General features: G+C 70.0%; 56 protein-coding genes and 37 tRNA genes. 31 read left to right on the top strand and 62 right to left on the bottom strand.

Translation table 11 applies throughout. The annotated features are described in order from the left end of the window. The first annotated feature begins 106 nt into the window (after window positions 1-106). The 13 genes from ABD52_RS10980 (at window position 107) to ABD52_RS39760 (ending at window position 14,707) form a co-directional block, all read left to right on the top strand. Window positions 107-481 (top strand): hypothetical protein, encoded by a 375-nt coding sequence (locus ABD52_RS10980; RefSeq protein ID WP_047891732.1) that lies wholly within the window; start codon window positions 107-109, stop codon window positions 479-481. Between the two features lie 106 nt (window positions 482-587). Then, entirely contained in the window at window positions 588-1,388 is an 801-nt protein-coding gene (locus ABD52_RS10985; RefSeq protein WP_053065354.1) for a DUF2786 domain-containing protein, read from the top strand. Window positions 1,389-1,407: 19 nt separating this feature from the next. After that, window positions 1,408-1,602, top strand: coding sequence for a hypothetical protein (locus ABD52_RS10990; protein ID WP_047891733.1), 195 nt, complete (start codon window positions 1,408-1,410; stop codon window positions 1,600-1,602). A gap of 144 nt (window positions 1,603-1,746) precedes the next feature. After that, window positions 1,747-2,082, top strand: a complete 336-nt coding sequence (locus tag ABD52_RS10995) for a hypothetical protein (RefSeq protein WP_152748229.1) — start codon at window positions 1,747-1,749, stop codon at window positions 2,080-2,082. 149 nt (window positions 2,083-2,231) lie between these two features. Beyond that, window positions 2,232-5,213: a DEAD/DEAH box helicase gene (locus ABD52_RS37430; protein ID WP_053065355.1), complete on the top strand. Its 2,982-nt coding sequence runs from the start codon at window positions 2,232-2,234 to the stop codon at window positions 5,211-5,213. Between the two features lie 111 nt (window positions 5,214-5,324). Next, window positions 5,325-6,749 (top strand): ParB/RepB/Spo0J family partition protein, encoded by a 1,425-nt coding sequence (locus ABD52_RS11005; protein ID WP_047891776.1) that lies wholly within the window; start codon window positions 5,325-5,327, stop codon window positions 6,747-6,749. 84 nt (window positions 6,750-6,833) lie between these two features. Then, entirely contained in the window at window positions 6,834-7,133 is a 300-nt protein-coding gene (locus ABD52_RS11010; RefSeq protein WP_047891735.1) for a hypothetical protein, read from the top strand. Further along, complete coding sequence (locus ABD52_RS11015) at window positions 7,130-8,158, top strand: phosphoadenosine phosphosulfate reductase family protein (RefSeq protein ID WP_053065357.1); 1,029 nt, start codon at window positions 7,130-7,132, stop codon at window positions 8,156-8,158. The genes ABD52_RS11010 and ABD52_RS11015 overlap by 4 nt, the downstream gene beginning before the upstream one ends. Beyond that, entirely contained in the window at window positions 8,151-9,587 is a 1,437-nt protein-coding gene (locus tag ABD52_RS11020; protein ID WP_053065358.1) for a hypothetical protein, read from the top strand. The genes ABD52_RS11015 and ABD52_RS11020 overlap by 8 nt, the downstream gene beginning before the upstream one ends. Window positions 9,588-9,598: 11 nt before the next feature. Then, entirely contained in the window at window positions 9,599-9,829 is a 231-nt protein-coding gene (locus tag ABD52_RS11025) for a hypothetical protein (protein WP_047891736.1), read from the top strand. 164 nt (window positions 9,830-9,993) lie between these two features. Further along, complete coding sequence (locus ABD52_RS37435) at window positions 9,994-14,091, top strand: DUF6884 domain-containing protein (protein WP_053065359.1); 4,098 nt, start codon at window positions 9,994-9,996, stop codon at window positions 14,089-14,091. A gap of 92 nt (window positions 14,092-14,183) precedes the next feature. Next, window positions 14,184-14,558 carry a hypothetical protein gene (locus ABD52_RS11035; RefSeq protein ID WP_047891737.1) on the top strand — a complete coding sequence of 125 codons (375 nt, stop codon included), beginning with the start codon at window positions 14,184-14,186 and terminating at the stop codon, window positions 14,556-14,558. Then, window positions 14,558-14,707, top strand: coding sequence for a hypothetical protein (locus ABD52_RS39760; protein WP_161801619.1), 150 nt, complete (start codon window positions 14,558-14,560; stop codon window positions 14,705-14,707). Before ABD52_RS11035 ends, ABD52_RS39760 begins: the two co-directional genes overlap by 1 nt. Window positions 14,708-14,829: 122 nt before the next feature. On the opposite strand, the gene ABD52_RS11040 is transcribed toward ABD52_RS39760, so the two are convergent. Further along, a complete protein-coding gene (locus ABD52_RS11040; RefSeq protein ID WP_047891738.1) occupies window positions 14,830-15,384 on the bottom strand; it encodes a GNAT family N-acetyltransferase in 555 nt (184 codons plus the stop codon). Then, a complete protein-coding gene (locus ABD52_RS11045) occupies window positions 15,381-16,190 on the bottom strand; it encodes a GntR family transcriptional regulator (RefSeq protein WP_047891739.1) in 810 nt (269 codons plus the stop codon). The genes ABD52_RS11040 and ABD52_RS11045 overlap by 4 nt, the downstream gene beginning before the upstream one ends. A gap of 112 nt (window positions 16,191-16,302) precedes the next feature. Between ABD52_RS11045 and ABD52_RS11050 the strand changes: the two genes are divergently transcribed. The 10 genes from ABD52_RS11050 (at window position 16,303) to ABD52_RS37815 (ending at window position 24,807) form a co-directional block, all read left to right on the top strand. Beyond that, window positions 16,303-16,518, top strand: coding sequence for a hypothetical protein (locus tag ABD52_RS11050; RefSeq protein ID WP_152748230.1), 216 nt, complete (start codon window positions 16,303-16,305; stop codon window positions 16,516-16,518). Between the two features lie 365 nt (window positions 16,519-16,883). Next, window positions 16,884-17,081 (top strand): hypothetical protein, encoded by a 198-nt coding sequence (locus ABD52_RS11055; RefSeq protein ID WP_047891741.1) that lies wholly within the window; start codon window positions 16,884-16,886, stop codon window positions 17,079-17,081. A 58-nt stretch (window positions 17,082-17,139) separates the two neighbouring features. Then, on the top strand, window positions 17,140-17,871 hold the full coding sequence (locus ABD52_RS11060) for a GPP34 family phosphoprotein (protein WP_053065360.1): 732 nt from the start codon (window positions 17,140-17,142) through the stop codon (window positions 17,869-17,871). A gap of 146 nt (window positions 17,872-18,017) precedes the next feature. Then, the gene (locus ABD52_RS11065) at window positions 18,018-19,436 is read left to right on the top strand and encodes an APC family permease (RefSeq protein WP_082171274.1); all 1,419 of its coding nucleotides are present in this window, start codon (window positions 18,018-18,020) and stop codon (window positions 19,434-19,436) included. A gap of 14 nt (window positions 19,437-19,450) precedes the next feature. After that, window positions 19,451-20,083 (top strand): GNAT family N-acetyltransferase, encoded by a 633-nt coding sequence (locus ABD52_RS11070; RefSeq protein ID WP_161801620.1) that lies wholly within the window; start codon window positions 19,451-19,453, stop codon window positions 20,081-20,083. Between the two features lie 190 nt (window positions 20,084-20,273). After that, window positions 20,274-21,320 (top strand): hypothetical protein, encoded by a 1,047-nt coding sequence (locus ABD52_RS11075; protein ID WP_047891782.1) that lies wholly within the window; start codon window positions 20,274-20,276, stop codon window positions 21,318-21,320. A gap of 12 nt (window positions 21,321-21,332) precedes the next feature. Beyond that, the gene (locus tag ABD52_RS11080; RefSeq protein ID WP_047891743.1) at window positions 21,333-22,358 is read left to right on the top strand and encodes a thymidylate synthase; all 1,026 of its coding nucleotides are present in this window, start codon (window positions 21,333-21,335) and stop codon (window positions 22,356-22,358) included. Beyond that, entirely contained in the window at window positions 22,358-22,921 is a 564-nt protein-coding gene (locus ABD52_RS11085) for a nucleoside-diphosphate kinase (protein WP_082171270.1), read from the top strand. The genes ABD52_RS11080 and ABD52_RS11085 overlap by 1 nt, the downstream gene beginning before the upstream one ends. After that, window positions 22,918-24,165, top strand: coding sequence for a hypothetical protein (locus ABD52_RS11090; RefSeq protein WP_047891744.1), 1,248 nt, complete (start codon window positions 22,918-22,920; stop codon window positions 24,163-24,165). Before ABD52_RS11085 ends, ABD52_RS11090 begins: the two co-directional genes overlap by 4 nt. 12 nt (window positions 24,166-24,177) lie before the next feature. Beyond that, window positions 24,178-24,807 carry a 3'-5' exonuclease gene (locus ABD52_RS37815; protein ID WP_047891745.1) on the top strand — a complete coding sequence of 210 codons (630 nt, stop codon included), beginning with the start codon at window positions 24,178-24,180 and terminating at the stop codon, window positions 24,805-24,807. 132 nt (window positions 24,808-24,939) lie between these two features. On the opposite strand, the gene ABD52_RS11100 is transcribed toward ABD52_RS37815, so the two are convergent. The 58 genes from ABD52_RS11100 to ABD52_RS11360 all read right to left on the bottom strand — a co-directional run bounded on the left by ABD52_RS11100 (window position 24,940) and on the right by ABD52_RS11360 (window position 41,187). Next, window positions 24,940-26,604, bottom strand: a complete 1,665-nt coding sequence (locus ABD52_RS11100) for a TROVE domain-containing protein (RefSeq protein WP_047891746.1) — start codon at window positions 26,602-26,604, stop codon at window positions 24,940-24,942. A 449-nt stretch (window positions 26,605-27,053) separates the two neighbouring features. Next, window positions 27,054-27,124: transfer RNA gene (locus tag ABD52_RS11105), tRNA-Cys, on the bottom strand. Between the two features lie 4 nt (window positions 27,125-27,128). Further along, window positions 27,129-27,202 (bottom strand) — tRNA-Arg (locus ABD52_RS11110). Between the two features lie 89 nt (window positions 27,203-27,291). Next, window positions 27,292-27,376 (bottom strand) — tRNA-Tyr (locus ABD52_RS39015). Next, window positions 27,377-27,450 (bottom strand) — tRNA-His (locus tag ABD52_RS11115). A 20-nt stretch (window positions 27,451-27,470) separates the two neighbouring features. Continuing rightward, window positions 27,471-27,542: transfer RNA gene (locus ABD52_RS11120), tRNA-Val, on the bottom strand. Window positions 27,543-27,637: 95 nt separating this feature from the next. Then, a tRNA-Asn gene (locus tag ABD52_RS11125) sits at window positions 27,638-27,708 on the bottom strand. 1 nt (window position 27,709) lies between these two features. Continuing rightward, window positions 27,710-27,783, bottom strand: a tRNA-Glu gene (locus ABD52_RS11130). Between the two features lie 6 nt (window positions 27,784-27,789). Then, window positions 27,790-27,861: transfer RNA gene (locus ABD52_RS11135), tRNA-Val, on the bottom strand. 2 nt (window positions 27,862-27,863) lie between these two features. Next, window positions 27,864-27,940, bottom strand: a tRNA-Met gene (locus tag ABD52_RS11140). Window positions 27,941-27,942: 2 nt separating this feature from the next. Beyond that, window positions 27,943-28,014: transfer RNA gene (locus ABD52_RS11145), tRNA-Lys, on the bottom strand. 9 nt (window positions 28,015-28,023) lie between these two features. Then, window positions 28,024-28,096 (bottom strand) — tRNA-Arg (locus ABD52_RS11150). A 3-nt stretch (window positions 28,097-28,099) separates the two neighbouring features. Continuing rightward, window positions 28,100-28,175 (bottom strand) — tRNA-Lys (locus ABD52_RS11155). 1 nt (window position 28,176) lies between these two features. Continuing rightward, window positions 28,177-28,265, bottom strand: a tRNA-Ser gene (locus ABD52_RS39020). A gap of 5 nt (window positions 28,266-28,270) precedes the next feature. Continuing rightward, window positions 28,271-28,344 (bottom strand) — tRNA-Pro (locus ABD52_RS11160). Window positions 28,345-28,348: 4 nt separating this feature from the next. Further along, window positions 28,349-28,421, bottom strand: a tRNA-Ile gene (locus ABD52_RS11165). Window position 28,422: 1 nt separating this feature from the next. Beyond that, a tRNA-Pro gene (locus ABD52_RS11170) sits at window positions 28,423-28,498 on the bottom strand. Between the two features lie 5 nt (window positions 28,499-28,503). Continuing rightward, window positions 28,504-28,576: transfer RNA gene (locus tag ABD52_RS11175), tRNA-Arg, on the bottom strand. A 1-nt stretch (window position 28,577) separates the two neighbouring features. Further along, window positions 28,578-28,654 (bottom strand) — tRNA-Ile (locus ABD52_RS11180). Between the two features lies 1 nt (window position 28,655). After that, window positions 28,656-28,746: transfer RNA gene (locus tag ABD52_RS11185), tRNA-Ser, on the bottom strand. 11 nt (window positions 28,747-28,757) lie between these two features. Beyond that, window positions 28,758-28,830: transfer RNA gene (locus tag ABD52_RS11190), tRNA-Asp, on the bottom strand. Between the two features lie 102 nt (window positions 28,831-28,932). Continuing rightward, window positions 28,933-29,005, bottom strand: a tRNA-Ala gene (locus ABD52_RS11195). 14 nt (window positions 29,006-29,019) lie between these two features. Then, window positions 29,020-29,103: transfer RNA gene (locus ABD52_RS11200), tRNA-Leu, on the bottom strand. Window position 29,104: 1 nt separating this feature from the next. Beyond that, window positions 29,105-29,180 (bottom strand) — tRNA-Met (locus tag ABD52_RS11205). A 7-nt stretch (window positions 29,181-29,187) separates the two neighbouring features. After that, window positions 29,188-29,260: transfer RNA gene (locus ABD52_RS39025), tRNA-Thr, on the bottom strand. A 1-nt stretch (window position 29,261) separates the two neighbouring features. Continuing rightward, window positions 29,262-29,338 (bottom strand) — tRNA-Thr (locus ABD52_RS11210). Window position 29,339: 1 nt separating this feature from the next. After that, window positions 29,340-29,417: transfer RNA gene (locus ABD52_RS11215), tRNA-Leu, on the bottom strand. 6 nt (window positions 29,418-29,423) lie between these two features. Beyond that, a tRNA-Gln gene (locus tag ABD52_RS11220) sits at window positions 29,424-29,495 on the bottom strand. Between the two features lie 36 nt (window positions 29,496-29,531). Further along, window positions 29,532-29,975 (bottom strand): HNH endonuclease, encoded by a 444-nt coding sequence (locus ABD52_RS11225; RefSeq protein WP_047891747.1) that lies wholly within the window; start codon window positions 29,973-29,975, stop codon window positions 29,532-29,534. Window positions 29,976-30,012: 37 nt separating this feature from the next. Next, a tRNA-Gly gene (locus tag ABD52_RS11230) sits at window positions 30,013-30,085 on the bottom strand. Window position 30,086: 1 nt separating this feature from the next. Further along, window positions 30,087-30,162: transfer RNA gene (locus ABD52_RS11235), tRNA-Thr, on the bottom strand. A gap of 4 nt (window positions 30,163-30,166) precedes the next feature. Next, window positions 30,167-30,250, bottom strand: a tRNA-Leu gene (locus ABD52_RS11240). Between the two features lie 3 nt (window positions 30,251-30,253). Further along, window positions 30,254-30,333, bottom strand: a tRNA-Gln gene (locus ABD52_RS11245). Between the two features lie 6 nt (window positions 30,334-30,339). Further along, window positions 30,340-30,410, bottom strand: a tRNA-Gly gene (locus tag ABD52_RS11250). Window positions 30,411-30,421: 11 nt separating this feature from the next. After that, window positions 30,422-30,494: transfer RNA gene (locus tag ABD52_RS11255), tRNA-Glu, on the bottom strand. Between the two features lie 8 nt (window positions 30,495-30,502). Next, window positions 30,503-30,573 (bottom strand) — tRNA-OTHER (locus ABD52_RS11260). Window positions 30,574-30,771: 198 nt separating this feature from the next. Continuing rightward, a tRNA-Ala gene (locus tag ABD52_RS11265) sits at window positions 30,772-30,844 on the bottom strand. Window position 30,845: 1 nt separating this feature from the next. Beyond that, window positions 30,846-30,921: transfer RNA gene (locus ABD52_RS39030), tRNA-Pro, on the bottom strand. A 109-nt stretch (window positions 30,922-31,030) separates the two neighbouring features. Beyond that, window positions 31,031-31,103, bottom strand: a tRNA-Trp gene (locus tag ABD52_RS11270). A 71-nt stretch (window positions 31,104-31,174) separates the two neighbouring features. Further along, on the bottom strand, window positions 31,175-31,306 hold the full coding sequence (locus ABD52_RS41395) for a hypothetical protein (protein WP_255352842.1): 132 nt from the start codon (window positions 31,304-31,306) through the stop codon (window positions 31,175-31,177). Between the two features lie 109 nt (window positions 31,307-31,415). Continuing rightward, complete coding sequence (locus ABD52_RS11275) at window positions 31,416-32,318, bottom strand: hypothetical protein (protein WP_152748231.1); 903 nt, start codon at window positions 32,316-32,318, stop codon at window positions 31,416-31,418. Window positions 32,319-32,436: 118 nt separating this feature from the next. Next, a complete protein-coding gene (locus tag ABD52_RS11280; RefSeq protein WP_053065362.1) occupies window positions 32,437-32,808 on the bottom strand; it encodes a YkgJ family cysteine cluster protein in 372 nt (123 codons plus the stop codon). 38 nt (window positions 32,809-32,846) lie between these two features. After that, window positions 32,847-33,356, bottom strand: a complete 510-nt coding sequence (locus ABD52_RS11285; protein ID WP_047891749.1) for a DUF6221 family protein — start codon at window positions 33,354-33,356, stop codon at window positions 32,847-32,849. Then, window positions 33,353-34,327: a hypothetical protein gene (locus ABD52_RS11290; protein WP_047891750.1), complete on the bottom strand. Its 975-nt coding sequence runs from the start codon at window positions 34,325-34,327 to the stop codon at window positions 33,353-33,355. Before ABD52_RS11290 ends, ABD52_RS11285 begins: the two co-directional genes overlap by 4 nt. Continuing rightward, the gene (locus ABD52_RS11295) at window positions 34,324-34,662 is read right to left on the bottom strand and encodes a hypothetical protein (RefSeq protein WP_047891751.1); all 339 of its coding nucleotides are present in this window, start codon (window positions 34,660-34,662) and stop codon (window positions 34,324-34,326) included. Before ABD52_RS11295 ends, ABD52_RS11290 begins: the two co-directional genes overlap by 4 nt. After that, a complete protein-coding gene (locus tag ABD52_RS11300) occupies window positions 34,659-34,892 on the bottom strand; it encodes a hypothetical protein (RefSeq protein WP_047891752.1) in 234 nt (77 codons plus the stop codon). The genes ABD52_RS11295 and ABD52_RS11300 overlap by 4 nt, the downstream gene beginning before the upstream one ends. After that, on the bottom strand, window positions 34,889-35,572 hold the full coding sequence (locus ABD52_RS11305; protein ID WP_047891753.1) for a nucleotidyltransferase domain-containing protein: 684 nt from the start codon (window positions 35,570-35,572) through the stop codon (window positions 34,889-34,891). Before ABD52_RS11305 ends, ABD52_RS11300 begins: the two co-directional genes overlap by 4 nt. Then, on the bottom strand, window positions 35,573-35,884 hold the full coding sequence (locus ABD52_RS11310; protein ID WP_047891754.1) for a hypothetical protein: 312 nt from the start codon (window positions 35,882-35,884) through the stop codon (window positions 35,573-35,575). Then, window positions 35,881-36,198: a hypothetical protein gene (locus ABD52_RS11315; protein ID WP_047891755.1), complete on the bottom strand. Its 318-nt coding sequence runs from the start codon at window positions 36,196-36,198 to the stop codon at window positions 35,881-35,883. The genes ABD52_RS11310 and ABD52_RS11315 overlap by 4 nt, the downstream gene beginning before the upstream one ends. Beyond that, complete coding sequence (locus tag ABD52_RS11320) at window positions 36,191-36,709, bottom strand: hypothetical protein (RefSeq protein ID WP_047891756.1); 519 nt, start codon at window positions 36,707-36,709, stop codon at window positions 36,191-36,193. Before ABD52_RS11320 ends, ABD52_RS11315 begins: the two co-directional genes overlap by 8 nt. Continuing rightward, complete coding sequence (locus ABD52_RS39765) at window positions 36,709-36,951, bottom strand: hypothetical protein (protein ID WP_047891757.1); 243 nt, start codon at window positions 36,949-36,951, stop codon at window positions 36,709-36,711. The genes ABD52_RS11320 and ABD52_RS39765 overlap by 1 nt, the downstream gene beginning before the upstream one ends. Then, window positions 36,948-37,664: a hypothetical protein gene (locus ABD52_RS11330; RefSeq protein ID WP_047891758.1), complete on the bottom strand. Its 717-nt coding sequence runs from the start codon at window positions 37,662-37,664 to the stop codon at window positions 36,948-36,950. Before ABD52_RS11330 ends, ABD52_RS39765 begins: the two co-directional genes overlap by 4 nt. Before the next feature lie 157 nt (window positions 37,665-37,821). Beyond that, on the bottom strand, window positions 37,822-38,340 hold the full coding sequence (locus ABD52_RS11335) for a hypothetical protein (protein ID WP_047891759.1): 519 nt from the start codon (window positions 38,338-38,340) through the stop codon (window positions 37,822-37,824). 82 nt (window positions 38,341-38,422) lie between these two features. After that, window positions 38,423-38,869 carry a hypothetical protein gene (locus ABD52_RS11340; protein WP_047891760.1) on the bottom strand — a complete coding sequence of 149 codons (447 nt, stop codon included), beginning with the start codon at window positions 38,867-38,869 and terminating at the stop codon, window positions 38,423-38,425. Next, on the bottom strand, window positions 38,866-39,447 hold the full coding sequence (locus tag ABD52_RS11345) for an RNase H family protein (protein ID WP_047891761.1): 582 nt from the start codon (window positions 39,445-39,447) through the stop codon (window positions 38,866-38,868). The genes ABD52_RS11340 and ABD52_RS11345 overlap by 4 nt, the downstream gene beginning before the upstream one ends. Then, window positions 39,444-39,947, bottom strand: coding sequence for a hypothetical protein (locus ABD52_RS39770; RefSeq protein ID WP_047891762.1), 504 nt, complete (start codon window positions 39,945-39,947; stop codon window positions 39,444-39,446). Before ABD52_RS39770 ends, ABD52_RS11345 begins: the two co-directional genes overlap by 4 nt. Before the next feature lie 2 nt (window positions 39,948-39,949). Beyond that, on the bottom strand, window positions 39,950-40,885 hold the full coding sequence (locus ABD52_RS11355) for an AAA family ATPase (RefSeq protein ID WP_047891763.1): 936 nt from the start codon (window positions 40,883-40,885) through the stop codon (window positions 39,950-39,952). Continuing rightward, window positions 40,882-41,187: a hypothetical protein gene (locus ABD52_RS11360; RefSeq protein WP_047891764.1), complete on the bottom strand. Its 306-nt coding sequence runs from the start codon at window positions 41,185-41,187 to the stop codon at window positions 40,882-40,884. The genes ABD52_RS11355 and ABD52_RS11360 overlap by 4 nt, the downstream gene beginning before the upstream one ends. Window positions 41,188-41,324: 137 nt before the next feature. Here ABD52_RS11360 and ABD52_RS11365 point away from each other — a divergent pair, with 137 nt between their 5' ends. The 8 genes from ABD52_RS11365 to ABD52_RS11400 all read left to right on the top strand — a co-directional run bounded on the left by ABD52_RS11365 (window position 41,325) and on the right by ABD52_RS11400 (window position 46,254). After that, window positions 41,325-41,630, top strand: coding sequence for a hypothetical protein (locus tag ABD52_RS11365; RefSeq protein WP_047891765.1), 306 nt, complete (start codon window positions 41,325-41,327; stop codon window positions 41,628-41,630). A gap of 177 nt (window positions 41,631-41,807) precedes the next feature. Continuing rightward, on the top strand, window positions 41,808-41,939 hold the full coding sequence (locus tag ABD52_RS41400) for a hypothetical protein (RefSeq protein ID WP_255352844.1): 132 nt from the start codon (window positions 41,808-41,810) through the stop codon (window positions 41,937-41,939). Between the two features lie 25 nt (window positions 41,940-41,964). Further along, window positions 41,965-42,150, top strand: coding sequence for a hypothetical protein (locus tag ABD52_RS11375; RefSeq protein ID WP_047891767.1), 186 nt, complete (start codon window positions 41,965-41,967; stop codon window positions 42,148-42,150). 49 nt (window positions 42,151-42,199) lie between these two features. Beyond that, complete coding sequence (locus tag ABD52_RS11380) at window positions 42,200-42,835, top strand: hypothetical protein (RefSeq protein ID WP_047891768.1); 636 nt, start codon at window positions 42,200-42,202, stop codon at window positions 42,833-42,835. Then, a complete protein-coding gene (locus ABD52_RS11385) occupies window positions 42,832-43,122 on the top strand; it encodes a hypothetical protein (protein WP_047891769.1) in 291 nt (96 codons plus the stop codon). The genes ABD52_RS11380 and ABD52_RS11385 overlap by 4 nt, the downstream gene beginning before the upstream one ends. Window positions 43,123-43,225: 103 nt before the next feature. Continuing rightward, the gene (locus tag ABD52_RS11390) at window positions 43,226-43,777 is read left to right on the top strand and encodes a hypothetical protein (RefSeq protein ID WP_047891770.1); all 552 of its coding nucleotides are present in this window, start codon (window positions 43,226-43,228) and stop codon (window positions 43,775-43,777) included. 89 nt (window positions 43,778-43,866) lie between these two features. Continuing rightward, window positions 43,867-44,430: a DUF1273 domain-containing protein gene (locus tag ABD52_RS11395; protein WP_152748233.1), complete on the top strand. Its 564-nt coding sequence runs from the start codon at window positions 43,867-43,869 to the stop codon at window positions 44,428-44,430. Window positions 44,431-44,742: 312 nt separating this feature from the next. Next, the gene (locus ABD52_RS11400) at window positions 44,743-46,254 is read left to right on the top strand and encodes a hypothetical protein (protein WP_047891771.1); all 1,512 of its coding nucleotides are present in this window, start codon (window positions 44,743-44,745) and stop codon (window positions 46,252-46,254) included. A gap of 900 nt (window positions 46,255-47,154) precedes the next feature. Here ABD52_RS11400 and ABD52_RS11405 read toward each other — a convergent pair. Then, window positions 47,155-47,988: a hypothetical protein gene (locus ABD52_RS11405; protein ID WP_047891772.1), complete on the bottom strand. Its 834-nt coding sequence runs from the start codon at window positions 47,986-47,988 to the stop codon at window positions 47,155-47,157. A 41-nt stretch (window positions 47,989-48,029) separates the two neighbouring features. After that, window positions 48,030-48,392 carry a hypothetical protein gene (locus tag ABD52_RS11410; RefSeq protein WP_047891773.1) on the bottom strand — a complete coding sequence of 121 codons (363 nt, stop codon included), beginning with the start codon at window positions 48,390-48,392 and terminating at the stop codon, window positions 48,030-48,032. Between the last annotated feature and the right edge of the window lie 51 nt (window positions 48,393-48,443).

The following is a 48,443-nucleotide window of genomic DNA, read 5'->3' on the forward strand; positions in this document are numbered from 1 at the left end:
CTGTCGGGCGCTGCCCGCCCACCCGCCGGCCCGCTCCCTGGGCTGGCGGGTGGGCGAGTGGTGCCCGGCATCCGGCCGCAACCCATGCAGGAGGGACACCCCACTCATGATCGCAACGACGTCGCAGCCCACCGCCCCCGAGAAGACCGCCTACGGGATGCGGGACGGCTTCGACTACGACGGGTTCAGGTTCAACGCCGACTTCCCAATCCCGGCGGCGTATGTCGTCGTGCAGGGCGTCGCCTACTTCCAGGGGCCCGACGGGTTCCTGTGGTTCGCCCCGGACGCCGGCGGGGACACGCCCTGGATCATCGCCTGGGGCTACCCGCAGAACGTGGCCGAGTTCGACGCACGCTACGGCGACGAGAGCCGCGACGACCCCCGGCACCTGGCGCTGATGCAGGCGCTGTGCGAGGCGGTCGACGGCATCGGCCAGGTGGCCGCGCAGTCGCTGGCCTGGCACAGGCGGCACCGCTCCTGACCACCCTGCCCGGCCGGCTCCGCTCGGGGCTGGCCGGACCTTTTCACCATCCACCCACGCCCGGCCCGTCCTCGCGACGGGCCGGGCGCTTCCGTAGGGAGACCACGTGCAAGACCTGCTTGACCTGGACGCGCTGGCCGCCGAGTTCGAGGCGGCGCTCGCGGCGGCTGACGCCGACCTCGACAAGATGATGGACAAGATTCGCAAGCTGCTGGCGCAGGCCGAAGACCCGAGCGTCACGCCCCAGGAGGCGGAGGCGTTCACGGGCGCTGCGATTCGCCTGATGGGCAAGTACGGCGTGTCCATGGCGATGTTGGAGGCCGCCGACCCGACGGCCAACACCGTCGAGAACCGCTACCTGGACGTGCCCGGCCCGTACGCCTACGACAAGGTGCTGCTGCTGATCACTGTCACCGACGCGCTGGGCATCAGGCACATCCGGTTGACGGCGGGCACCAACCAGCGGATGCGCCTGTTCGGCATGTCGAGTGACCTCGACCGGGCGAACTTGCTGTTCACCTCGCTGCTCGTGCAGTCGGCCGCCGAGCTGGCCAAGACGCCCTGCCCGCCCCACATCGCCAAGGTCGCCTTCGTCAAGAACTTCATGACCGGGTACCGGGTGTCCATCGGGACGCGGCTGAAGGCCGCCGAGAAGAACGCCCGGGACGAGGCGGAGACGGAGCGGCGCCAGCGCGGCGACGAGGGCGCGTCGGTGGCGCTGGTGCTGCGGGACCGGGCGGCGCTGGTGAAGGACGCCTTCGAAGCCGAATACCCGAAGTTGCGTACGCAGAATGTCCGGGGGCGCAGCGGGGCCGGCGTTGGCGCGGGCCTCGCCGCCGGCAACCGGGCGGATCTCGGCGGGACGGGCGTCGACGCGGGACGGGAGGCCATCGGTGCCGGGCGGTAACGGGCTGAGGCGCTGCCCGATGTGCAAGGAGCCGGTGCAGGCCGAGGACCTGCGGCAGCACCGGCGGGATCACGGCTGGTGGCAGCGGGTGCTCTTCGACTGGGACAACGGCACCTGGGGTGACCGGGTCTGGCTACTCATGCTCCCGGTCGGCGACGCGCTGTTCCTCGGCTGCCTGATCGCGCTGCTGCGTGACCGATTCGGCATCGGCTGACGACGCTGCCCGGTGCCCACCGGCCTGCCGAGCGCGGGCCGGTGGGTTCCGAGTGGTGCTGACCCGAGATGCACCCGGACCAAGGAGACATCGACCATGGGCGGAGCTTCCGAAGCCGTCAACGATCTTGCCCGGGAGTTCGGCGTGGACGTCGACTGGGCCGCGTTCGACAAGCTCATGACGACCGACCCGACGACCTACTTTCACCTCCACTCGCTGGCGTCGGTCCGCGCGTTCGCCCAGTCGCTCATCGCGGTTCACCAGCCGCTGATCGATGAGGCGTTGGACCACGCCAAGGGCACGGCGGGGCTGGAGGACGAGAACCTGACGCTCTTCGCGACCGCGTTCTTCGCGATCAACGTCGACCAGGCGGAGGCGGAGCGGGCCGCGATGGCGGAGGCTCGGCCGCTGATCGAGAAGCTGCTCGCGGCTGGCGTGTTTCACCGCCTCGACAGCGATGGAGAGCCGGGTTCGCCGTAGCCGCAGCCAGTCAGTCTCACTTGATGGGCCGCTCGACTCACCCGGCAAGCCGTGCTTGCTGATTGTCGTCCGTAACAGATAGCTTCGCAGGCACGGGCGTCATCCACCGATGACCACCGCGCATGCGAGCGGCACCCGAAGGGGTCACCATGACCACGCATCCCACCATCGCGGAGCCGCTCCGGCCCCGCCCCGAACAGGTGCAGGCCCTCGCCGACCTGGCCCGCACCTTCGCACTGCACGACCGCGCGCAGCTCGTCATGGCCTGCGGCACCGGCAAGACCCTCGTCGGCCGCTGGCACGCCGAAGCCGCCGAAGCCCAGACCACGCTGGTCCTCCTGCCCTCGCTGGCCCTGCTCGCCCAGACCCTCGGCGAGTGGCGGCGGGTCCACCGCTGGTCGTTCGAAGCGCTGGTTGTCTGCTCCGACCCGACCACGGCGGCCGGCGCGGCCGAGCGGCGCAGCGACGAGGGCGCCACCAGCGAGGTCGACGCGCCCTACTGGTCCCGGGTCCGCGCCCGGGTCACCACCTCCCCGGCCGTCGCCGCGAAGTTCCTCGGCCACAAGATCGACGGCCGCCCCCAGGTCGTGTTCTCCACCTACCACTCCGCGCCGGTGATCGTCGCCGCGCAGGCCGCCAGCGGCTCGGTCTTCGACCTGGCCATCTGCGACGAGGCACACCGGCTGGCCGGGCGGCCCCGCGAAGAGTTCCGCGTGGTGCTCGACCACCGGGCGATCCTCGCCCGAAAGCGCCTGTTCATGACCGCCACCCCGACGAGAGCGGAGGGCGAGGACGTCGTGTCCATGAACGACCACCAACTCTTCGGCCCGGTCGCCCACACCGTCAGCTTCGGCCAGGCAATCGAGGCGGGCCTGCTCGCCGACTACCAGGTGCTCGTCATCGCCCAGCGCGACGGAAGGGCCGTCAACCGCCACGACCCGGAGACCATCCCGTCGGCGCTGCTCGACGCGGTCGACCAGCACGGCATCCAACGCCTGCTGACCTACCACAGCCGGGTGGCGCGGGCCGAGGAGTTCGCGGCCACGGTGGACACGGCCCGCACCCGTGGCGGGAAGTTCATCCGGGCCCGGCACGTCAACGGCAAGCAGCCCACCGACGAGCGGATCGAGACGCTGCGCTGGCTCGCCAACAAGCACGGCCCGGACGTGCGGGTCGTGACCAACGCGCGGTGCCTGACCGAAGGCATCGACGTGCCCGCCGTCGACGCGGTCATGTTCGCCGACCAGCGGTCATCGGTCGTCGACATCATCCAGGCCGTCGGCCGGGTACTGCGCCCGTCGCCGGGCAAGGAGCGGGGCAGCATCATCATCCCGGTGTCGCTGCCGGCCGACGGCGACGACGACACCGGCCTGGCGCTGTCGAACTTCGGGCACGTCTGGTCGGTGCTGCGCGGCCTACGCGCCCACGATCAGCGGCTCGCCGAAGAGCTGGACCGCTCGGTGCAGGAGGCCACCTCCACCGGTGCGGTGTCCAAGCCCTCGCAACGGGTCCACTTCCTGCTGCCCGAGGACCTCGACGCCCGGCTCGTCCAGCTCCGGCTCGTGCAGGAGGTCGGCTCGGCGTGGGAGAAGTTCTACGCCGCGGCGCTCGACTGGGCGCGGACCAACGACGGTGACCGGCTGCCCCGCCACGTCAAGCACCTCGGTGCCAGGATCGGCGAGTGGGCCGCTGGGCAGCGGCAGGCACGCGCACGGGGGATGCTCTCCGCCGACCGGGTCAGCCGGTTGGAGGCGACCCCCGGCTGGTACTGGGACCGCGAAGACGCCGACTGGGCGGACACCTACGGCCTTTTGGAGTCGTACGCCAGGGCGCTCGGCACGGTGGCCGACCGCACCGAAGGCGAGTCCCGATTCGCCAAAGCGCTCAGCGCAGGCGGGAACCGATGGCGACTGGGCGTGTGGATGGCCATGCAGCGGCAGACGTACCGCGAGGGCCAGCTCGACGAGCAGCGGACCCGCATGCTGGAGAAGCTGCCCGGCTGGTCCTGGGACGGCGGCCTGCGCCTCCAGGACGTGGCGATGATCCAAGGGCTGCGCCTGTTCTGCGAGTTCGAGAAGCACGCCGACGTGCCCGAGGACCACATGGAGGGCGCGCTGCCGCTCGGCCGGTGGGTGTGGGCGCTGCGCCGGGCGAAGCTGCTCGACCGGCTACCGCCGGCGATGTACGACGAGATCGCCGCGGCGACGCCCCGCGACGCGAAGGGCGCCAGCACCTTCCGGTGGGAGAAGGCCGAGACGCAGTGGCGGCTCGGGTACTCCGCCCTGCGGAACTTCACCCGCCGCACCGGTGCGGCCAACCCGACCGGGAAGGTGACCGCCGAGGACACCGAAGAGGTCGACGGCGTCGCCGTCCGGCTCGGGCAGTGGGCGGCGCTGCAACGGCTCAAGCACCGCAGGGGCGAGCTGGACGCCAAGTACGTCGCCTGGTTGGAGGCGCTGCCCGGCTGGCAGTGGGAGGTGTCCCTGACCCGGGTCGAGTACGGCGAGCCGATCGACCTCGGCGGGCACCCGCACGGCACCGCCAAGGGCATCGCCGCTAAGTGCCCGTGCAAGGAGTGCCTGGACGAGCGGCGGGCACGCGACCGGGAGCACCTGGCTAAGAAGCGGGAGCTAACCGACCCGGTGCCGGCCGGGCCGGCCGCGCACCACCTGGCGCGGTTGGAGAACGCCGGCGTCAAGCGCGGCCAGATCGTCGCCGTGTCCCGGGTGCCACTCGGGGTCATCCGCAAGATCGCCTCCGGCGAGTGGCGGGAGTTGGAGCGCAACCACGAGGAGCTACTGCTCCAGGTAACCGCAGAGATGTGCCAGGCGGCAGACAACGTCGTCGGCTCACGCGGTCGGCTGATCTCCAGCGAGAACGAGCGGATCCCGTCCGGACCGACCTGGGAGATCCTCGACGACCTCGCCGCTCGGGGCTTCGGCAACGCCTGGGTGTCCCGAGAGCTCGGCTACACCGGCTCGTTGCAGATCCGACGGAACACACCGGTCAGCCGCCGCATCGCCGACCAGATCGCCGACCTCGCCAAGCGCGTCGGTGACCTCCGGGCACCGGCCGTCGGCCGCACCCGCAAGGTGCCGCCGCTCGACGAGCTGCTCGCCGACGCCGCCTGAACGTCACCGCCCGGCGCTGATCGGCCCCGCCCATCCGGGCCCGATCGGCGCCGAGTGGCCCCGTTCACGGAACCACTGATCCGCCCCCAGCAACCGATCGAAGGGAACAGCGTGACCCAGACCGTTCAGCCTGCCCCAGCTCCCGAGGAGCAGGCCACCACGTTCGTCGAGGTCGACCCCTCGACGCTCATCGTCGGGGCGAATGTCCGCCTCGACCCCCGGCTCGACAAGGACTTCGTCGAGAGCATCCGCGAGCGCGGCGTGCGGGTGCCGATCGTCGCCCACCGCGACGGCCAGGGCCAGCTCGTCGTCCTCTACGGCCAGCGGCGCACGGTCGCCGCGGTGCAGACCGGCCGGCCCACGGTTCCGGTCGTCGTGATCGCCGAGCCCGGCGAGGCTGACCGGCTGATCGACCAGCTCGCCGAGAACCACCACCGGGCGGGCCTGACGACCCACGAGGACGTCATGGCCTTCCAGCAGCTCGCCGTGCTCGGCGTTCCCGCCGGCGCGATCGCCCAGCGGACCGCCCGTCCGAAGCCGGTCGTGGAGGCCGCGTTGCGGGTGGCCAGCAGCGAGGTGGCGCGTAAGGCCACCGAGCGGTGGGACTTCCTGGACCTGGAGCAGTCCGCCGCGCTCGCCGAGTTTGAGGGTGACGACGAGGCGATCCGGTTCCTGGTGCAGTCCGCCAAGAACGGTGGCTTCGCCCACCAGTTGCAGCGGCTGCGCGATGACCGCGAGTCCAAGGCGCAGCGCGCCGCGCTCGTCGCCCAGCTCACCGAGGCGGGCATCAAGGTGATCGAGCAGCCGCCGATGCAGGACCCCAAGCGCGCCAAGCTGGAGTACCTGAAGACCGGTCGTCGGCAGGTCACCGAGGACAACCACAAGGACTGCAAGGGCCACGCGGCCTATATCCATCAGGAGTGGGTGAACGAGGACGGCAAGCGCGGCTACGTGTGGAAGGCCGGCTACGCCTGCACTAACTACCCGAAGTACGGGCACACCCACCGCTACCCCCCGGGCGCCAGCTTCAGCGACCGCCGAACGCTCGACGACATGACCGAGGAGGAGGTCGAGGCCGCCCGCGCGGAACGCCGCGACGTCCGCGAGTCCAACAAGGCGTGGGACAGCGCGCTGAAGGTTCGCCAGGCGTGGCTGAAGCAGTTCGCCGCCCGCAAGACGCCGCCGAAGACCGCCGCGGTGTTCATCGCCAAGGCGCTCGCCTCCTGCGACCACCAGATCCGCAGCGCCATGGAGGGCAGCCACAAGCTCGCCCGCGACCTGTTCGGCGTCGAGCACGAGACCTACCAGTCCGGTCACCGGCGAGGCAAGCTGCTCGCCGACCTGTGCACCACCGAGGGCCGCGCCACGATGGTCACCCTCGTGATGATCCTCGCCGCCTACGAGGAAAACCTCCCGCGTGACGCTTGGCGCCGCGACGAGCCGGGCGCGACCGAGTACCTCCGCTACCTCCAATCCGAGGGCTACGAGCTGTCGGAAGTCGAGCAGCGGGCCCGCAACGGCGGCAAGAAGCCCTGACGCACCAACCCCTGCCGGTGCCGCCGGCCCACACCGGGCCGGCGGCACCGGCGCATCTACCCCCAGAGAGTGAAGGAACCCACGATGACCGTCACCGCCACCCCCGCCGGACACACCGACGTCGACCGCGCCGACACGCTCGACGACGCCGTCCGCGAGCCCATGCAGAAGGCGTTCCCCCGCGTGCCCGAGACCAAGCGGGAGGGCGTGATCGCCGAGATCGTGCAGCGCGTCCTGCACCTGCCCGTCTTCGAGGTCGAGGTCATCGGCACCCGGATGCCGGTCGAGACAGTGGAGGCTTACGGCCTGATGATCGAGGTCGACGCGAACGGCCGCGCGGCCCGGGTCGTCTTCCCCGATGGTGCTGAGCCGGAGTCGATGTGACCGGGCAGCCGGCGGACTTCGACTGGGACCGCCTCTCCGCTGAGCTGCGCGCCGAGCTGGCCCCTGCCGCGCCGGCCTACAGTCGGGTACCGCGACCGGTTGGTGTACCGACGCCTGAGTGGTGGGCGCCCGAGGGGCCCCGCCTGCGCATGGCCGACTGGGACCTCATCATTGCCAACGACTCCGGCGGCAAGGACGGCGAGGTCGCTCTCGGCCGTGCCGCCCAGCAGGCTGCCGATGAAGGCGTGCTAGACCGCCTGGTGGTGCAGTACAACCGGCTCGGCAAGCGCGTGTCGTGGCCAGGCACCGCCGAGATGGGGTCGACCGCCAAGCTGCTGATGTCCCGCTTTGGTGACCGGCCGGGCAGCGAGGGCACCGCGCGGCTGCACGCCGAGCACTACGGGCTGCGGTTCGAGGTGACCGAGCGGGAGCACGAGCAGGACGGTGACCTGCTCGACCAGATCGAGCGGTACGGGAAGTTCCCCAGCGACAACCGCCGGTTCTGCACCTCCGACTGGAAGCGCGGCCCCGGTAAGAAGCTCATCACCCGGCTCGTGAAGGAACTCGGTGTACGCGGCCGGCCGGCGCGGGTGCTCTACGTGTTTGGGTTCCGGGCACAGGAGTCCACCCGGCGCGGGAGGCTGCCGGTCCTGCGCGTCGACGAGCAGCACTCCAGCCGGAACCGGGAGATCACCGAGTGGTTCCCGGTCCACCACTGGACCGAGGACCAGGTGTGGTCCGAGATCCACCGGTCGGGCGTGCCGTACTGCTGGCCGTACGACGCGGGCATGCGGCGGCTGAGCTGCCGGTTCTGCGTGCTCGCCGGCGGCGAGGACCTGACGCTGGCGGCGGCGCTCAGTCAGGACGTCGCCCAGGAGTACCTGGCCGTCGAGGAGCGCAACGTCACCCGGGGCCTGGCCGACGGGGATATGCGCTCTCGGACCTTCCAGAAGCACCGGTCTATGGCCGACATCATCGCCGCCGCGCAAGAGCACCCGATCCTCTCGGAGCTGCGGCGTGACTGACCTGCACATCGACCTCGACCGGCTGGAGGCACAGCTCAGCGCGGCACTGACACAGTTGGAGCTGTTCCCCAGCCTGGCCTACGTCCCTCGCCCGCTCACCGAGGACCGGTGGCGGGCGTGGGGCGGCCGTACCGCCGCTCAGTTGGTCGCCGAGTACGGCGCGCCGGGAGCGTCCATGCCGGTGCAGCTCTGCAACGGTATGGGCGTCGACTCGGCCGCGATCATCACCGAACTGATCGAGAACCCGGACGCCCGGCTGCTGCTGGTACCCGACGACGTCGGCGGGCAACGGCTGATCCGGGTCGACCCCGACGACATCACGATCGTCACCGCGATGACGGGCGACGAGTACGACGAGACCCGCGCCGCGATGGAGGAGCACCTCCTGCCGCTGATCCGGGCTACTGGCATCCGGTACGTGCAGATCAGCCGCGCCGGCCAGTCCCAGGAGGACGGCATCGTCGTCCTCGATGACAGCCGGCAGCCCGCCGGCATGGTCATGAACGGGCCTTGGCGGTTGCGCGACGAGCTGACCCGGGCCGGCACCGTGCCGCAGACGGCCGCGAACGCCCGGAGGTGCTCTGCCCGGGCAAAGGGTTGGCCGCTCGATCAGTGGGCGAAGCGACCGGACGCGTACGGCGATGGAGACGAGGTCGTGGTCGACCGGGTTCACATCATCGGCTTCGCCGGCGAAGAGGGCCGCAGGGTCGCGAAGGACCAGTCCTACTCGGCGGAGTGCCGCCGGCCCGTCTACCCCTTGCGGCAGTGGGGATGGGACCGCACCTGGTGCGTCGACTACCTCTACCAGCGGTTCGGATTCGTGTGGCCGCGTAGCTGCTGCACCTACTGCCCGTTCGCTGGCGGAAGTAAGGCGAAGAACGCGCTGATCGCAGCACGGTGGCGGCGCGAGCCGGAGGGCGGGGCCCGGGCGATCTTCCTGGAGCTGGTCGCGCTGGCGCTCAACCCGCGCATGGCGCTGTTCAAGGACGTCACCGCCCGGTCGGTCGCCCGCGAGCACAACCTAGCCGCCGTGTTCGACCTGGTGGAGCGGCGGTTGCAAGCCTGCGAATGGGCGGTCTACGACGTGCTGCGCGTCCACCGGCCGCTCGGCGCGAAGAAGGACGAGCCCGGTGACGCGATGCGCAAGGGCAAGACATGGCGGTCAGTACGCACCCTGCGTACCGGTAGCCGCGACGAGATGACCGCCGTCCTGTCCGGCGCCTGCCAGGGGCGGTTCGAGGACGGCGTCACTCCGCGGCTGTGGCTGCGCGAGGCGCAGAACACCTACCCGACGCCGGAGCGGTTCCTGGTGGCCGCGCCAGCCGGTGTCGAGGACAAGGAGCAAGACGGCTTTGCCGCCCTATGGGCAGCCGCCATCACCGTTCACGGCCCTGCCGGACGGCTCACACCCCGAGAAGTCGCAGCGTGAAAGGAACGCACATGAGCAGATACACCCCCGGGAACGGGCTGAGCCGCTGTTTCCTGTGCCAAGAGGTCGTCGAGACGGGCGAGCCGGAGCGGCGGCACTTCCGGCGGGAGCACTCGCGGTGGGACATGGTCCTGTGGTGGTGGGACAACGGCCACCGCCTCCCGCTGATCATCGCGTTTGCGGAGATCCTGGCTATCGCGACAGGCCTCGTCGTTCTGCTGCGCTGGTGGCTCGGGGTATGAGCCGGGCGTTCACGTTCCGGCCGCCGCGGCGGATGAGCTTCCGTGGTCTCTCCGGGTCGGCGCCGACCGTCCGGCCGGCCCCGGGTCCGCCTGGCCCCGGCAGTGTGCCCGCCGGGGCGAAGGTCGTGTGCCTGCCGGGGGCACTACCGGCGTCGGAGGGCTGCATGCCCCGGGCGACGGTGGTGTCCGTCGGCCCGAAGTTCACCCGGGTCACGATGCAAGAGGGCCACGAGCGGCGCGTCAGCAACGACCTGGTGCAGCTCGACACCCAATCCGGGTACGCCGAGGCCTACGGCCTCGCCCCGCACGACCGGCCCCTGCCGTACGGCCGATACGCGGCAGGTCGCAGCTTCGCCCCGGCTCGGTGGCTGCCGCGCTGGTCATGGATGGGCTGGACAGTCGCCGAGCACCTGGCGTACGCCGCCGGTCTGCGACCGCTCGACGACCCGCCTGCGGCCCCACCGAAACGGCTGGTCATCGTTGGCTGCGGCGGGAAGAAGTCCCACCTCAAGGAGGTGGACGCCCACGGCATGTACGTCGGCTCGTACCACCGCGCCGCGCGGCGTGCCGCCGACGCGTTGGTGGCCCGCGACCCCGGCCGGTTCGGGGTCGGCAGCGGCCGGGACCGCTACCAGGTCATCCTCTCCGCGAAGTACGGGCTGCTCGACCTCTTCGACGTCATCGAGCGGTACGACCTGCGGATGGGTGAGCCCGGGTCGGTGACCGCCGACACCGTCCGCTACCAGGCACAACAGCTCGGGTTGCTCGACGTCGAGGAGGTGATCGTGCTGGCCGGGCGCAAGTACGCCGACGTCGTCTCCGCTGTCTGGCCGCACGCCCTGCGCCCCCTCGACGGGACCGCCGGGGTGGGTCCGCAGCTTCAACGCCTGGCCGCGATCGCCGCGACCGGCGCCATCCCCACCTTGAAGGAGTTCCCGGTGCGACTGTTCCCGATAACCGAAACCCTGCCGGCCGACGTGTACCCCGCGCGTCTCGACGCCGGTGACGTGATCGATGTTCCCGGCCGAGGACGGCTGACCTTGGCCAGCCAAGGTGGCGTGTGGTCGTCGGCCAAGCCGACCTGGATGCGCTTCAAGGTGGTCGATGACAAGCCCTTCGACGTCGACTCCGCGACGATGGTGCGGTTGATCGCGGTCGGCGAGCCGAAGGCGAATGCCACGGTGTCGACCGTCGCGGCCGGCTCCACGATCGAGTGCCCGCACCGGGCGTGCCGACGGCAGGCGAAGGTACGGCGCGACGGGAAGATCGGCGCTCACAACATGTTCGGCACCACGCGGTGCGAGCTTGCCGGCGAGCCGGTTCCGTCCGGCGTGAAGGTGGTCAAGCAGCCCGCCGCGAAGGCGGCCGGGAAGAAGCCGACGGCCAAGCCCCGGGAGATACCGCTGACGGAGGTCACCTGGGGCATGTTCGGTCGGGTGAAGTGCATGGGCCCGGACGGCAGCCGCACCGAGTCCGAGGGCTACGTGTCGCAGCTGCCCCGGCTGTCGACACGCGGTGTCGGCTGTCCCCAAAAGCTCGTCGGAGAGGAGCTGCTGAGCTTCGACATGAGCTGGCCGAGCACGACCGGCAAGGGTGGCTGCGTCACCGTGGGCCTGAAGGCGCGGCCGGGAACGAAGTTCACCATCCTCGACGCCCCGGCGGACCGGCCGTTCACCGAGACACCCAGCGACTCGCGCCGGATGATCGTCCGCGACATGCGCGCCGGCGACCTGGTCGGGATCCGGGTGCCCTGCGAAGGCAGCTACTGGGGGACGCTCGGCCCGGAGTTGCTGCTGACTTGCGACCCTAAGCCGTACGGTGATGACCACTACGAGCTGACTGGCCTGGTGGCTGGCGAGGTCGAGACGTACGTGCTGCCGGCCATGGAGATGCTCGGCGTGGACGGCCCTGCGGTGAACCATCTGATCGAGCAGGACCCGAATGCCACTCTGACGGTCGACGAGGCGGGCGTACGGGCGCTCCCAGCGCCCGGCGAGACGGACCCCGGGAAGCGGTGGAAGCTGCTCGGCGAGGTCAGCTCGGGCACCAGCGCGACGGCGGTGGCCCGCAGGGAGCGGATGTTCGCGGCGATGCGTCTGGTGCACGAGCTGCCCTGCGACGCTTCGCACGAGAGGATCCGGTCCGCCCGTGACGCTGACAACCGGATTTGGACGGCGAAGTGCGCCGACTACTGGGACGCGTACGCGATGCTGCTTGCCGAGGACGGCGGGCAGCGTACGGCGGCCGCCGAACCGGTTCCGGCCGGGCACGTCGACGTCGAGCCGGACGCCGAGCAGAGATTGGAGGACTTCTTCGCCCAGCTCGAAGCCGACCTCAGCGTGCTCGACACGGAGAACGCGCCGGAGCCGGAGAACGCCGAGGCCCGGATGCTGGCGAAGGTCGCCGAGCGGATCCCGGCCGACGTGATCCTGCCCGGGCCGCACGGCAACTCGATGGTGATGGCCCGCTGGGTGGCCAATGGCCTGTACGCAACGGCGATCGGCGTCGACGAGAACCGGAAGCCGGTGCGCGCCAGCGGCTTCGTCGTGGAGGCGCATCCGCTGCGCGGCGGGTACGGCGGCTGGCACCCGGACGCGACCGTGGTGGTGAAGCTGGCCAACCTGCCCACCACCAGCCCCACCGCACCCGGCGTCCGGATGGTGCAGGTGGAGCGCAACGACCTGGTGGAGGTAGTCCCGCCGGCCGACGGTCGTCCGCTGCTGCGGATGCCGACCGAACTCCAGATCCTCGAAGCCCGCACCCGCCTCGGCCTCTCGGTGGAGGTGGTCGACGGGCCCGCGAACGAGCTGTGGCGCGTCGAGGGCTGCCCGGAGCAGATCGCCAGCGAGGTCGCCTGGTGGCTGTTCGGCGGAACGCACAACTCGTGGGAGGGGCGCTCGACGCCCGTGTTCCGGGCATCGCGGGTCGCTGAGGCGATCCACGCCGGCCGGTACACGCCGCCGGCGCCGGCTGTCGACCCGCAGGTGACGGAGTGCGCGACCTGCAAGCGGGCTGTGCCGAAGACCGCGCCGCTCGGAGGACTCTGCACCGGGTGCCGGGGCGGCGAGCCGCTGGGATTCCTGGAACCCGACTGGCGCCACCCGATGGCGCGCAAGCCCGGGCACCTGCTGATCTCCCAGAAGCTGGCGGGCCTGCCGCTGCTCGGGCGGCCCGGCCGGATGGAGCAGGCGTACGCGGACCCCGGCAACAAGGCCGACTACGACCGGCTGCTGCTGGACGGGCAGCTGGTGGACATGCTCGGCCGGGTCCTCACCGCGGTCGACTGCGAACTGTGCAGCACCCGCCGGCCGCACCAGAAGACATCGGGGATCACCTGCCCCTACGAGGTGTTCTGCCCGACGTGCCAGGTCGGGCCGAATCAGCCGTGCAGGCGGCCGAGCGGCCACAAGCTGTCCGAGGCGTTCGGCGGATTGCACGAGACCCGCGCGGAGCTGGCGTACAAGGTCGACGACGCCCGGGTGGCCGCCGGTGACATGGCGGTGCCTGCGCCGTGGCCGACGCAGGCTCTCACGGGGGTGGAGCCGGTCAGCGCCCCGGACGAGCCGGGTGGCTCGCAGAACGCCGGGCGGACGCTGGACGGGCTGCTCGCCCAGGCCGGCAACCCTCGGCTTGGGCGGTACGGCCGCCAGAAGGCGCGGGAGCTGGCTGAGCGGTACGCCGCGGGGCTACCGCTGGTGCGTTTCAACCGGCTGCTCGACCACCAGTGGATGTGGAACTGTCCCGTGCCGACCTGCGGGATCATGCGCGTGGGGCACGACACGATCCGGGAGGCCCGCGCCCAATGGTTCGAGCACGCCGGCGAGCACGAGGGGTTCGTGGCGAGCTGGCCGGATGACGTGCTGCCCGTCGAGGAAGAGCAGGAACAGGAGCAGGAGCCGACCAGGGCCAGGGCGAAGCGCAAGAAGCTGCGGAAGACGGCGGTCATCGAGATCACCGAGCCCGTCGGCAACGACTGGTGGGACGACGCGGCGCTTGCGTGGGAGCGGTGCGGCACGCTGCACCGCACGACCGTTCGCCGGGCCGATGGGCGCGAGGTGTCTGTGGCTGTCCTGACCTTCCCGCAGGGCCGCGCCAAGGCGGCGGGGTTCGCGGAGCTGCTCGCCTCGATCGGCGGGATCGACCCGGGCGGCATGCACGTCCGGACGCTCGACGAGCCGGAGCCGCTGACGCACGAGGCGCTGGCCTTGTTCGACTGGGACGACTTCTCGGCAGCGTTGGAGGCGGAGTTGTCCCGGGCGTAGCCGGGTGTGGGCGGCGGTGTGGACTTGACACCGCCGCCCAGTAAGTCATACTTGACCAGCACTAGTAAGTCTTACTCGACAGGAGCATCCCCATGCCGAACCTCGACCGCCTCCCCACCGCCGAAGACGGCCTGGAGGGGATCATGAAGCTCGTCGACCTGTTCGGCGAGGAAGAGGTCTTCCGCTTCATCGGCTACGTCCGCGACCACAAGGGCACCATCACCGCCGTCAGCGAAGCCCGGCAGCGACTCGCCGCGAGCATGCTGCACGACCTGATGAAGGAGAACCAGGCCCTCGACTACGAGCAAGCCCGCCGCGAACTGGCGAAGAAGCTCGGCTACAAGCCGGACACACGAACCAACCTCTACAAGCTCATCGAGGCTGGCGAGGACCTCCTCACCACCGGGCCTGGGCGGGCCGGCGAACGTGCGGCGTTGAAGTACCTCGAATCGACCGGGGAACTCTGATGCGCGGACGCGGCCTCCGAGCCGCCGCCGCGATCGGCTTCCTGATCGCGATCCCCGAGTTCCGGAGCGTCGAAGGCTTTGTCTTCATCGTCGGCATCACCGCCGCGATCCTGTTCGCCGCCGCGGTGCGGACATCGCGTCGCCGCTGACCGCAACCTCCACAGGCAGGAGCCATTATTCCCTATCGACCTGGCTGCTGAGCTGGGCATGTACAGCTAAGCCGGACGGAACGGCCTTATGCGCCGGAGCCGTTGCGGAGCTGGCCTGGCGGTCAGATTCCCTCGGTCTTAAGGCGGCCACCGGCGTACGGCTGGGCTGGCCGCTGGAAGCAGGCGCCGGACACGCGGGATTCCACCGTCCGGACGTGCCGGAAGCCTTGCCGCAGGTAGTAGTCGTGCAGCCGGTGGTTTGTGGTCCAGGCGTCCAGCCGCAGCCATGTCAGCCCGGCGTCGTAGGCGCGGCCGCCGGCCCAGTCCAGCATCTCGCCGCCCAGGTTCTGGCCGGCGTGGCGCAGCGGGATCATCATCTTCGCCGCGTACAGGGCGTCGGCCGGGTCGTCCTCCGGGTACCAGAGCGCTTCCGGATCCCGGTCCGGTTTCCACAGCCCGTCCACGTCCACGTACGCGGTCAAGGTGATCGTGGCGATCGGGTCGTCGCCGTCCCAGACCAGCCACGTCTGCCCTGCCGAGACTGTCGACGCCACGGCGGAGCGCGGCAGCGGGATCGACCACTGCTCCTCGCCCCGGGCGGCGAGCCAAGCGACGCGCTCGCGCCGCCAGCTCATGATGACGTCGACGTCGCTCAGCCGGGCAGGCGTGATGATCATTCTGGCGATTCCTCCGGCCGGAACGTGGCGATGACGCTGGCGTCGCCGTGGGTACTGACGATCCGGTTCCGATCGCCAGCGAAGACGTTGATGGACACCCGAACCGGCCGCTGCTCGGTGTAGCCGGTGCGGATGTACTGCAGGACCGTCGTGCCGGGCTGCAACCCGAGCAGCGCCGCTTCCTCGGGCGTTGGCATGCGGGAGACGTACTCGTCGTAGTAGCCGGTCTGCGAGTAGCCGCGCTCGGCGAGCAGACGGGTGGTGCCCTGCGGGATGTCCTTCGGCGACAGCAGTTCCTGCACCTCGTTGGCCAGGTCCATCGGGTAGTAGGTGTCCTGCACGGAGGATGGGTGACCGTTGATGTAGCGGACGCATCGGCGCAGCACGGCCGACGATTCGGGGTCGACGTGCAGGCGCTCTGCCAGCTCCGCGGGTAGCACCTCGATTGTGAGCCGGAAGTCCTGCGATGCCTCGTAGCCCTGGCGCACGACCTCGGAACGCCAGGCGTCGGTCTCGGCCGTCGGGCCGGGCATCTCCGCGCGGTGGGCGTGGAAGGTCAAGGTGACCTTCTTGCGGATCACCATGCCTCCGCTGCGGCCTGGCACGGACTCGACCAGGCCCTCGTTGACAAGCAGCGCGGTGGCGTCACGAACGGTGTTGCGGGAGACGCGGTACTGCTCTTGGAGCTGCGGTTCGGTCGGAAGCCGGTCGCCGACGCGCAGAGCGCCCGAGACGATCTGCTCCCGGAGTTCGGCGGCGATCTGACGGTACTTCGGCTGCTGGGCCACGCCCACACCCTCTCTCATGTCGTACCTACCAATCTATCGGCATGGCCTTGACTGTGTCGCAGTCCACTGCAATGGTTGGTATGAATCCAACGTTACGCACGGTTGGGTGATGATCACCAGGGGAGTGATAATGAGCCTTCAGGACGGCGAGGCCGCGCGGGAAATGGAGCGCGTCAACCGCGCTCTGGACGCCGTCCGCACTCACCTGGCCGCCCTCGACCGAGCTGCCGACGTTCGTGAGCTGCGCGAGAAGCAAACCAACTCGCCACTGCTCACCCTTGTCGAGCAGGCGCGAGAGTCGGCCGCCCGAGTGACGCAACACCTGCGGAAGCAGTCCCGCGTATGAGCCGGGTGCAGGGCCCGCCCTGGTCCCCCAGCACGGGCGGTCCCTGCACCCACCAAACCGGGAGCGCGGTCGGTGCCGGGGAGGGCCCGGCCGCGCTCCCTGCAGCCAGAGGCGGTGGCGATGAGGCGCAAGTGGTTCTTGCCGGCCGACGACAACGGGCCGTTCACGCCGCACGGGATCGAGCCCCAGGCAGCCACCACGCAGTACCCAACCCGCAGCGGCTGCTACCCCGTCGACCCCCAAGGCGCGTCCGCCGACATGGTCGCCGCAGCGAACCGCGCCTTCTGGGCAGCACTCGAACGCACACCCGCACCGACCCGGCCGTCGCGCCGTACACGGCACCGTCGACGGCAGCGGCCTCCCCGGTGACGGGCACCGAGGAAAGCATCCGCCCCGGCGACCTGTTCGACGCCGCCCGCCGGACCGCGCTCCAGCACGCGAGAGGCGGCTGCTTCCACTGCACCTGCGCCCAGAACACCTGGGCCCTGGAGGAACTGCGCCGCCATCCGGGCGGCCAGCAGGTCCTCGACGAGATCCGCCAGATCCGCACACGACCCAGTTGACTCCCGACCGAGGAAATCCACCGTGCCTACACCCTCTGGCGCAGCAAACGAGCCCACCGTGACAACGGCCGTCCAGTCGGCCGGCCGACACCATTACCCAGCACCAGCGCAGGGTGGCAGCGAGGTCACCCAGTACCGCCTGCGTGAGCCTCAGCGCGGACCCACGCTGCTCGCGGATGAGTTCTGGCTCATCTGCCACGACGACAGGGACGGCAAGCCGAGGCTCAACGACCTTGCGATCCGCTTCGGACTCGCGGCGGCCCTACTCGGCGAACTGGCCGTCGCCAGCAGAATCACGTTCGAGCGCGGGCATGTGATCGTGTACGACGCCACGCCCCCGGTGGACCCGCTCCAGCACTTCGCCCTGAACCTGCTGGTCAAGGAAGAGGCGACCCAGACCCGCGACTGGCTGATCTACTTCGCCGAGAGCGCGTACGGCCGGGTTGCGGAGCGGCTGCACCAGGCCCACCGGGTCACGCCCGAGGAGCGGCGACGTTTCCTCGGTGTGCTCGGCGCACCAACCACGCTGTGGAAGCCGGTCGACACCAACGATGCCGGGTGGTCGTGGCTGCGGCTGCATCGAGCCCTGCGCAACTTCGAGCCACTCGACAACTTCGACCTCGCGCTGGTCGGTTTCGCCGACGCGACCGGCCTCGCCAAGTTCATCGTCGACGGCTACCCGTCGGCCGGCCGGCACCTACAAGCACTACTCGAAGCCGCCCCGCCACCCATGCGGGACCTCCTCGACGAATTGAGCGCGGCGATCGGCGCCGCCGTGCTGGCGCCGTGACAGCTCCCCGCGCCGGACCAGCAGGCGCGGGCCAGCACCACCCCCCTCATCCCTCCCACCGAGAAGGAAATCTCGTGTCCTCAAAACCCCCAAGCCTCGTCGGTGAGGCCCTGGCCCGCGGCCGAATCGGCACCTTCGAACTCGTGATGTTCGCCGTCGCCGGCGCCGCGCCGCTCACCGTCATCGCCGGCGGCGCGACCACCGGCTGGGCCGTCACCGGCGTCAAGGGCATCCCCGTGGCCTACCTCGCGGTCGCGGCCGTCCTCGCCGTGTTCTCAATCGGCTTCGTCGCCATGAGCCGCCACATCGTCAACGCTGGCGCGTTCTACACCTACGTCTCGCACGGTCTCGGTAAACCACTCGGCGTGGCCGCCGCGTTCCTGGCCATCGGCGCCTACAACGCCATGCAGATCGGCCTGTACGGAGGTTTCGGGCCGATCGCCGAAGGCGACCTGGCCGCGCGTGGCATCGGCATCCCATGGTGGCTGTGCGCCTACGCGGCTCTGCTCGTGATCGGCGTGCTCGGCGTTCTGCGCATCGACCTGAACGGCAAGGTTCTCGGCGTTCTACTCCTCGCCGAGATCGTCGTCGCCGTGGTGTACGACGTGGTCATGGTGGCCAACCCGGCAGAAGAGACCGTCACCTTCGACACCCTCTTCCCGTCGAACCTGGTCCAGGCCGGCGTCGGCGCCGCTCTCGTCACTGCGTTTACGGGGTTCGTCGGATTCGAGTCGACGGTGGTCTACTCCGAGGAGACGAGGAACTCGCAACGCTCCGTCGCCCGTGCCACGTTCATCGCGGTGGCTCTCACCGGCCTTCTGTACGCGGCGTCGGCCTGGGCGATGTCGGTGGCCACCGGCCCGAACAACGTCGTCGGCGCGGCCACGGACCAGGGCACGGACCTGATGTTCAACCTGGTGTCCCCGCACGTGTTGTCCGTGGCGGTGAGCACCGGCCGCTTCTTGTTCCTGACCAGCATCTTCGCCGCGCTGCTGGCGTTCCACAACACCGTGGCCCGCTACTTCTTCGCCCTCGGCCGCGAGGGGGTACTGCCGAGAAAGCTCGGCCACACCGGCCGCCGCTCGGGGGCGCCGGTCGCCGGCTCGCTCACCCAGACCGTGCTCGCCGCCGCCGTGCTGGCCGGTTACGTGTGGTCCGGCGCCGATCCGATCGTGAACCTGTTCTTCTGGATCACCGTCACCGGCGGCCTCGGCGTCCTGGTCCTCATGACCCTCACCTCCTTCGCGGTCATGGTCTTCTTCGCCCGGCGGCAGGCACACGACCAGAGTCTCTGGCGTAGCTCGGTCGCACCTCTGCTGGCCGCCATCCTGCTGTCGGGGATCCTCGCCGTGACCATCATGGAGTTCGACACGCTGCTCGGCGTCGAACCGACCTCACCCCTGCGCTGGGCGTTCCCCGCCGGGTACGCCGTCCTCGCCGTGCTCGGCTTCGTGTGGGCGCTGTACCTGCGCTACCGGCGTCCCCTGGTCTACGAGGCCATCGGGCTTGGCGTCGAAGCCGCCTCCGCGACCCGGCGGGCCGAATCCGAGCGGGTGCCGGCATGACCGTAGGAGAGCCGATGTCACCAGCACAGCCGACGTCGATGACGATCCGCCGGGCAACCGGGGACGACGCGGTCCCGCTGCTGCGCGTGTTCGTGAACGCTTTCCTCGACGGCCCGGTCGCCGACTGGCTGATCGAGGACCGTACGGAGCGGGGCTTCGTCTACGAGCGCTACTTCCGGCTGATGCTGCGCGAGGCGTTCGCCGGCGGCTGGGTCGACACGACCGCCGACCTGAGCGGCGCGGCGATCTGGTACCGGCGGCCGGCCACCCCGGTTGACCCGCCGCCCGGGTACAAGGACGACATGGCGTACGCCACCGGCAGGCACCACACGCGGTTCGGCTGGCTGGCCGACCTGTTCGACAAGCGCCGTCCCCGCATCGAGCACCTCTACCTGGCATTCATCGCCGTCGCCCCGGAGCACCAGGGCAAGGGCGTCGGCACGGCGTTGCTGGCGCACGGCCACGCGCACATGGACGAGGTCGGGCTTCCCGGCTACCTCGAAGCGAGCAACGAGAACAACATGCGGCTGTACGAGCGGCTCGGGTGGCAACCGAGCCCGCCGATGTTCCTGCCGAAAGCCGGGCCGCCGTGCTGGCCGATGTGGCGCAGCCAGCCGGACTCCGCCGCGCCGGACGTCACCCCCTGACGTTCGGCCACGCATGAAGATCCTGCCGCCCGCTGGCGGCGGCAGGAATGAGGGCCCGGAAGCGTGACCGCTAGTTGCAGGGGGTGCGACTAGAAACCCGGCGTCACGCTTCCGGGCCCGGCCCGCCCGACCAGCCGGGACCTGCTTCCCGACATCGTTCGTGACCCACGTCAACCTCGGGAAGGCACTGATGAAAGCACTTCACATCGGCTATAGCTGCTGGGGGTTCCTCGGCGACGGCGTGATCAACACCCCCGACGGCTCACGTTCCTACCGCCGGCCCGTGCTCGACGAGCTGCAGGCCGCCGGGCATCGGGTCACCCTGCTGCAGCGCAACCGCGACCTGCACGAGGCCGGCGTTGACCTGCGCGACCAGTTCGCGTTCAGCGAGGAGTTCCCCGACGATCTCGACGTCCTGATGCTGGAGTGGCGGTGGCCGCTGCCCGGCCGCAACACCACCGCGTGTGACGCGCCAGGGCACACCTGTGACCTGCACCGGCAAACCGAGCTGCTCGGCGCCTACACCCACCGGGGCCTCCCGACGGTGATCTGGGACCTCGACCGGCAGCTTCCCGCCGACGCGCCGATCCGGCAGCGGCCGAACGTGCGCGTGTGCGAGTTCGCCACCCGCCCGAACCCCGGCGCCGTCACCGTCTTCTGCCCGGTCCCGGACGCCCAGCTCGACGCCATGGACCCGTACGCGCTGGCCCGTCTGCCCCGGCCCTTGTCGCTGGTGTACGTGGGCAACCAGTACGACCGCGACGACCACTTCGCGACGTTCTTCGCCCCGGCCGCCGCGCACCTCGGGCACGAGGTCGCCGGGAAGTGGACCCGTACCGAGCCGTGGCCGCACGTCAACTTCACCGGCCGGTGCGCGTTCCCCGACGTCGAGTGGCTCCACCGCGGTGCCCTCGCCACGGTGCTGCTCGCCCCGGAGCGCTACCGCACCGCCGGGCACATCACCCAGCGGATCTTCGAGGCGGTGCTCGCTGGCTGCATACCGCTGATGCCCGCCGACGTCGTCGACGGCGAACGGTTCGTCCCGGCAGGGCTCGTCGTCGCCGACGCCGCCGACGTCGTGGCCCGCGTCGAGATGCTCCAACGGATCTGTGGCACCGAAGCGCACGGCGACCTGCTGTGGCGCTGCCGACGCCGGCTCGACCAGATGCGCCTGTCCCGGCAGGTCGCTGTCCTCCAGCAGGTCATGGACGACCTGCTGGGCATCCCCGCAAGGTAGAGGAGTCACCCCGTGCTACAGCCACAACCGTTCACCCGCTTCCAACCGGCGTACGTATCCGTGCTCCGGCAGGTCCTCACCGGCCACCGCTACCAGACCTTCGGCCGGGGCAAGGACGCCCTGGAGATCATCAACTGCGGGTTCAGCCTCGCGGACCCGGTCGACCGGGTGCCCTACCTGGCCGCCAGGGGCATGAACCTGCCGTTCAACTTCGCCGAGGCGTTGTGGTACCTGACCGGACGCGACGACCTCGACATGATCGCCTACTACGCGCCGTCGCTGCGGAACCTCTCCCCGGACGGGGCCACGCTCACCGGCACCGCCTACGGGCCCCGACTGTTCCGCCCCAACGGCCCCGACGGGCGCAGCCAGTACGAGCGCGTGCTTCGGCTGCTGCGGGAGGAGTCGGACAGCAAACGCGCCGCCATGATCATCATGCAGCCGGATGAGCTGGCAGACCCGGCCAACCCGGACGTGGCCTGCACCCTGTCGCTGCAGTTCATGCTGCGCGAGGGCCAGTTGCACATGACCGCCTACATGCGCGGCAACGACGCCCTGATCGGCTTGCTCGGCGACACGTTCTCCTTCACCCTCATCCAGGAGTTCGCCGCACGTGAGCTTCGCGTCGCAGTCGGGCAGTACGCCCACTACGTCGGGTCGATGCACATCAACAAGCTCGACATCCCGAAGGTCACGGCGATCATCGACGAGGTCGGCATGTCCGGTCCCCGCACCAGCTTCCCGCCTGACGTGATGCCCCGCACCACCTGGGAGGAACTGCTGGAGGTGTGCGACTGGGAGCAGCGGCTGCGCCTCGACCAGGACCGGCTCACGCCCGAGCGGCTGCACGAGATCCCCCTGGACCCGTACTGGCGCAGGGTCCTCGCGCTGTTCGAGGTGTACCGGCAGATCAAGCACTCGCCGGACACGCCGGTATCCCGCGACAGTCTCGCGGAGCTGCACCCGGGCCACCGCTGGCTCGTCGCGGTCCGCTGGCCGTCGTACGTGCCCGCCACCGCCGAAGCGGTCGGTGCGTGATGAACGAGAAATTCATCGGCACCGAAACCCGTGTGATCTTCGATGCCCCTGACGATTTCGAAGGCGTCGACTGGACGCAGTGGACCGTCATCCTCCTCAAGCCCGACTGCGTCAGCAGAGGCATCACCGGCGAGGTCATGCAGTGGATTCGGCAGGTCGTCAACGTCGTCGACCTGCGCACCGTCTACCCGACCCAGGAGCAGGTCTTCGCCCACTACGACGACATGCTGCCCCTGTCCACGAAGATCGGCCGCAACGTCCCGGCGGAACTGAACCGCATCTTCGTCGGCAAGCACGCCGCCGTGGCGCTCGGCCACGGCGACCAGGCCGCCGAGCGGCTGCGCGCCATCGTCGGCCCCACTGACCCGGCCATCGCGCCGCTGACCACCCTGCGGGGCCGCTTCGCCGATGACTCGCTGGACAAGGCCATCGCCGAGGGACGACTCGTCAACAACGTCGTGCACACCTCCGACCACAGCGGCGTGGTCGAGCGGGACTTCAGGATCTGGTACGGCAAGGCGAACGCGCACCTGCTGCGCACGCCGGTGAGGAGCAGACGATGAACCGACCACTCACGGACCTGACCGGCGGGCGCCGGCAACTCACCCTGATGCCTGCCGAGCAGCAGGCCGCGCTCGACCCGTACATCGCCCAGTACATCGGCTACCGCAAGTCCGGGCTGTCCCTCAACCACATCGTCGGCTGCCCGCTGGACTGCGGCTACTGCGTACGGCACTTCTGGGGCAACTTCGACGACAAGACGCCGCACCTGCTCGTCACCACCGAGAAGGCGATCCAGGACCTGATCGACCACCCGCACTTCCGCCCGCACGTCACGCCGCTGCAGCTCTTCAACAAGGCCACCGACCCGATGCTGCCGGGCGTCAAGCCGCACCTCATGCAGGTCCTGCGCGCCCTCGACGCGCGCGGCTTCACCAACCACGTGCTGATCATCACCCGATTCAAGGTGACCGCGGCGGACATGGCCGCCCTGGAGGAACTGCAGCACCTGAAGGTCACGCTGCTGTTCACCTACTCGGGCATCCAGGACGACCGCGTCGAGCCGATCACGAAGTCCGCGATCACCATCAACTCGATCTACACGGCCATGGCCCACAAGAAGCGCACCGGCGTCGTGCTGTATTGGCGGCCGATCGTGCCGGGCTGGAACACCGACCCGGCCACCATCGCGCACGTGCTGGAGGTTGCCGGTGACGTCGACGCCGCGGTGTTCACCGGCTACTACCACAAGGAGGAGAACGCCCAGTACCTGCGCGCCCTGGGCGTCCCGGTGCCCTACGAGAACGACTTCGCCCGCCGCAAGACGCTGCCCGCCGAGATCGACGCCCTGGTCGTGAACGCCTGGCGGGACTCCGGGATCACCACCCCGCTGTTCCGCAAGACGAGCTGCGGTGTCGCGTTCGTGCACGGCACGGCGGACTACAACGGCCACTGGGGCGTCCGCGAGCTGTGCGACATCTGCCCCGAGGCGCAGAAGCAGCGGTGCAGAGACGACTACAGCGAGCCCACCCAGGACGACGTACGCGGCGCCATGCAGATGTTCGACTTCGACGCTCCGTTCCTCATCGAGCCGGGGCACGTCTGGACCCACGGCCTCAACGAGCAGCAGCGCTACGCCCTGCAGCACTCACTGCACCACCAGTTCTGGGACTCGAAGCAGCCGCACTTCCCAGGCGCGCACGGCCGGCAGCTTCTCGGCCACGACGTCGACCCGGCCGTCGCCGAGAACTTTGACAAGGTGCGTGCGGAACTGGTCGCGGCGGTTCAGTATGGGGATGACGACTAGTAGGGGAACAGCATGAACGGCAGCCCGGTCACCTGGACCAACGCGAACCTCGTCGCCGTCGATCTAGAAGGCTCTGGCGCGCAGGACCGTGACGACGAGGCCATCCTGGAGGTGGCGCTCGTACCCCTCGTGGCCGGGCTGCCTCATCTACCAGACAGCTTCGAAACCCTGATCAACCCGCAGAGGCCGATCGGCCGGCACCCATGGCTCTCACCCGGGCTCACCAACGCCGCCCTCAACCAGGCACCGACCATCAACGAGGTCGCGCAGCGCCTCACCGACATGATCAATGGCCGCTACCTCGTCGGTCACAACGTGGCTGTCGACTGGCGGCTGCTCAAGCGCCGAGTTCCCGACCTCGCGCCGGCTGGCCTCATCGACACCCTTCGGCTCGCCCGCGCGGTGGGCGCCTCCCGGCGAAGTCTCACCGTGCTCCTGGACGATCTGAGCCTCACCAGAGACATTCATGCCATCGTGCCGGGCGGCCAGCCGCACCGAGCGCTGTGGGATGCTACGGCCAGCGCGATTCTGCTCCCCGCGCTTGTCCAACGTCACTGGGGACGTACGCCGAGCGCCACCGAGTTGCTGGCCGCGGCCGGCATCCCCACGACCGACGCGACATCACAGCCAGCTCTGTTCTGAACGGCTTGCCGATCGAAGACGCTCTCGACCGCACGCCCCGGCAGTTCAACGATCACCTGCCGACGGCGAAGGGCCCGGAGGGGGTGAACCTCCGGGCCCATCGCTTCGCAGTACCGCTGACGCCGGGTCGGCTTACCCCACCGCCGCAACCAGCCAGGGCCAGTCAGCGTTGCGACCAGCCTCCATCAGCGACACGAGCCGAAACGCGTGGTCAGTCAGGCCACCAACGGTGTGCCTGGTGCCCGCGCCCGAGGCGTTCGCACCGACCTTGTAGCCGCCGATGTTCCAGGTGTAGACCGGCACGTCCTTCGGCACGATCTGGTCGATCGAGCGGTACCGGCCGCTGTTGTGCTGCTCGTCGGTAACGATCAGCACCCGGTCGTGGCGGTCGAAGTGCGCGGCAACCGCACCGAGCGTGTCGGTGTAGTTCTCCATGCGGAAGCGCCCCATCACATTGAGCAGCGCGTCACCGCGGCGGAAGCCCACCCGGTACGACGTGCCGCCGTACCCAGCCAGCGTGGCGCCGGCAGCGCGCAGGGCTACCGCCGAACCGAACAGAGTCGCCAGCTCCGCGTTGGTGACGTGCTCCCGCTCCTGCCTCGACGAGTACACGTGTCCAGGCCACATCGACGGCGACTGGTCGACGAGGACGAGAGTCCGGCCGGGCAGCGCCGGCACGTTGGCCAGCGACGCCTGCAACGCCTTCTCCAGGGCAGCACCCCACCGCAGCGACCCGACCGCCTTGTGCGCGCCGTAGAAGTTGAACGGGAACAGCCGCGACTTCGCCACCCGCGCCGGATCGGCCAGCCGCGCCGCGACCCGCTCAGCGACCTCTTCGGGCACGCCGACGTCGTCGAAGTTCCGAAGGTTCTTCAGCAACGCCCCGTACCCCATGATCGGGATGACGGCCGACCAAGCGTCGGCGTCCATCGGCCCGTGCAGCCAACCGGCGACCGCCTCCCAGGTCATGCCGGCCGCGCGCAGCCGCGCGACGCCGTCCGGCCCAGTGAGCACCGCACGCCGCTCGGCGACCGGCAGCGCGGTCAGCTCCGCCCGGGCACGCAGCATGGTCAGCTCGGCCGGGATCTCCGGCTGGCGGCCGCGCATGTCGGCGTGGGCGTACGCGAACAGCGCGCTCTTCCGCGCGACTTCGCCGGCGAGCCAGCTCTCCGCCGACCCGTCGAAGTCGGCCGGCGGCGTGAGCACGTCGCCGTACTCCCGGCGGCTCGGGTGGACCAGGTCGAGGATGCGCGCGAACCTGAAGCCCAATCCGTCGCGGTCGTACTTCGACAGGCTGTACTCGTCGTAGAGCCGGATGACGGCACGCGCGATGCCCTTCTTCATGCCCTTCGGGATGGCCGAGCCGTAGTTGCTCGTCCAGTAGCCGACCAGCTCGCCCGGCTCGTCGGCGCGCTGAAGCACGGCGTCGACCACCGTGGCGACGAGCTGGTCCGGGTCCGGCGTGCCGCGGCGCGCGGCGGTGAACTCGGCTGCGGCGACCAGCGGCGCCGTACGCAGGTTCCCGTCGCCACGCAGCCACCGCAGGAAGTCGGTCAGCCACGCCGGGTCGCTGAGGGCCAGGCCGCGAACGAGGGTGCAGAACCGGGCGACGCGGGCGTCGGCGCGCTCGTAGAAGGCGTCCTTCTTCACGTCGCGCAGGGCGACGCCGAGGAGGAACAGCTCCGAGCGCTCTTCGCGGACGTGGCCGGCGCGGCCGTGGGCGTTGGTGGCCGTGGCGGTCGTGGTGACCGGCGAGGTGACGGCCGGGCGGATACGGGTTCCGTTGAACTGCGACATTGGGCTCAACCCCTGATCTCGGGGGAGCGCAACTTCGACAGGTGTACCAGGCCGGTGGTCAAGGCGACGGCGGCGATTTTCTTATTCCAGTGCTCTGCCTCTGAGCTACGCCCCACTTACGCGGGGCGACAGGATTTGAACCTGCGACCTTTGGATTACCTTGAGAGAAGTATCCGCAGTCTGGGCACCGGCCCGGTACACGCTGTGAAGTTATGCCCCCCGGTGGTCAAAGTGACGGCGGTGTCTTTTCAGCATCAAGAGAAGTAACCGCAGTCGGGGCACCGGAAGGATGCACTGGTCACGCTAGCAGTGGAACTGCGACCGCGTCCAACCCGAATTCCGGGCCGCCCACGGGATCTGTTCCAGAAATGCAAACCCGCAGGTGGATAGCCTATCCGCTCCCCTATGGGAATAGCATCCCGCTCGCTATCCGCAGTGGATGGCAGTCGAGGCCGTGACCGGATTCGAACCGGCGTACGCGGTTTTGCAGACCGCTCCCTGACCACTCGGGCACACGACCAAGGCGCCCACGGAAGGACTCGAACCTCCGACAACCCAGCTCCGGAAGCTGGTGCTCTATCCGCTGAGCTACGCGGGCATTAGGGTGGGACGCTGCCGGCCTGGGGGATGGAGGAAGGCTGGGAAAGACTGCGACTGCCTCCCCGGGCCACCCCTGGCCAGCTCGCGTGCGGGTGGCGGGACTCGAACCCGCTGAGCGATCAACGCACCGGTTTTACAGACCGGCCCACCTCTCCATCGGTGGCGCACCCACTGGGGTGACTGGCCGGTACTGACCCGGCACCTCCGGGGCCACAACCCGGTGCTCTGCCATTGAGCTACAGCCACAACTACGGCCCGGAGGCCAGTACCCGCGCCGGGGATCGAACCCGGGGCCTGCGCCTTGTGAAAGCGCCGCTCTTCCGCTGAGCTACACGGGCAAGGCGGAGAAGGTGGGATTCGAACCCACGAGGGACGCTCACGCGCCCCTACGCCGCTTCCAACGGCGATCCCGTGTCCGCCGGCTTCTCCATTGCTCCCCCGCCTGGACTCGAACCAAGATCAGCCGGTTAACAGCCGGTCGCTCTGCCCTTGAGCTACGAGGGAATGGTCGCGCGTGCGGGACTCGAACCCGCTTCACCAGCTTGAAAGGCTAGGGGCCTACCCATAACCGAACGCGCGTCTGTGTGCCGCGAGCTGGGATCGAACCAGCGACCTACGCCTTGTCGAGGCGTTGCTCTCCCGCTGAGCTACCGCGGCGGGAGCGGGGGCGGGATTCGAACCACGCGATTTCCGGCTTATGAGGCCGGCGAGGACGACCGAACTCCTCTACCCCGCAAGTGCCGCCGAGAGGAATCGAACCTCCGCAATCCGGATTAAAAGTCCGGAGCCCGGCCATCAGGCGCCGGCGGCATCGTGCTGCGCCCCGCGCTGGACTCGAACCAGCGACACCCGCTTTAGGAGAGCGGTGCTCTATCCGCTGAGCTAGCGGGGCAAGTGGTACGCCGGGTGAGATTCGAACTCACGCCCTACGGATTAAGAGTCCGCAGCTCTGGCCTCTGAGCTACCGGCGCATGGCGGTGAGGGAGGGAGTCGAACCCCCAAGGCCTTGCGACCCTGTCCGCTTTCGAGGCGGCGCCCGTCACCTATCGGGTGGCCTCACCATGAGTCGGGCTGGCCGGATTCGAACCGACGACCTCCGCGTCCCGAACGCGGCGCGCTACCAAGCTGCGCTACAGCCCGAAAGTCAGGACTGCTGGAGTTGAACCAGCCCCTCCGGTCACATCAGACCGGTGCGCTCCCACGTGCGCTACGCCCCGTTGGTCGGGATGGCCGGGCTCGAACCGACGGCCTCTGCACCCCCAGTGCAGCGCGCTACCGACTGCGCCACATCCCGATACGTACCCCCGGCGCGATTCGAACGCGCGACCCCTGGATCCGTAGTCCAGTGCTCTATCCGCTGAGCCACGGGGGCATGGTGTCGCCGGGCGGGCTCGAACCGCCGACCTCTTCCTTATCAGGGAAGCGCTCCAACCTGCTGAGCTACGACGACCTGGCGGAGGGACCGGGATTCGAACCCGGGACGAGGTTGCCCCCGTACTGCCTTAGCAGGGCAGCGCCATAGACCGCTCATGCCACCCCTCCATGATCTTGCGCGCCGACGACGGGACTCGAACCCGCGATCCCCTCGCTGACAACGAGGTGCCTTTGCCGCTAGGCCACGCCGACTGGACCGACTGATTTACGGCGCCGCCGCTCACCTCGCGAGCCTCACGGTCGGCGCCTTGTCCTCGTGTACCCCCCGTACAGCCGGAGACGGGGCGAGGGACGTGGAATCGGGCGGAATCGAACCGCCGGCCTCTGCATTGCGAAAGCAGCGCTCTACCAACTGAGCTACGACCCCATGGTCTTGCTACGTGCGCTCGGGGGGAGTCGAACCCCCACGCCTCTCGGCACACGGGCCTGAACCGTGCGTGTCTACCTGAGTTCCACCACGAGCGCGTGGTGCCGACGCCCGGTGTCGATCCGGGGGCCTGCCGGTTATGAGCCGGCCGCTCTACCACCTGAGCTACGTCGGCAAGGGAGAGCCAACGTCCGGACTCGAACCGGATCCTCCCGCTTACGAGACGGGTGCACGGGCCTGTCGTGCTGCGCTGGCATGGAGCCGGCGGCCGGACTCGAACCGGGCTGCCTCCGAGTTACAAGGACGGTGCTCTGCCTGTTGAGCTACGCCGGCGTGGTGCCCTCGGGGCGATTCGAACGCGCCACCTGTCGGCCGCCTCACGACCGTGCCTCTACCGTTGGGCTACGAGGGCATTGCGCTCCCGGGCCAGGATTCGAACCCAGCTCTCCGCATCCAGAGTGCGGCGTCATACCGAATAGACCACCCGGGAAGGGTGGCCGGCGGGCCGCGGTCCCGCCGGCCGTGATCAGCGCTGCATCATGCTCGACCAGGAGGGAACCGTCGGCTGCCGGAGCAGCTGCATGCCCGCCTCGGCGGGGGTGAGGTTCGCCTTGCGCTGGTTGCACGCGTAGCACGCGCTGATCGTGTTCTGCCACGTGTTCCGCCCGCCGCGGGAGCGGGGAAGGATGTGGTCGACCGTGGTCGCCGGCGCGGGGCAGTAGCCGCAGCGGCGGTCGTCGCGGCGCAGGACGCCGCCCTTGCTCCAGGCGGGCCCGTGGGTGTAGCGCCAGCGGGTGACGACGTACCGGACGAGCCGCAGTACGCGGGGCATCGGGAAGATGCCGAGGTGTCGGTCGGGCTCGGCTTCGTGGATCTCGGCGACCTGGCGCATGAGCATCCGGATCGCGTGTTTGATCGGGACCCGGTGCAGCGGTCCCAGGTCGGCGTTGAGGACGAGAACGGCGTCCACCGGGCCCTCCCTTCTTGTCGAGGCTGGTGGTCGTGAGAGCGGACGACGGGGATCGAACCCGCGACCTGCACCTTGGCAAGGTGCCGCGCTACCAACTGCGCTACGTCCGCATGGAGCCGTCGGCCGGGATCGAACCGGCGACCTGCGCCCTACCATGGCGCTGCTCTGCCAACTGAGCTACGACGGCAAGGTGCGCTCGGAGGGAGTCGAACCCTCACGCCCTGGCGGGCACCGGGGTTTGAATCCGGCGTGACTTCCAGTTCCACCACGAGCGCGTGTGGCTCCGGGTGCAGGAATCGAACCTGCGTCTGTGCCGGGGGCCAAAACCCCGTCGAGCCTGCCAGCAGCCCAACCCGGAATGACGAGCGGTACCGGGGAATTGAACCCCGATCCTCACCTTGGAAGGGTGCAGCTCTGCCGTTGAGCTAGTACCGCAGGTTGTTGCGTCGGCCGTACGGGGATCGAACCCGTGATTTCCTGGTTGAGGGCCAGGTGAGCGTTCCACTGCTCCGACGGCCGTTGTCTGAATGGCCGGACGGGATTCGAACCCGCATCATCGCCTTCAACGGCGGGGCTCTGCCAATTGAGCTACCGACCGGAAGCGTCCTCCTGCTCGGCGTGCCGTCGGAAGTCCGGCGTGCCGAGCTGGCGCGTCGGTCGTCTCGGTCCGGGCTTCCGTTCCCGGCTTCGGCGGCCTCGGCGGTCTTCCCTTGCGTGCCCTCCCCCCGACTTGAACGGAGTCCTCGGGGTCTTCACTCCCGTGCGCTGCCAGTTACGCCAGGAGGGCATCGGTACGTGGAGAAGAGGGGACTCGAACCCCTGGCCTCCGCCCTGCCGAGGCGGCGCTCTCCCATCTGAGCTACATCCCCATGGTCCGGGACCGGGGTGTCGAACCCCGTGTCTCTCGCTCCCAAAGCGAGCGGGTCAGCCGTCTCCCTCGTCCCGGAGGTGATGCCCCCGGCCAGCCCGTGTAGGCGCTGGCCGGGGGTATTTCTATGCCATCCACTGTGGAGTTGAGAATCAACAACGCCGCCGACCGCAGTCGGGACGAAAAGCAGGGGCGACAGGGCTCGAACCTGCAACCTTCGGTTTTGGAGACCGGTGCTCTACCAGTTGAGCTACGCCCCTATGAAGTTGTTCGAGTAACGAAAAAGCCGCCCTATCCCGGCGGGGTGGGCGGCTTCGCGTATGCGTATGCGCTATTCGCGCCGCCACCCCGGCTTCCAGTTCTGCTCGCTCGTGCAGAGGTCGTGGGCTCGCCCGGTCGAGGGCAGCACGACACCGCCGCGCGGCATGAACCGCGTGGATTCGGTGGAGGCGTACTGCAACACGGGGAACTCCTTGGGTCGGCCGGGTTGACCTTGTTCATTCAAGGTAAGCGCTGTGCGGCCGGGATGGCAACGGATATTCCGAGGCACATTCATGTGATTTCCGTCGAACCTACAATGAGTCACGGTCGGCGGACAGGCGCTTGAGCATTCCGGCCGTCGCGGTGATCAACATTTGGCCGTCCTCCCGCGTGTACTCGAAGTCCCTCGTCACGGCATCGTTGTGGCTGGCACCGCTCATCGTCGAGAAGAGGTCCTCGACCATGCACGCCCACCTCTCGGAGAGGGTCCGCTGTCGCGGGCTCTTCTTGACGGCCTCGGCGAACACCTTCTGCGTGCCGTACGCCTCACGGACCTGTTCCAACGCCTTGCGCGCCTGACCGACGGCAGAGGAAATGTTGCCCTCCCGCAGCAGATCACGCGCGTCCCGCAGCAGCTCCACCGCGTCGGCATAGTCAGCGCCGCTGACCATCGGCACCAACAGCTCGATGTAGGTGCCGCCCTCGACGCCCTCCAGGTTGTCGGCCCACTCGCCGCCCCCGATGTCAAAGGACAACTCCCCGGTCGGCTGCGCGAACCTGGCTGGCTTGCCCTCGTCCTGAAGAACCTGAAGTACCTGCAGGGCCAGGATCAGCCAGATCCGCTTGCCCGCGCGCTCTTCCTCGATCACCCGGAGCTGGTGGTCGCTGATGAAGCCGCGCATCTGGAACGCCCCCTGCTGAAGGATCGCGGTTACCAGGTGCTCGCTGTCCATCCGGCACACGTAGCGGCGGTCCTGCGAGGCGTTGCGGGTGCTCATGTACAGCGTCGCTGACAGCCGAAGGCGCTCGTCGAGGGGCTTTACCGGCCAGCCCTTTGTCTGTGGAAAGTCCGAGGGCGGCGGGCCCGCCTGCCGGTAGATGGTCAGGCTGAGATCGATCTGCGCACCGCCGATGCCAGGCGACATCCGAAGTGCGTGCCGCCCGGCGTCGATGTGCAGCATGGACTGGTCGTTGAGCGTGATGGCGGCTGTCATGGACTCACCATTCTCGGTCGTCGCGATGGCGCTGTGCCCGGACACCCTAGGCGACCTGTGCCAGAGGCGAGAGCGTTACCAAGGGTGTGTCTTGAGCAGGCCTGCCAAAGGCGGTGGGTCAACCTGCATGCGGATCCGGACCGTGCCCGCGAAGGTCCGGCTTGCCGCCGATCTTCTCGACTCGGCGCAGCATCCAATGTGCGGTCGCGTCGTCTACGAAGCCACCCTGCGGTCGGCAGCCCCACGGGCAGGCCATTTGCTCAACCAGGCCGTACAACCGACAGATCAGCGGCCGGGCATCGTACACGGTGCACCGGTTGAACTGGGACAACGCAGGACAGGGCATGTCCAGCGGGGCGATGTCAACGCCGCGCTCACGGATGCGCTGGCGCTCCGCTGCCGACATGACGATCGCGTTGCAGGAAGCCGAGCACAGGCCTTGGCACTCGATCTCCGGCAGCTCGGCATAGATCTGCTCCAACTCGGCCACCCGATCTCGGGAGCCGCGCGCCTGCCTCCGGCGGCGCGTCATAGCTGCCCCTCGACGTACTCGGCGGCGTGGTTGCGGAGCGCGATCTCCAGGCCGCGTCGGCCCGGGTCGCCCAGCTCTACGGCGTCGCGCCACGCCGCGATCGTCGCCCGGACCGCGGCGACCCGGCGCAGCGTCCGAGCCGGGTCTTGCCGCTGGATGTGCCCGGCGGTCGCCGTCTTGATTTCCTCGGCGTACAGGGCGACGTGGGGCAGCTTGTCAGCCGGGTCCCAGCCGGTGGGATACTCCTCGACCGACAGCAGCACCGGCGAGACGGCCGAGCCCTCGGCGTCCATCAGCGCCTCGTCGTGCTCAACCGGGTTGGGCACGACGGTGTCCCAGTTCGGTCCCACGCCCCACCGCCAGTGGTGGCCGCCGGGTTGCGGGGCCATGTTGCGCGGGCGGGATGCCTGCAAAGCCCACCACTCGTCGATGCCGAGGTGTCCCTCCAGCGCGTCGACCAGCTCGGCCATCTCGTCGGCGGACTGGCTGTCGGCACCGCCGGTCATCGGGAGGCATTTCGTTCGATCGCTGCTCGGACGCGCTCGTCGCGGTCCTGCGCCAGTAGATCGTAGGCGGTGATCGCGGGCCCGAACATCACGCCGGCGAGGGTGTCGGGTGTGAGCTGGCACCACGGCCGCCTGTCCAGCAGGCCCGTCAGGGCCTTCCAGAACTGCTCCCAGCCGTCCAGCTTCTCCCATGCCTCGTCGGCAGCAGTGACGGCAGCTTCTCTGGCACGGCGCACCTCTTCCGGCAGCTGGTCGTACGCCGCCCAGTCGTCTTCGTCGACGCCGTCCGGCATCGACGGGTACATGCCGGCCAGGTAGGCGCTGGGGAAGGCGTTGCCGGTGCTGTGCGAGGTGACGACCGGTTCGGTGTCGTTGGCGCGGAGCATGGCGGCGATGTCGTCCCAGCGCATGCCGCTGCGGTAGCCGGCGCCGCTCAGGCCGGCGTCGATGATGTCGGCGACCCATGCGCGGTGCTCGCCAGGGATGACGATGTGATGCCAGCCGTACAGCTTCGCGGCGAGCCGGATCGGGTCCGCGCCGGCTGCGAGTGCGGTGTTCAGCAGCACGTTGCCGGCGTTCACGTTCTCGCCGGCGACGTGGAAGGTCGTCTCGTGTGACGACACCGTGCCGAGCCGGAAGCGCAGCCCGTCGACGAGCCGGAGCAGGGACGTGGTGTCGTACCGGAAGGCCATCGGCGTACCGGGCCTCCAGTGCTTCGCCTGCTCGTCGAAGCGCGCGCGGTCCGCCTGCGCTTCCCGGAGGTTCCGATGCAGGTAGTTGGCGCCGTGTTCGCCGTCGGGGACCTCCGGGATCATCGCGAGGATCTTCGCGCACTGCGCGATGGAGTCCACTCCGACGTTGAGGTTCCACGCTGCCATCGCCGGCCCGGCGGCGAGGGTGCCGAGCCAGTGCCGCTCCGGCCCGGCGAGGGTGCTCTCCGCGCTGGGTGAGGTGAAGTAGAGGACGCTCATTCTGCGGCCTCGCCGGCCGTGGCGGCGGGCTGCACCCGCAGTTCCTGGATCGCCGCGGCGATCAGCGCGCGGGCCTTCTCTCCGTTGACGCGGGCGAGGTAGCCGTCGCCGTCAAATGCCCCGTCGACCAGTCCGGCGCGTACGAGCGCCTCGGAGAGTTCGAAGTCCCAGCCGCTGTTGCCGAATGGCCGCTTGCCGCTGAAGCCCTCACCTTCGCTCCACACCGCGGCGAGCAGTTCCACGAGGTAGTCACGGATAGTGGCGGCGTCGGTGTCGTTGTCCTGCATCGGGGTGTCGAGCACCTTGCGGGCGGTGGCCTGGTCGATGGTGGTCATGCGGGTCCTTCCGTTGGGGATGCGTTGCTAGTGCGGTGCGCCAGCTCTTCGTCGACGGCGACGAGCAGGCTGAGGGTCAGGGCCCCGGACTCGATCGGCGGTGCGGCTCCCTTCGGGCCGACCTGGTGCAGGGTGCCGGCGTCGCGGTGAGCGAGGACCCGCCGGAGGCCGCGGTGCAGGTTGAGCCGGATCGTTTCGAGGGTCGCGGTGGAAGCCCCGTCGAGGCTCACCGCCGGTCCCAGCGCGCTTCGCGCACCCGCCGTAGCCACGCCTCGATCGGGGCGGTGTCCGGCCGCTCGGGCAGCGGCGACTTGATCCGAGCCACGTTCCGCTCCGCCTTGGCGAGCAGGTCGCTCGCGATCTGGAGGTGTCCGCCGGCGACGGCGTCGCCGAAGTCGTGGTACCACTCCGGGCACTCCACGCGAACCGTCAGCGTGCCGGTGGCGTACAGGTCGAGGCCCTGCCGGGTGAGCCGGGCCAGGTGCCGGGCGTGCTTCGCGGTCCGCTTGCGGAGGTCGGCGGAGAACGAGCCGTCGCCGCGCTCCTTGAGCCGGTGGAACTGCTGGCGTGCGTAGCCGAGGTACGCGTCGCGAACGCGCGGCGCGGACAAGAACGCCGACCGCAGGTCGATCAGCTCCTGGCCCAGCTCCGTGCGGACCTCGTAGAGGTCATCGGGCAGCCACAGCAGCTCGAAGGCGGTCGGGTTCCCGCCGATGCACAGCATCGCGAACTTCCGCGCCTCGTGCAGCTGCCGATCGGGCTTTGTCGTGACGTGGGATTCGGCGGGCGGGGTCAGGCCATGCAAGGCCGCGGTCGGTACGGCGAACACGCCCAGGCGGTCGACGTCGGAGCCGGGCCGGGCCAGGCCGTAGGCGGTGGAGCCGACGATGCCGGATAGCAGGATGTGCACTCAGTCCCCCTGGTCAGATGTAGTCGAGGCGTCCTCGGTGTGCTGGTCGACCACGACGCCCTCGATGACGCGGCCGCGGTCGGCCGGCGGCGGTTCGGAGGGCGGGCCGGCCGGGGCGGCGCGCAGCGACAGGCCTGGATTGCCGCCGCACTCGTCCCGCCCGCGTCGCGTCGGGCCGAGGCGGTCGGTGCTGACGACGCGGCAGCACACTGTGCAGCTGGTGCAGCCGGCCACGATGCGCTCGCCGTCCGGTTCAGGCCGGTGGCTGGCGTGCACGGGGGTCACCCGGAAGGGCCGCTCGGGCGAGTTCATGCCGGCATGGCCTCGCCCTCGGCGATGAACGGCCCGGACTGAGCGTGCTCCATCAGGTGCCAGACGAGCCGGCCGAACGGCGCAGCGACCACGACCGCACCCACGTGCGTACCTGCCTCGTCGGGCATCGGCTGGCCGGTGCCGAAGACGCGGAACCTCCGGGCCAGCTGAGGCGCGCCCGAGAAGTGGAAGGCCCAGAACTCGACGACGTCGGCCCGTTGGGCGCCGACTTGAACAATCGCCCCGGACAGTGGGCGTGTGTGCCACTGGTCGTCGACCGGGACTTCGTATCGGAAGATCCGTCGCTCAGGCATGGGGCACGCCTCCTTGGTGGCTGCGGGTGAACGCCTCGATGGCGTCGAGGTGCTGGGGTCGCAGTCCGCGGCCGGTTCTCGGCCGGATCAGCAGCGCCTGCCCTCCGGCGGTCAGCTCGTCGTACAGCGGCCCGGCGGTGGGGGTCTCGTCGTCGTCGGTCCAGATCAGCGGCCGCCGCTCGGCGAGGACCTGCCGGACCGCGGCGAGTTTCGCGATCGACGCGGCGATGCCACGGACGTCGTCGTGGAACGCCCGGCCGAGCGGGGGGAGGCGGAACAGGCGTTCGAGCTGGTCGGCGTACGCGCACCAGGTCGAGCACCAGCGGATCTCCACCAGGCTGGCCCGGTGCAGCTCGTAGATGCGGGCGATCAGCTGCGGCGCCCACCGGATCTTGTGCTCGGTGGCGTTTTCGTAGGCGTAGCCCTTCCACGGGACGGCGTTCCAGCCGGGTCGGGAGGCGTTGATGACGCCGTCGACGTCGAGCAGCCACACGGGCGGTAGACCGGCCATCAGAACGGGGCCTCGCTGTCGAAGCCGGATCGGCGGCGGAAGCGGTTGAACTGCCACAGCCTGGTGATGCGCCAGACGACCCGGAACCGCAGGGCCTGGAGGCGAGTGGGGCGGCAGTACCGGCACCGGTCGCCGGAGTCACCACACGCCGGGCAGTCGGGCTCCTCCTTCGGTGGGCCGAGGCAGACTTCCGGGTTGCCCTCCTCGTCCCAGGTGCAGCACTCGGGCTCGAAGTGGATCACCGGGAGTCACCCTCTAAGGCAAACAGTGCGTGCGGTGCCCACGCCGACGTGGTGACGGTCTGCTCGATCACCTCTGCGTTGGCCGCCCGCCAGCCCGGCGATTCGGCACGCCGACGTCGGTGGTAGTCCACGCGCTTCTGCGCGGCTTGCAGCGGGTGGAGCAACTGATCCTCGACGTGGCCGTCGTCGAAGGTGATCCGCACGCCGTACTGGACGCGGGTCTCGGCCGGCAGGGTGGTCCATTCGGTGATGCCATCGCGGTGCCAGCCGCCGTGCCCGCTGGGCAGCTCGCACGCCAGCCGCAATTGCGCCGGCGATACCGGGCCGGCTGCGCCGCACCGGCCGAGGCTAGCCAGCAGGGCGCGTCCGTACGCTGTGAGCATCCGGTCGTCGGGCTGCGCGTGGCCGTTCTGCTCGGCCCATAAGCGGGCGGCGCGGAACGCGGCGACATCGTGGGCGCGGTCGGGGTCTAGCGGCGAGCTGTCCACCGGATCGATCCGGTCGAGGATGAGCAGCCGGTCCGCGAGGCCGTTCACCTCGACCTCGTACCGGCCGGGCGCGACGTTGGTCAGGCTGGCCCGTTCGGCGTAGGCGAGCTTCGCGACCGAGCAGGTTCCGGCACCGGTGCAGGTGCTCGGGTGGTCGATCGCCCAAGGGCCCCCGCGCAGTTCGATGATGTGGCGCGGGTGGGCGGCGGAGGGGATTCCGGTCACCGGCTTGTCCTCTGCTCTCGGGTGGCACGCCACCTGTCGGTGGCAGTCTTCGCCTGCGCCGGGGTGAGCCAGTGCAGGCACGGGTACGCGGCGATAACGCCGAGGCTTCGTCGCATCTGATCGACGGGATGGGCGCAGACCGGGCAGGCGGGGCGTGTCAATGCGACGGCTCCGGCTGGGCAGTCGGGGGCAGGGCGACGGTTGCGATCAGGATCGGGTGTGGCTGCCACGACAGGTGGGCGTGCAGAATCCGTCCCTGCGACGCGACGTCGGCGAGGTTGGTCGACTGCTGCACGTCGTTGATCCGGGCAACCAGCCGAACGGTGCGGTGCTCGCTGGCGAGATCGACCGTCACATGGTGGATCTCGTCCACGGTCGTCCAGGTGAACGTCTCAGCGAGCTGCGCTGCGCGGAACCCGGCCATCCGCTCGGCGACCTGCCGCGCCCACTCCGGGACGCGCGGGTCGTCTCGTTCACGGATGACATGGTTGGGCAGGGGCATGCCCCTGGCCGGCAGATTGGAAGCGACCCGGGCGGCGGTGGCGTCGAGCTTGGTGAGGGTGATCGGCCCTGCGTTGATGAGCGCCCGGGTACGTCGGTCGTGGTCGGCGGCAGTCCACGTCCTCGCGAGTTGAATCAGGGCTTCCTCGCGGCTCGGCGGGCGGTTGGGAATCACGGCGCTTGCTCCTTGATCAATCCTTTGGTTAACGGGTGCCGCCTCTGCAGCGGTGGCGGATGCTGAGACGCTGGTGCGGCGGTCATCGCCTCCGTCGCCGTTCTCGCCGAGGTGGCCGGTTCGGATTGACTGGGGGCGGGCATGCTGGTTCCCACCGGGCGCCCACGCGCCGCCAGAGGCACTGTCCGGCGGCGCGGGCCTGCGCGACGGTCCAGCGGGAGCCGTCGGCCATCGTTGCGTCCTCGTAGGTAATGGCCCCGTCCCTAGAGAGCGCGACGAGGCGTCCGCAGCGGCACCGGCCGCCGGTGAGCAGCTTGCGGGCGAGCGCGTCGGCGGCTTCGGCCGGGCCGGGCTGGTCTTCGACGAAGAGCCGCACGCCGCGGTACTGGACGTGTGCGTACCAGCCGGCCTGGTCTACGGGGACGTCGTCGTGCAGGTAGCCGAGTTCGAACTGCCGGCCGCCGGCCCGGGCGATCAGGTCGGTGCAGGCCAGCACGATCTGGTACTGGGTGGGGCCGAGTTCCCTCATGCCGCCGCCCGGATCCGGGGGTCGGCGAGGAATCCGCTGACCAGCCATTCGGCGCGGCGGCGGACCTCGCCGACCTTCAGGTGCTCGACGAGGCTGCGCCGGCCGAGCTTGGCCAGGGAGTCCGCGCACTCGTTGAGCAGGTGCCCGCTGTGGCCCCGGACCCAGGTCGCGTGCAGGTTGCCGGGGTGGGCGGCGACGAGGCGGGCGAGGCGGGTGAGCATCGGGGTGTGCTTCTGGGAGCCGAGGTATCCGGCCGGCATGCGCAGTTCTCCCTTGGTCCAGCTGCGCAGGTAGCCGATGGCCACCTTGGAGTCGAGCATGATCGTTACTCGCCGGTGGGGCAGTTCCTCCTTGACGGCGTGGTAGACGGCGCGCAGCTCGGCGACGACGGGGATGTCGCGGCCGATGAGCACCGCGGGCTGCGGGCACCAGCCGGTGCCCCACCGGCCGTCGGTGGACAGCCATCCGAAGCCGGTGCGGTAGGAGTTACGCAGACGGGCGTCGCTGGATCCGTCGGTGGCGAACACGAGTGGCACGCCGGCCGGCGCCGCGACCCGCCCTACCACCAGATAGCTCACGACGGCTCTCCTGTCTCCGCGTCGCCGTCGGCCCGCTCGGCGAGGGCGACGCCGTTGGCGGTGAGCGCGGCAGCGACGGCCCGGGCGGTGTCCGGGCCGCCGAAGTCGAGGGCGGCGGCCAGGGCGCGGATCAGCGCGCCGACGGGCATGGTGCGCGAGTGCGGGTCGGGGTGGCAGTCGAAGTCGACGGCGGTGCCGCCGTAGGCCGGGCCGCGGAAGAAGTGCCCGGCGACGGTGAGGGCCTGGTCCCCGGGCCACGGCGGGATGATGGCGGCCAGCCAGGCGCGGACTTCGTCGGCCAGATCCTTGTCGGTGGCCTCGGTGCGCTGGAGGTGGGTGGCGGCTTCGTCGGCCCGACCGCGCCGGTACGCGTTGACAACCAGCGCGGTCGGGATGCCGTCGAAGGTGCGGTGCAGGGCCAGCACCGCGCGGTCGGCGGCAGCGAACAGCTCCGGGGGGACGTCGCGGGCGTACCCGTCGCCGGTGGGTGTGGGCGCCATGGTTAGAAGTCCCCTTCGGCGACCTGGAAGACGGTCAGGCCGTGCGCGCGCCACATCTGGACGACGCGCTGCCGGTCGTCGAACACGCCGATGACGCGGTACTTCTCGCGAACCTCGCGGTCGAAGATCTCCGCTTTGACGATCGCGTCGTCGCGCTTGTCGCCGACCTCGCGCATGAACAGGCCCAGGTACGGGACCTGCACGTGCTCGGCGATCCAGTGGGCGGTGGCGTCGAAGGCGGTGTGATCGCGGCCGGAGCAGAAGACGACTCCGTAGCCGGCGGCGTGCATGGCCCGGACGGCGAGGATGACCGGCTCGTTCGGCAGGTCCTCGCCGACGCGGGTCATGTCGTAGGGGCTGCGGCCGAATACCGGCCGCAGGGCGACGGTGCCGTCGATGTCGACCAGCACCACGGGCGGGGCGCCCGGTACCGGCACGTACGGCTCCCACGACGGCAGGGTCTTGAGCTTCGGCATGGGCAGCCGGCCCTTGTGCTGTGCCAGGTATCTCTGGTGGGTGTTGCGGAGGAACTCCTCGCCGACGCGTTCGCGTCCCGTGCGCTGCGCGTCTCGGGCGATGCAGGTTTCGAGCGGCACCATGAGGAACTCGTCGCGCAGCTCGAAGTCGGCGCCGGTGCGGACGGCGATTTCGATCCACGTCTTGACGTAGTCGGCGGCGAGGTTCATGTCGTCGACGACCACGTCAACGCCGGCGCGGAGTAGGTGCTCGACCTGAGCCTGCTGCGCGATGGTGACCTGTTCCTCGGCGGCCTTGTCGTAGGTGCGGCTGCCGTGGAGCTGGTCGCGAATCTCGTCGCGGTTGCAGCGTGCGACGAATCGGCCCTGCTCGACCGCTTCGGCTTGGAGGTGGCGGGCAAAGGTTGTTTTGCCGGAGGCGGGCAGGCCCCGGGTCGCGGTCAACCGTGGCCGCCGGGTCATTGGTCGTCTCCCGTGGGGTGGTGCACTCTGCTGGCCTTTCGTCGCTGGGTCCGGGCGCGGGTCGCTTGGTCGTAGGCGGCGGGGTTGAGGGCCTGCCTGACGGTCTCGCTGCTCCAGCCGGTGATCGCTCGGATCTGCGCCGAGGTCAAGCCGTTGGCTCGTGCCCGCTGGACCGCCGTGGTGCGTGCTGCCCGCCTCGTCTGTTCGGCCGCGGCGCGGGCCCGCTGGATGCGCTCACCTGCGGCCGCGTAGTCGCGGGCGGCGGCGAGCAGGAGTTCCTGCTCCCTCTGGAAGTCGGTCATGTCCGCCTCAGTGTCGCCCAAGCCAGGCTTGCAATGCAAGGAAATGAACGATAGCTTCGCGGAAGTTCCCACTAATCGCCGCTTACATTCGAGCATGATGCCAGGCGAGCGGCCTTACCGAGAACATCGGAGGCACGGTGAGCCACCACGAGACCGTCAGCACAGCGACCGCCGCTCCCAGCGGCCCGACGCTGCGCCCGACCAGGGAGCGGATCACGCTGCTCCAGGACGTCGATCACGGCCAGGTCGTGTTCTCCACCTGGAGCAACACCGCGCTGAACCTCGCCACCCTGCCGGGCCGACCCGTGCTCCGCGAGACCGCCGAGATGCGGCAAGCCGGGTGGATCGACGTAGACCTCAGCGAGGGGGCAGACACCCTCGGCTCGTACCCCTACGCCCTGACCGACGCCGGCCGCGCCATCCTCGAAAACGGCGTCAAGTGACGACGCCGATCTTTCCGATCACCGCACCCACGGCCCCGGAGAAGGCCCACCCGACGTTCTGCGCCTGCCGCCGCTGCACCGACAAGTTGCTGGCCCGCCTCGCCCGGCCGCTGGTGACACCGGCTCCGCTGACGGACCCGGCTCTGACCCGACCGCCAGCGCCCGAAGAAGCCGACCGTGAGCGATGACCCGAACAGCGAGCGCGTCTACAACCCCGACGGCTGGGGCTGCGGGTTCCTGATAGCCGTCGTGGCCCTCACCCTGCTTCTCCTCCTCGCGGTGCCCGCTGTGGCCGCCGCCCTGACCTGAACCGCCCCTACCGAGAGGAATCGTCGTGCGGATACGCGACTACGGCACCCACCATCCCGAGTCCGAAGCGCTCCTCGCCATCGGCGCAGGAGACGAGGACACCGCCACCCAGGTGCTCGGCGACATGTCCGGTGGCGAGCTGGCGAAGCTCGTCCGCGACGGACGCCAGCTGGTTGACCTGGCCCGTCAGGAGGCGCAGAACCGTGGCTGACCACACCCCGACGGCCACGCCGCCCGACGCAGCGATGGAGGGCTGAGCGATGCCAGTCCGCAGGAACATCGTCCGGGGTCTGGTCCACCGCGTCGTGGGCATCCACGTCTGGAACGGACTCACCGGCGAGCCCGTAACCATCCCCCGCCAGATGCGGAAACGCGTCGTGGATGCCGCCGACCAGCTCTACGACGAGGTGATCCGCCGTATCGACTGGAAGCGGATCCACATCGAGGCGAACAGCCGGCATCTGCAGCTACACGAGTTCCGCGGCGAGGGGCCGTGCGCCGAGTGCATCCAGCAGGCGCTGCTGTACGACGAGGCAGGGTTAGGCCTCAGCCGCCTACACCGCTGGACCGAGATGCCCACCATCCCGGAACGCAAGACTTGCCCGGACTGGGCTGCGGTGTTCGCCGACGCGCTGCGTTGGCGCCGGTCGGACGACAGGACGCCGACGCCCGGCGTGCCAGCACCCGGCAGCCGACCGCCGTGCGAGTTCGACGACTGCGACGGCGACGAGCTGCCAGCGGTCGCGGTGGTGCCGCTGACGAGCACCGGCATGACCGTGCCGTACCGGTGGGCGCTGTCCTGCGCGGCGTGCCTGCCGGACTGGCAACGCTCCAACCCCGACGCGCAGCCCATCGCGCTCGCACCCTCACCCACCACCACCCGGGGAGAAGCATGATCACCGTCTACGGCGCCAGTGACGACCTCATCGAGATCGACGGCGACATCAGCGAGGAGTTCGGCTACCACAACGAGGACAAGGGCGACCTGCTCGCGTTCTCCGACGGCACGGTCCTGCGGATCGTCTTCACCGACGCCGCGATCTGGCGCATCACCACCGTGGCACGCGGCTCGGCCGAGCTGACCATCGAGCAGGCCCCCGAGGACGACGAGAGCAACTACACCGACCGGGCGACGCTGATCGGCGCGGTCTGGGTGGTTCACGGGCTCGCCCTCGCCCGCTGATCGCCGACCTGGTCGTCACCGTCGCGCCGGAACCAGCTCGCCCGGCGCGTGCGGCGGCTACCCGGCCGCGCAGCCTCTTTCTTCAAGGACGGAGACAGCCCCTTTGAACCAGTCCGCCCCCACCTACTCGGTCGCGCGCAGGGATCGGGTCCGTGCCGACCAGGTCCCGCAGGTCCTCGACGCGATGCGTTGCGCGACTGAGCTGATAGTCGCCCACGGCCTCTATCTGTCCGACATCTCGATAACGCCTGCCCGGCCCAAGACGCGTCGTTTTGACAACGAGGCCGCCGAGTGGCTGCCGGCCCTGTCGGAGATCCACGCGACACTGCCCCATGCGCCTGGCGAGTTGCTGCGCTGGCTCGACCTGTTCCAAGCAGAGCCTGTGCGGGCACTCAAGGTTAAGTCGGAGACCCTGTTCCGGGTGCGCGTGCGCCGGTACGGCTACGAATGGCGGTTGTCGTCGTCCGTAGCCGCGCCCGGTCAGGGCCCACGCCTGCCGGGCCTACGGCCGCGGTGGAAGTCGCACCCGGGCTCACCGCCGCGGGCGTGGATCAGCCGAGCTGAGCTTCGTACCGCCCTGGCCAGCCTCGGCGTGCTTCGGCGAGAGCCGGGCGCAGAAGAACTGGTACCGCTCCAACTCCCGGATCGATCATGACGCCCCAGCGGTGGCCGGTGGTGTGTGCCACCGGCCACCGGCCTCAACACCTCGCCCCTGACGCCCGCTCGTGGGTCAGGGGCGAGCTCATGCGCGTGGCCGTGAAGCTCCGCGAGGAGCACGGAACCCAGATCGGCGTCTCCGGCATGGCCCTGGGCGTCGACACCTGGTGGGCCCAAGCGGTGCTCGCCGCCGGGATGGAGCTGTGGGCATACGTGCCGTTCCCTCAGCAGCCCGCGAAGTGGCAGCCGGCCGACCAGGAGGAGTGGCGGCGTCTGCGGGCGCTCGCCAGCCGGGTCCGCGAGTTCGGTCCGCGCTACGACGTGCGGCTGCTGCATGCCCGCAACGACGGGATGCTCCTGGACGCGAAGGCCGTCACCGCGGTCTGGCTGCCCGGCAAGAAGGACGGCGGCACCTACTCCGCTGTGAGGAAAGCCGGCCGGCTACGCCTCCCGGTGATCCACCTCGACCCGCGGCGGCTGCGCACGAGCCTGCCAAACACCGAACCGGCTGCGGGAGCTGATCGCGGCGTAAGGCCGGATTACTCGGGGGACGCGCCGACATCGTCGGCGGAACGGACACGCTCGGATGCTTCCAGCAGCGCGGCCACGTCCTGCGGGTGGCAGATCCTCCCAGCCGGCGGTGACTTGTAGCGGATGACGTACCGCACGCCCTCGATCGAAACGGGCGACTTCAGCCACCGGTCGACCGCGTGTCGACTGACCGGGCGGTGCGGGGTGCTGAACAGCTCGGCGACCTCGGCGACGGTCAGCCACGCCGCGTCGTTGTCGGGGCCGAGCGCCAGGCGGCTGCGCAGGTCCCCGCCATCGCTCATCCTCGCCCCTTGATCGCCTCGTGTTTGCGCCGATCGTAACGGTCGGTCGGCTAGGTGGCGATCACCAGCCGCAGTCGGTCGGAAAGACGTCACCCGTCGGTCGGTCTGTCGGTCTGTCGGTCGGTGGGGGGTGGGCGCGGCCGACCGACCGCGTCGCCGGCTCGGCAAGCTGCTCGCCGCCGCCGGTCGCCTGATCGACGGCCAGGCCGACCGACAGCCGACCGACCCGGTCGCCCCGGTCGGCGCGGTCGACCGCGCCGACCGACCGCCGGTCGACCGACCGAACCGAGGCGACCGACCCACGCGGCAGCCGACCGACCGCACCGACCGACCGCCGGGCCCGGGGCCGACACCGGCAGACGGGCGACCGACCGGCCGTCGGTCCGCGCCGCCGCGGCCCGCCCGGCCCAAGCAGGAGGCCACCCGCCGCAAGGACCGCTCCCCGACGCAGCTCGGCACCGGGGCGCGCATCGGCCTGGTCGTCGTGGCCGTGCTGATGGCGGTGGTCGTCGCCGCGCCGGTCGCTCTGTCCGCCCAGGACCTCATCGACTGGGCGGCCTCGCCCACCGGCCTCGGTCTGGACCGCTTTTGGGCCGCGGCGGTGTTCATCGCCCTGGACGCCGCCGCCGCGGTGTGCGTTCTGCTGATGGTCTACTGCGCCGTCCGAGGCGAGCCCGCAGGGGCGTTTGGCCTGTTCGTGTGGGTGTTCGCCGGGACCAGTGCCTTCGCCAACTACCGACACGGCAGCCGCGTCGGGGCGCCGGACGACGCCTGGTGGTTCTTTCCGCTGATGTCGATCCTCGGCCCCGCGCTGATGGAGCTGGTGCTACGACGGGTCCGCACGTGGGTGCAGCGCGACGACAACCGGCGCAGCCGCACCCTCCCCTCGTACGGGTGGCGGCGGTGGATGCCGGGCATCGGTTCGTTCCGGGACACCTTCGGCGCGTGCCGCACGGCGATTCTGCTGGGTATCGACACCGTTGACCTGTCGATCGACTGGTACCACTACCTGTGCCCTGACGGGTCGCTGCGGATCGTCCGCGCCATGCGCAAGCTCGACATCACCGCCGAGCAGCTCCCCCGCGAGGTCGACCCGAGCAGCCCTGACGAGCTCGGTCGGCTCCTGCCGCCCCCTGGCGTCGAGCGAGTCGACGACTCGACCGACCGAGGCGGTCACCGCTACCCGTGGCCGACCGACCCGTCGACGGCTAGGGACGCCGACCGACTCAACGTCGATCGACGTGCCGACCGACGGACGGACGAGCCGACCGACCGACGGACCGACCGACCCGACGAGCCCGCACCGACGGACCCCCGACCGACGGCTGCGCCTTCGAACAGCGGACCGACCCCGACCGACCACCCGTCGACCGACCGACCGACCACCACCAACCGCGCATCGACCGACCGGACGGACTCGACCGCCGACGGGCAGTCGGGCAAGGCCGTGCACAACACGGCGTCGATCCAAAACGCCGCGATCCTGCGGACCAGGTACGGCCGCGAGGTGCCGCCCCTGGCAACCGTCCGGGGCGACCTGAAGTGGTCCTACGAGCGGGCGAAGAACGCGATCGCCGCATACAAGGACCGAGCCGACGTCGCCTCCGACAGCGCCGCTGAGCCAGCTCCGGCGGGGGCGTGACCGATGACCGGACCGCGTCGGCGGCGGCTCCCGAGCAAGGCCGCGCGCGGCCTGCGCGTGGCCGCCGTCGACAACGGCCCGGACGGCCAGGGCGCATATCGGATGTCGCATGTCGGCAGCCGACATCACCACCACCCAACCACGTGTGAGCAGCGAAAACACGGCAACAGCCGCCCGTGAAGTCGGCATGTCGGTACCACATCCGACATCCCACGAGGAGGAAGGAGGGACACGATGGACACCGAGACCGAAGCGGCAGAGAACACCCCGGGAAGCGCCAGTGAGACGGCCGGCTTCCCCGATCCGGCCTCCTGGATGCCCGATCCCGATGTCGTTCCGGACGTCCCGGACCTGTCCATGTGGGTGCCCGCCGGCTCAGACCCCGAGCTGGACGTGGAGGAGCCGCGCGAGGGCATCGGGGCTCTCATCGCCGGCGCCGGTCTCCTGACCGCCCTGATCGCCGGTCTGGGCGTCTTCAACGTCTGGGGCGGTGTCGGCCTAGCTGCGGCAGCCGGCACCGCAGGAGCGGGCGCGGTGTTCGGGCCCGTCGCGCTCGCCGACTACAAGCGGCGGTTGAAGAACGGCCCCCGCCGAGGACAGCAAGGCCGCAACGGCTGGTCGCTGCGCCGTCCTGCCGCCGGTCGCAATGCCATGTCGACCAAGCGAAACGGGCGGACGGGCCGCCTGTTCTCGGCCAGGCGTGGCCAGGCTGCGGCTCGCCGCGCAGCCACCTCGGGCGGGGCGGGGAGAAAGTCGACCGCCGGTCGGTCAGGGTCTGCGCTACCCAAGGGCGGTCGGTTGACGTCGGTCGGTCGGAAGTCGACCGGCGCGGCCCGGTCGGTCGGTGCGGTCAGTCGACCGACTCGTGCCGGTGCTGGTCGGTCGACCGGCGGCGCGCGTTCACTGCCCATCGTCGGCGGTCTGCGCGAGCGACTGCGCCGTCGCCGTGAGCCGATGCGCGCCGCACGGCAGCAGCACCGCGTCAGTCAGCTCCGCAAGCGGTTGCAGGAGCGAGCCGCCCGAGCCGACGCCCGACGGCAGCGACGGCGCAGCCGCTGGGCCAGCGTCGGCCGCGGCCTCGGCCGTGGTCTGGCCGCCGTCACCGTCCGGCCTGCCCGCTGGGCTGGACGGCAGGTCCGCCGCCCTATCGTCGCTGCGTGGCGGCGCAGCCGGTCGTCCCGCCTCGCGCGCATCCTGCGCGTCGTCGGTCTCGGCACGCTGCTGTCGATGGCGCTGTCGTCGCTCGCCCGGTCGATCGGCGACGTGCTGCGCAGCATCCCCGGCTGGATGTGGGCTCCGGACACCGAAGAGCAGAAGGCCGCGAAGGCTGCCCTCCGGGAAGCCCAGCGGTGCGAGGCCGCCCGCCCAGATCAGCAGGGGAATCACTCCGTACATCTGCATGATCGCGACGACAGTGAGCCATGCCCCGGAAGCCGCCCCGGTTGCCCCCATGTAGAGGCGGGCTACGTCGGCGAACTTCTCGCCGGCGGCGCTGAGGACGCCGGCGAACGTGGCGACCACGCCGACGAAGACGGTGACGAGCGCCAGGCCCCACGTCGGGTACTGGCCGACGTTGCGGACGGTCTCGATACCAGAGCCGAGCGCGGCCACGACGAGCGCGCCGAAGAGGGGATGCAGGAATGCCCGATTGCGCCAAGGCCGGCCGAGCCACGTCAGCGGCTTGACCTTGATGGGCCGCTGCTTGGCCGGCGCCCTGCCGGTCTGGGTGGTCATCGCTGCATCCCTTCCTCGCCGTCCCGGGTGGGTGGGCGGTGTCAGACGTTCGCGGACTCTTCGGCGGGCCGCGGGTTCTCGTGTCGCTGGATGTCGGCGTCCTGGACCTCTCGCCAGGTGGCGTAGACGTCGTCGCCCTCGTCACCCATGGCGGTCAGGCTGTTGGCGACGTCGCCGACGTAGTCGCAGACCTCCGCCTCGACGAAGGTGTCGCCGTCGAGCTTCTGACCGAACGCGGCGACGATCTCGCCGATCTCGCGGAAGGCGTCGCCCATCGTGCTGAGAAGGTGGTCGGTGTCGGGGACGCCTTCGCCGGGGCCGGGCATCTCCCAGCTGCCGAGCTGGTCGCGGAACGTGTCGACGATGGCATCCCACAGGGGGTGCAGTGCGGTGCCGTCGGCCATGAGGTGTCCTTTCACAGGGCGAGGGGTGGGTACGGCCGGGGCGTCGAAGCG

Origin of the sequence: Micromonospora sp. RV43, from assembly GCF_001029515.1 — a bacterium.
Taxonomy (GTDB): domain Bacteria; phylum Actinomycetota; class Actinomycetes; order Mycobacteriales; family Micromonosporaceae; genus Micromonospora; species Micromonospora aurantiaca.

Coding starts and splice junctions, on each gene's coding strand:
- ABD52_RS10980 (WP_047891732.1), top strand. CDS start 107: ATGATCGCAACGACGTCGCAGCCCACCGCCCCCGAGAAGACCGCCTAC.
- ABD52_RS10990 (WP_047891733.1), top strand. CDS start 1,408: ATGTGCAAGGAGCCGGTGCAGGCCGAGGACCTGCGGCAGCACCGGCGG.
- ABD52_RS37430 (WP_053065355.1), top strand. CDS start 2,232: ATGACCACGCATCCCACCATCGCGGAGCCGCTCCGGCCCCGCCCCGAA.
- ABD52_RS11010 (WP_047891735.1), top strand. CDS start 6,834: ATGACCGTCACCGCCACCCCCGCCGGACACACCGACGTCGACCGCGCC.
- ABD52_RS11025 (WP_047891736.1), top strand. CDS start 9,599: ATGAGCAGATACACCCCCGGGAACGGGCTGAGCCGCTGTTTCCTGTGC.
- ABD52_RS37435 (WP_053065359.1), top strand. CDS start 9,994: ATGCCCCGGGCGACGGTGGTGTCCGTCGGCCCGAAGTTCACCCGGGTC.
- ABD52_RS11035 (WP_047891737.1), top strand. CDS start 14,184: ATGCCGAACCTCGACCGCCTCCCCACCGCCGAAGACGGCCTGGAGGGG.
- ABD52_RS39760 (WP_161801619.1), top strand. CDS start 14,558: ATGCGCGGACGCGGCCTCCGAGCCGCCGCCGCGATCGGCTTCCTGATC.
- ABD52_RS11040 (WP_047891738.1), bottom strand. CDS start 15,384: ATGATCATCACGCCTGCCCGGCTGAGCGACGTCGACGTCATCATGAGC.
- ABD52_RS11045 (WP_047891739.1), bottom strand. CDS start 16,190: ATGAGAGAGGGTGTGGGCGTGGCCCAGCAGCCGAAGTACCGTCAGATC.
- ABD52_RS11050 (WP_152748230.1), top strand. CDS start 16,303: ATGAGCCTTCAGGACGGCGAGGCCGCGCGGGAAATGGAGCGCGTCAAC.
- ABD52_RS11065 (WP_082171274.1), top strand. CDS start 18,018: ATGTTCGCCGTCGCCGGCGCCGCGCCGCTCACCGTCATCGCCGGCGGC.
- ABD52_RS11070 (WP_161801620.1), top strand. CDS start 19,451: ATGTCACCAGCACAGCCGACGTCGATGACGATCCGCCGGGCAACCGGG.
- ABD52_RS11075 (WP_047891782.1), top strand. CDS start 20,274: ATGAAAGCACTTCACATCGGCTATAGCTGCTGGGGGTTCCTCGGCGAC.
- ABD52_RS11085 (WP_082171270.1), top strand. CDS start 22,358: ATGAACGAGAAATTCATCGGCACCGAAACCCGTGTGATCTTCGATGCC.
- ABD52_RS11090 (WP_047891744.1), top strand. CDS start 22,918: ATGAACCGACCACTCACGGACCTGACCGGCGGGCGCCGGCAACTCACC.
- ABD52_RS37815 (WP_047891745.1), top strand. CDS start 24,178: ATGAACGGCAGCCCGGTCACCTGGACCAACGCGAACCTCGTCGCCGTC.
- ABD52_RS11100 (WP_047891746.1), bottom strand. CDS start 26,604: ATGTCGCAGTTCAACGGAACCCGTATCCGCCCGGCCGTCACCTCGCCG.
- ABD52_RS11275 (WP_152748231.1), bottom strand. CDS start 32,318: ATGACAGCCGCCATCACGCTCAACGACCAGTCCATGCTGCACATCGAC.
- ABD52_RS11285 (WP_047891749.1), bottom strand. CDS start 33,356: ATGACCGGCGGTGCCGACAGCCAGTCCGCCGACGAGATGGCCGAGCTG.
- ABD52_RS11290 (WP_047891750.1), bottom strand. CDS start 34,327: ATGAGCGTCCTCTACTTCACCTCACCCAGCGCGGAGAGCACCCTCGCC.
- ABD52_RS11295 (WP_047891751.1), bottom strand. CDS start 34,662: ATGACCACCATCGACCAGGCCACCGCCCGCAAGGTGCTCGACACCCCG.
- ABD52_RS11310 (WP_047891754.1), bottom strand. CDS start 35,884: ATGAACTCGCCCGAGCGGCCCTTCCGGGTGACCCCCGTGCACGCCAGC.
- ABD52_RS11315 (WP_047891755.1), bottom strand. CDS start 36,198: ATGCCTGAGCGACGGATCTTCCGATACGAAGTCCCGGTCGACGACCAG.
- ABD52_RS11320 (WP_047891756.1), bottom strand. CDS start 36,709: ATGGCCGGTCTACCGCCCGTGTGGCTGCTCGACGTCGACGGCGTCATC.
- ABD52_RS11340 (WP_047891760.1), bottom strand. CDS start 38,869: ATGAGGGAACTCGGCCCCACCCAGTACCAGATCGTGCTGGCCTGCACC.
- ABD52_RS39770 (WP_047891762.1), bottom strand. CDS start 39,947: ATGGCGCCCACACCCACCGGCGACGGGTACGCCCGCGACGTCCCCCCG.
- ABD52_RS11355 (WP_047891763.1), bottom strand. CDS start 40,885: ATGACCCGGCGGCCACGGTTGACCGCGACCCGGGGCCTGCCCGCCTCC.
- ABD52_RS11360 (WP_047891764.1), bottom strand. CDS start 41,187: ATGACCGACTTCCAGAGGGAGCAGGAACTCCTGCTCGCCGCCGCCCGC.
- ABD52_RS11380 (WP_047891768.1), top strand. CDS start 42,200: ATGCCAGTCCGCAGGAACATCGTCCGGGGTCTGGTCCACCGCGTCGTG.
- ABD52_RS11385 (WP_047891769.1), top strand. CDS start 42,832: ATGATCACCGTCTACGGCGCCAGTGACGACCTCATCGAGATCGACGGC.
- ABD52_RS11395 (WP_152748233.1), top strand. CDS start 43,867: ATGCGCGTGGCCGTGAAGCTCCGCGAGGAGCACGGAACCCAGATCGGC.
- ABD52_RS11405 (WP_047891772.1), bottom strand. CDS start 47,988: ATGACCACCCAGACCGGCAGGGCGCCGGCCAAGCAGCGGCCCATCAAG.
- ABD52_RS11410 (WP_047891773.1), bottom strand. CDS start 48,392: ATGGCCGACGGCACCGCACTGCACCCCCTGTGGGATGCCATCGTCGAC.